48 protein-coding genes (1 of these 48 only partly in view) are annotated in these 48858 nt (G+C 63.8%); 19 read left to right on the top strand and 29 right to left on the bottom strand.

Annotated elements, in window-relative coordinates; all coding sequences use genetic code 11:
• Positions 1-120 precede the first annotated feature (120 nt).
• Positions 121-1797, bottom strand: a complete 1677-nt coding sequence (locus tag FNJ84_RS18590; RefSeq protein ID WP_143794767.1) for a formate--tetrahydrofolate ligase — start codon at positions 1795-1797, stop codon at positions 121-123.
• Between the two features lie 236 nt (positions 1798-2033).
• Here FNJ84_RS18590 and FNJ84_RS18585 point away from each other — a divergent pair, with 236 nt between their 5' ends.
• Positions 2034-2936 carry a DUF726 domain-containing protein gene (locus tag FNJ84_RS18585; protein ID WP_143794766.1) on the top strand — a complete coding sequence of 301 codons (903 nt, stop codon included), beginning with the start codon at positions 2034-2036 and terminating at the stop codon, positions 2934-2936.
• 6 nt (positions 2937-2942) lie between these two features.
• Here FNJ84_RS18585 and FNJ84_RS18580 read toward each other — a convergent pair whose 3' ends face one another.
• From FNJ84_RS18580 to FNJ84_RS18565, 4 genes are all read right to left on the bottom strand, one after another.
• Positions 2943-3794, bottom strand: a complete 852-nt coding sequence (locus FNJ84_RS18580) for a glycosyltransferase family 25 protein (protein ID WP_221932009.1) — start codon at positions 3792-3794, stop codon at positions 2943-2945.
• Complete coding sequence (locus FNJ84_RS18575) at positions 3778-4374, bottom strand: inner membrane-spanning protein YciB (protein ID WP_143794765.1); 597 nt, start codon at positions 4372-4374, stop codon at positions 3778-3780. Before FNJ84_RS18575 ends, FNJ84_RS18580 begins: the two co-directional genes overlap by 17 nt.
• 14 nt (positions 4375-4388) lie before the next feature.
• Complete coding sequence (locus FNJ84_RS18570) at positions 4389-5288, bottom strand: DMT family transporter (RefSeq protein ID WP_143794764.1); 900 nt, start codon at positions 5286-5288, stop codon at positions 4389-4391.
• A gap of 83 nt (positions 5289-5371) precedes the next feature.
• On the bottom strand, positions 5372-6310 hold the full coding sequence (locus FNJ84_RS18565; protein WP_255471295.1) for a thioredoxin family protein: 939 nt from the start codon (positions 6308-6310) through the stop codon (positions 5372-5374).
• Between the two features lie 295 nt (positions 6311-6605).
• Between FNJ84_RS18565 and acnA the strand changes: the two genes are divergently transcribed.
• On the top strand, positions 6606-9377 hold the full coding sequence (gene acnA, locus FNJ84_RS18560) for an aconitate hydratase AcnA (RefSeq protein ID WP_143794763.1): 2772 nt from the start codon (positions 6606-6608) through the stop codon (positions 9375-9377).
• Between the two features lie 307 nt (positions 9378-9684).
• On the opposite strand, the gene FNJ84_RS22240 is transcribed toward acnA, so the two are convergent.
• Positions 9685-9966, bottom strand: coding sequence for a hypothetical protein (locus FNJ84_RS22240; RefSeq protein WP_221932010.1), 282 nt, complete (start codon positions 9964-9966; stop codon positions 9685-9687).
• A gap of 279 nt (positions 9967-10245) precedes the next feature.
• On the opposite strand from FNJ84_RS22240, the gene FNJ84_RS18555 reads away from it, so the two are divergent.
• Positions 10246-12312, top strand: coding sequence for a hypothetical protein (locus FNJ84_RS18555; protein ID WP_255471294.1), 2067 nt, complete (start codon positions 10246-10248; stop codon positions 12310-12312).
• 147 nt (positions 12313-12459) lie between these two features.
• On the opposite strand, the gene FNJ84_RS18550 is transcribed toward FNJ84_RS18555, so the two are convergent.
• Entirely contained in the window at positions 12460-13098 is a 639-nt protein-coding gene (locus tag FNJ84_RS18550; RefSeq protein WP_143794762.1) for a TetR/AcrR family transcriptional regulator, read from the bottom strand.
• Positions 13099-13202: 104 nt separating this feature from the next.
• Between FNJ84_RS18550 and FNJ84_RS18545 the strand changes: the two genes are divergently transcribed.
• The gene (locus tag FNJ84_RS18545; RefSeq protein ID WP_143794761.1) at positions 13203-14900 is read left to right on the top strand and encodes an acyl-CoA dehydrogenase family protein; all 1698 of its coding nucleotides are present in this window, start codon (positions 13203-13205) and stop codon (positions 14898-14900) included.
• Positions 14901-14944: 44 nt separating this feature from the next.
• Positions 14945-15436 carry a GNAT family N-acetyltransferase gene (locus FNJ84_RS18540; RefSeq protein ID WP_255471293.1) on the top strand — a complete coding sequence of 164 codons (492 nt, stop codon included), beginning with the start codon at positions 14945-14947 and terminating at the stop codon, positions 15434-15436.
• Positions 15437-15532: 96 nt separating this feature from the next.
• Here the strand turns inward: FNJ84_RS18540 and FNJ84_RS18535 are convergent, their stop codons facing one another.
• Positions 15533-17086 carry a 4-hydroxyphenylacetate 3-hydroxylase family protein gene (locus FNJ84_RS18535; RefSeq protein ID WP_143794759.1) on the bottom strand — a complete coding sequence of 518 codons (1554 nt, stop codon included), beginning with the start codon at positions 17084-17086 and terminating at the stop codon, positions 15533-15535.
• An 86-nt stretch (positions 17087-17172) separates the two neighbouring features.
• Here FNJ84_RS18535 and FNJ84_RS18530 point away from each other — a divergent pair, with 86 nt between their 5' ends.
• Both FNJ84_RS18530 and FNJ84_RS18525 read left to right on the top strand, forming a co-directional pair.
• Complete coding sequence (locus FNJ84_RS18530; protein ID WP_143794758.1) at positions 17173-17814, top strand: TetR/AcrR family transcriptional regulator; 642 nt, start codon at positions 17173-17175, stop codon at positions 17812-17814.
• Positions 17801-18334 (top strand): isochorismatase family protein, encoded by a 534-nt coding sequence (locus FNJ84_RS18525; protein ID WP_143794757.1) that lies wholly within the window; start codon positions 17801-17803, stop codon positions 18332-18334. Before FNJ84_RS18530 ends, FNJ84_RS18525 begins: the two co-directional genes overlap by 14 nt.
• Positions 18335-18437: 103 nt before the next feature.
• Here FNJ84_RS18525 and FNJ84_RS18520 read toward each other — a convergent pair whose 3' ends face one another.
• The gene (locus FNJ84_RS18520) at positions 18438-18803 is read right to left on the bottom strand and encodes an aminotransferase class I/II-fold pyridoxal phosphate-dependent enzyme (protein ID WP_221932008.1); all 366 of its coding nucleotides are present in this window, start codon (positions 18801-18803) and stop codon (positions 18438-18440) included.
• Between the two features lie 592 nt (positions 18804-19395).
• Here FNJ84_RS18520 and FNJ84_RS18515 point away from each other — a divergent pair.
• From FNJ84_RS18515 to FNJ84_RS18490, 6 genes are all read left to right on the top strand, one after another.
• Positions 19396-20595, top strand: a complete 1200-nt coding sequence (locus FNJ84_RS18515; RefSeq protein ID WP_143794755.1) for an MFS transporter — start codon at positions 19396-19398, stop codon at positions 20593-20595.
• A 108-nt stretch (positions 20596-20703) separates the two neighbouring features.
• Complete coding sequence (locus tag FNJ84_RS18510) at positions 20704-22179, top strand: PLP-dependent aminotransferase family protein (RefSeq protein ID WP_143794754.1); 1476 nt, start codon at positions 20704-20706, stop codon at positions 22177-22179.
• Positions 22180-22284: 105 nt separating this feature from the next.
• Positions 22285-22488: a hypothetical protein gene (locus FNJ84_RS18505; protein WP_143794753.1), complete on the top strand. Its 204-nt coding sequence runs from the start codon at positions 22285-22287 to the stop codon at positions 22486-22488.
• Positions 22489-22548: 60 nt separating this feature from the next.
• Complete coding sequence (locus tag FNJ84_RS18500) at positions 22549-24039, top strand: hypothetical protein (protein WP_143794752.1); 1491 nt, start codon at positions 22549-22551, stop codon at positions 24037-24039.
• Between the two features lie 50 nt (positions 24040-24089).
• Complete coding sequence (locus FNJ84_RS18495) at positions 24090-24374, top strand: DUF4242 domain-containing protein (protein WP_143794751.1); 285 nt, start codon at positions 24090-24092, stop codon at positions 24372-24374.
• A 27-nt stretch (positions 24375-24401) separates the two neighbouring features.
• A complete protein-coding gene (locus FNJ84_RS18490) occupies positions 24402-25043 on the top strand; it encodes a glutathione S-transferase family protein (protein WP_185968598.1) in 642 nt (213 codons plus the stop codon).
• Positions 25044-25112: 69 nt separating this feature from the next.
• On the opposite strand, the gene FNJ84_RS18485 is transcribed toward FNJ84_RS18490, so the two are convergent.
• The 19 genes from FNJ84_RS18485 to FNJ84_RS18395 all read right to left on the bottom strand — a co-directional run bounded on the left by FNJ84_RS18485 (position 25113) and on the right by FNJ84_RS18395 (position 41360).
• The gene (locus FNJ84_RS18485; protein WP_143794749.1) at positions 25113-26207 is read right to left on the bottom strand and encodes a TRAP transporter substrate-binding protein; all 1095 of its coding nucleotides are present in this window, start codon (positions 26205-26207) and stop codon (positions 25113-25115) included.
• Between the two features lie 180 nt (positions 26208-26387).
• On the bottom strand, positions 26388-28190 hold the full coding sequence (gene ggt, locus FNJ84_RS18480; RefSeq protein WP_143794748.1) for a gamma-glutamyltransferase: 1803 nt from the start codon (positions 28188-28190) through the stop codon (positions 26388-26390).
• 128 nt (positions 28191-28318) lie between these two features.
• Positions 28319-28858, bottom strand: a complete 540-nt coding sequence (locus tag FNJ84_RS18475; protein ID WP_255471292.1) for a DsbE family thiol:disulfide interchange protein — start codon at positions 28856-28858, stop codon at positions 28319-28321.
• Entirely contained in the window at positions 28851-28994 is a 144-nt protein-coding gene (gene ccmD / locus FNJ84_RS18470; RefSeq protein WP_143794747.1) for a heme exporter protein CcmD, read from the bottom strand. Before ccmD ends, FNJ84_RS18475 begins: the two co-directional genes overlap by 8 nt.
• Positions 28994-29719, bottom strand: coding sequence for a heme ABC transporter permease CcmC (gene ccmC / locus FNJ84_RS18465; RefSeq protein ID WP_143794746.1), 726 nt, complete (start codon positions 29717-29719; stop codon positions 28994-28996). Before ccmC ends, ccmD begins: the two co-directional genes overlap by 1 nt.
• A 41-nt stretch (positions 29720-29760) precedes the next feature.
• Complete coding sequence (gene ccmB, locus FNJ84_RS18460; protein ID WP_143794745.1) at positions 29761-30417, bottom strand: heme exporter protein CcmB; 657 nt, start codon at positions 30415-30417, stop codon at positions 29761-29763.
• Between the two features lie 124 nt (positions 30418-30541).
• A complete protein-coding gene (gene ccmA, locus FNJ84_RS18455; protein ID WP_143794744.1) occupies positions 30542-31168 on the bottom strand; it encodes a heme ABC exporter ATP-binding protein CcmA in 627 nt (208 codons plus the stop codon).
• The gene (locus FNJ84_RS18450) at positions 31165-31518 is read right to left on the bottom strand and encodes an Mth938-like domain-containing protein (protein WP_143794743.1); all 354 of its coding nucleotides are present in this window, start codon (positions 31516-31518) and stop codon (positions 31165-31167) included. The genes ccmA and FNJ84_RS18450 overlap by 4 nt, the downstream gene beginning before the upstream one ends.
• Complete coding sequence (gene secF / locus FNJ84_RS18445; protein ID WP_143794742.1) at positions 31518-32498, bottom strand: protein translocase subunit SecF; 981 nt, start codon at positions 32496-32498, stop codon at positions 31518-31520. The genes FNJ84_RS18450 and secF overlap by 1 nt, the downstream gene beginning before the upstream one ends.
• Position 32499: 1 nt before the next feature.
• Positions 32500-34167 carry a protein translocase subunit SecD gene (gene secD, locus FNJ84_RS18440; RefSeq protein ID WP_143794741.1) on the bottom strand — a complete coding sequence of 556 codons (1668 nt, stop codon included), beginning with the start codon at positions 34165-34167 and terminating at the stop codon, positions 32500-32502.
• A gap of 30 nt (positions 34168-34197) precedes the next feature.
• Positions 34198-34527, bottom strand: coding sequence for a preprotein translocase subunit YajC (gene yajC, locus FNJ84_RS18435; protein WP_143794740.1), 330 nt, complete (start codon positions 34525-34527; stop codon positions 34198-34200).
• A 129-nt stretch (positions 34528-34656) separates the two neighbouring features.
• Entirely contained in the window at positions 34657-35727 is a 1071-nt protein-coding gene (locus tag FNJ84_RS18430; RefSeq protein ID WP_143794739.1) for a DUF475 domain-containing protein, read from the bottom strand.
• Positions 35728-35998: 271 nt separating this feature from the next.
• Positions 35999-36958: a magnesium transporter CorA family protein gene (locus tag FNJ84_RS18425; RefSeq protein WP_143794738.1), complete on the bottom strand. Its 960-nt coding sequence runs from the start codon at positions 36956-36958 to the stop codon at positions 35999-36001.
• Positions 36955-38199, bottom strand: coding sequence for a glycerate kinase (locus FNJ84_RS18420; protein WP_143794737.1), 1245 nt, complete (start codon positions 38197-38199; stop codon positions 36955-36957). The genes FNJ84_RS18425 and FNJ84_RS18420 overlap by 4 nt, the downstream gene beginning before the upstream one ends.
• Positions 38200-38430: 231 nt before the next feature.
• Positions 38431-38637, bottom strand: coding sequence for a CsbD family protein (locus tag FNJ84_RS18415; protein ID WP_143794736.1), 207 nt, complete (start codon positions 38635-38637; stop codon positions 38431-38433).
• An 82-nt stretch (positions 38638-38719) separates the two neighbouring features.
• Positions 38720-39679 carry a D-glycerate dehydrogenase gene (locus tag FNJ84_RS18410; protein ID WP_143794735.1) on the bottom strand — a complete coding sequence of 320 codons (960 nt, stop codon included), beginning with the start codon at positions 39677-39679 and terminating at the stop codon, positions 38720-38722.
• Positions 39679-40011 (bottom strand): tRNA-binding protein, encoded by a 333-nt coding sequence (locus FNJ84_RS18405; protein ID WP_143794734.1) that lies wholly within the window; start codon positions 40009-40011, stop codon positions 39679-39681. The genes FNJ84_RS18410 and FNJ84_RS18405 overlap by 1 nt, the downstream gene beginning before the upstream one ends.
• A complete protein-coding gene (proC, locus tag FNJ84_RS18400; RefSeq protein WP_143794733.1) occupies positions 40008-40820 on the bottom strand; it encodes a pyrroline-5-carboxylate reductase in 813 nt (270 codons plus the stop codon). Before proC ends, FNJ84_RS18405 begins: the two co-directional genes overlap by 4 nt.
• Before the next feature lie 36 nt (positions 40821-40856).
• Positions 40857-41360 (bottom strand): YbjN domain-containing protein, encoded by a 504-nt coding sequence (locus tag FNJ84_RS18395; protein ID WP_143794732.1) that lies wholly within the window; start codon positions 41358-41360, stop codon positions 40857-40859.
• A 213-nt stretch (positions 41361-41573) separates the two neighbouring features.
• Here FNJ84_RS18395 and cobD point away from each other — a divergent pair, with 213 nt between their 5' ends.
• Positions 41574-42536: a threonine-phosphate decarboxylase CobD gene (cobD, locus tag FNJ84_RS18390; RefSeq protein ID WP_143794731.1), complete on the top strand. Its 963-nt coding sequence runs from the start codon at positions 41574-41576 to the stop codon at positions 42534-42536.
• Between the two features lie 9 nt (positions 42537-42545).
• On the opposite strand, the gene FNJ84_RS18385 is transcribed toward cobD, so the two are convergent.
• Complete coding sequence (locus FNJ84_RS18385) at positions 42546-43973, bottom strand: cobyric acid synthase (protein WP_143794730.1); 1428 nt, start codon at positions 43971-43973, stop codon at positions 42546-42548.
• Between the two features lie 70 nt (positions 43974-44043).
• Between FNJ84_RS18385 and secG the strand changes: the two genes are divergently transcribed.
• From secG to FNJ84_RS18360, 5 genes are all read left to right on the top strand, one after another.
• Positions 44044-44562, top strand: coding sequence for a preprotein translocase subunit SecG (secG, locus tag FNJ84_RS18380; RefSeq protein WP_143794729.1), 519 nt, complete (start codon positions 44044-44046; stop codon positions 44560-44562).
• Positions 44563-44712: 150 nt separating this feature from the next.
• Positions 44713-46356, top strand: coding sequence for a CTP synthase (locus FNJ84_RS18375; RefSeq protein ID WP_143794728.1), 1644 nt, complete (start codon positions 44713-44715; stop codon positions 46354-46356).
• Between the two features lie 430 nt (positions 46357-46786).
• Positions 46787-47248, top strand: a complete 462-nt coding sequence (locus FNJ84_RS18370; RefSeq protein WP_143794727.1) for a hypothetical protein — start codon at positions 46787-46789, stop codon at positions 47246-47248.
• A 125-nt stretch (positions 47249-47373) separates the two neighbouring features.
• Complete coding sequence (ppk2, locus tag FNJ84_RS18365) at positions 47374-48279, top strand: polyphosphate kinase 2 (protein ID WP_143794726.1); 906 nt, start codon at positions 47374-47376, stop codon at positions 48277-48279.
• Between the two features lie 31 nt (positions 48280-48310).
• A protein-coding gene (locus FNJ84_RS18360) for a PhzF family phenazine biosynthesis protein (RefSeq protein ID WP_143794725.1) crosses the window boundary here: on the top strand, positions 48311-48858 show its 5' portion. Its footprint extends 325 nt past the window's final position; only the first 548 of its 873 coding nucleotides appear in the window; its start codon is at positions 48311-48313; its stop codon lies beyond the right edge, outside the window.

Genomic DNA, 48858 nt, shown 5'->3' with positions numbered 1-48858 from the left:
GGATATGCGCCTTGACCGTCTGATAAAAAATAGCTGATTACGCACAGCTTCTGTGCGCAGGCGGCCTGTCACGATCCGGGGATGTCGCCTTGAAATTCGGGCCTTGCCTCGGCGGGCGGGTCAGAACAGACCCTCGATCTGGCCGGCCTTGTTCAGCCGGATCGTCTCGGCCGCGGGGCGGCGTGGCAGGCCCGGCATGGTCATGATCTCGCCGCAGATGACCACGACGAAACCGGCCCCCGCCGACAGCCGCACCTCGCGCACCGGCACCGAATGGCCGGTGGGCGCGCCGCGCAGGTTCGGGTCGGTGGAAAAGCTGTATTGGGTCTTGGCCATGCAGACCGGAAGATGGCCATAGCCCTGATCTTCCCAGGCATGCAGCTGGTCGCGAATGCGTTTGTCCGCCAGAACTTCATCGGCGCGATAGATCCGGGTTGCGATGGTGCGGATCTTGTCAAACAGCCCCATCTCGTCCTCGTAGAGCGGCGCGAATTGCGACTGGCCACTATCGGCGATCTGGGCCACGCGGCGGGCCAGATCCAGTGCGCCCTTGCTGCCCTCGGCCCAGTGACGGCTGATGATCGCCTCGGATCCGTGCCGGGCGACATAGTCCTGCACCACGGAGATCTCGGCGGCGGTATCGCCGCTGAAGTGGTTGATCGCGACCACCACCGGCACGCCAAAGCTGTGCAGGTTCTCGATATGGCGGCCCAGATTGGCGCAACCCTTTCGCACCGCATCGGCATTCTCGGCACCCAGATCGGCCTTTGCCACGCCGCCATTCATCTTCATCGCCCGAACCGTGGCGACCAGCACCACACAATCGGGCTTCAACCCGGCCTTGCGGCATTTGATGTTCATGAACTTCTCGGCGCCCAGATCGGCGCCAAAGCCGGCCTCGGTCACGACATAATCGGCGGTTTTCAGCGCCGTCGTCGTCGCGATCACGCTGTTGCAGCCATGGGCGATATTGGCGAAGGGCCCGCCATGGACAAAGGCGGGGTTGTTTTCCAGCGTCTGCACCAGATTGGGTTGCATCGCATCCTTCAGCAGCACGGTCATCGCGCCCGCAGCCTTCAGGTCGCGGCAAAAGACAGGGCTGTGATCGCGCCGATAGGCCACGATCATGTCGCCCAGGCGGCGTTCCAGATCGGCAAGGTCGGTCGACAGGCACAGGATCGCCATCACCTCGGACGCGACGGTAATATCAAAGCCGGTCTCGCGCGGGAAACCATTGGAAACCCCGCCAAGCGAGGCTGTCACCTGACGCAGCGCCCGGTCGTTCATGTCGACCACGCGCCGCCAGACCACGCGGCGGGTGTCGATTTCCAGCTCGTTTCCCCAATAGATGTGGTTGTCGACCATCGCGGCCAGCAGCGAATGGGCGCTGGTGATGGCGTGGAAATCGCCGGTGAAATGCAGGTTCATGTCCTCCATCGGCACGATCTGGGCATAGCCGCCGCCGGCCGCGCCCCCCTTCATGCCGAAATTCGGACCCAGAGATGCCTCGCGGATGCAGATTGCCGCACGCTTGCCGATGGCATTCAGCCCGTCGCCAAGGCCCACTGTGGTGGTGGTCTTGCCCTCGCCCGCCGGGGTCGGGTTGACCGCCGTGACCAGAATCAGTCTGCCATCGGGACGGCCGCGCAAACTGTCGATGAAGCGCTGGCTGACCTTGGCCTTGTCATGGCCATAAGGCAGCAGGTCGTCGGGCCCGATGCCCAGCTTGGCACCGATCCGGGTGATGGGCAGCTTTGCCGCCTCGCGCGCGATCTCGATATCCGGTTTGAACGCCATCGCCATCCCCCTTCAGCGGCCTGATTGCCGCCAGATTAGGCCGGAGCGCCCGCCAGCGGCAAGGATTGGCCGCGCCCGACCGGTCACAAGTCAAAACAGAATCTGCAAGAAATTCGGGAATGCGGACGCGCCTGGCCCGTTGACGCAACAGATTTCACGCTGACTTAACGTCTCGTTCACGTGGCTGTTGCATGATCGAGGCATAGACGCATCAAACGGGAAAACGGGTGGCGGCCATGGCTGTGCTGCATCACAATTCGGATCTGCCGGTCCCCCCCGGCGCGCTGCAACAGGCGGCGGCACTGGCCAGCGATGCCCCGATCATCGTCATGGTGCATGGCTATCGCTTTTCGCCCCATCATCCGCGTCATGACCCGCATCGCCATATCCTGTCACTGGACCCCGCCTTTCCGGCCACGCAGGCCCTGTCCTGGCCGCGCGCCCTGGGCTTTCGTGGTGCCGATGAAACCGGACCCGAGGGGTTGGCAATCGGCTTTGGCTGGGAAGCGCGGGGCAGCCTGCGGGCGGCCTATCGCCGCGCCGGGCAGACGGGGGATGCGCTGGCCCGGATGGTCGACGCGTTGTCGCAGGCGGGCGGGCGGCCGGTCGCGTTGATCGGGCATTCGCTTGGCGCGCGGGTGATGCTGTCGGCGCTGCGCCATTCAACCGCCGGGGCGATCGGGCGCATGGTGCTGATGGCCGGGGCCGAGTTCCGCTGTGCTGCCGCCGCCGCGCTGGACAGTCCGGCAGGCGAGGCGGCCGAGGTTCTGAACATCACCTCGCGCGAGAATGACCTGTTCGATTTCGGGCTGGAGCTGCTGGTGTCAGCTGCGCGTCGGCAGGCGCTTGGCTTTGGGCTGGAAAACCCGCGTCCCAACTGGATCGACATCCAGATCGACGATGCAGATACGCTGGCCATGCTGGCCGGTCTTGGGTTTCCGATGGATCGCCGCGCACGCCGCCTGTCACATTGGACGCCCTATCTGCGGGGCGGGGTCTTCGATTTCTATCGCACCGCGCTGCGCCAGCCCTGGGCCTTGCCGCTGAACCTGTTGCGCCGGCAATTGCCCGCGCAGGTCGAACCGCGCTGGTCGCGCCTGCTGGCCCCGCCGGAACGGTTCGGCGGCAGAACCGCCTGAAGCTGTTCAACTGCCCGACGCGGGATCGTCCTGCTGCCCGGTTCTGCCCGCGCCCGACAATCGTGCCGCGATCAGCCGCCCGCCCCGCCAGATCAGCCGGTTCACCTCTAGCCAGGCGCGATAGGGCAGCACCGTCAGATAGCGCCAGCGCGGCAACTTGTAGATCGACAGACCGGCCTGAATCTGGGTCTCGTGTTCGGATCGCTGGCTGGCCACCAGGGGCGCCACGAAGGCCGCGCGCAGACCGGCCATGTATTCCAGATCAAAGGCGATGTCCCAGGCCAGACGCATCGGCAGCAGCTTGGTGGTGAACCACCCCGCCGCGCGCCGGTCGATGACATAGGCCCCTGCCCCCTTTTCGCGTGTCAGGGCAATGGCAAGGCTGCGCCCGTTGCCCAGGTCGCAGACCGGGTATTTCGCCCCGTTGTTGACGGTGCTCAGCCGCAGGATATTCCAGAACCCCCGCTGCATCGCCGCACGATCCAGCGTGTCCAGCAGATCGGCATCGAACGAGGCGTCATCTTCCAGGATCAGCGCCAGATCGGCCTGGCTGTCCAGAAAGGCCCGCGCCGCATTCACATGGCTAAGGTAACAGCCGATTTCGGGCGGGGTGCGACGGCGGCCATGCAACAGGCGATAGGACCATTCGCTGAATTCGGGGATAGGGAATTGCAGGGCCCGCCCATTCACCCCCGGCAACCGCTGAAAGGGCAGGCCCAAGGCATCCAGACGGGCCTGCATCTCGGCCAGCCGGTCGGTGGCCCCGTCCATGTTGATCAGATAGACCGCCAGCCGCGCGCCGCTGCGCGGCAGCACGGTCAGCGCCACGGGAACGGCAGTCTCAGTCGCGTTTTTCAATGCCGTATTCCTTGAACAACCCGGCATTGCCCAGCAGGAACACGAACAGCAGCAGCGGCAGGCCGAAGGTCTTGAAATAGACCCAGTTGGTTTCCGACATCAGCCGCCAGACAGCCTCGTTCGCGATGGCCAGGGCCAGAAACATCAGCGCCATCCGCAGGGTCAGCTTGCGCCAGCCCTCGGGCCGCATGGGCAGGGCCTCGGACAGCACGGCCTCCAGCCAGTTCTTGCCGGCCAGCCAGGCATAGCCCAGCACTGCGGCAAACAGCAGGTAGATGATCGTCGGTTTCATCTTGAAAAAGCGCGGATCGTTCAGCCAGACCGACAGCCCGCCAAAGACGACGACCAGAACCAGCGTCGCGACCTGCATGGGCGACAGCTTGCCCGTCAACCGCCACAGCCCCAGCGTTGACAGGGCCAGCACAGGAACAAAGATCAGCGTCGCAACGATAAAGCCGGAATATTCCTGCCCCAGCAGCGTGACAGTGCGGTCACGCAACAGCATGAAGCTGACGAAGAAGATCAGCAGCGGCCCGTATTCCAGCACGGCCTTCATCTTGCCCGTTCGGTTCTCGCTCATCCTGATCCTGCCCCTTATCCGGCATATTCCACAATCACCGCCCCGGCCGCGATCATCGCCATCAGCGCGACCCGACGAGGCCCCACCTTTTCGCCCAGGATGACCCAGCCGACAAGGGCCGCGAAAACTGTCGAGGTTTCACGCAGCACCGCCGCGCGCCCGACCTCGTCGATGCGTGTGGCCAGCATGATCGCCCCGAAACTTGCAAAAGCGACAATGGCACCGATCACCCCGCGCAGCGCCAGGCCGGGCAGCTCGGAATTGGGTAAGCTGGCGATGCGGCGCCAGGTAATCAAGGGGATGAACAGCGAATCCAGCAGGAAGAACCAGAACAGAAAGGTGAACGGATCGGCCGCAAGACGGATGCCCCAGGCATCATAGGTGGTATAGGCGGCGACCATGATTCCGGTAAAAACCGCCCAACCCAGCGCCGGCAGCAGCGTCTCGCGCCCTTCGGTCAGCTTGCGCCAGTTATAGATTGCCAGGCCCAGGATGCCGGCGACCAGCAGCAGGACACCCGACCATTGCACGCCGTTATAGCGTTCGTGGAAAATCACGCTGGCGGCGATGATGGTGATCAGCGGCGCGGTGCCGCGCACCACCGGATAGACGACGGTATAGGCCCCGCGCTGATAGGTAGATGCCTGCGCCAGCTTATAGATGACGTGGATCGCCCATGAACCGGCCAGCACCGGCCACAGGCCCGGCTCGGGAAAGGGCACGACGAACAGCACCACCGGCAGCGCGATCAGGCCATAGCTGGCGTCGATCGCCGCGCGGCTGACCCAGGGATCGTGGCGGCCCTTTTGCAGGGCGCCAAACACCGCATGCAGAAACGCGGCCCCGATCGCCAGAATCGAGGCGACACGCGCACCCTCGGGCGTGCCGGCGATGGCAAGAATCCAGTCGGTCATGCGCGACAGATCGCAATCTTTTGCAGAATCTGCAAGCAGCGTCCGGCGGGGCAATCCGCATCAATGACAGGGCCGCAGGGGCGCTAGTCCAGTTGCAGGGCGGTCAGGATCGGGCCGGGCATCTGCGCCTTGGCGCCGGACATGCGCTGGATCAGGATCGCATGGCGGGTGTCAGCCGGGAAATCCTGTCCGCTTGCGACATCCGCGCCGATGGTCAGCCGCAGCGGCGCGCGCCCGTCCCATTCGGCCAGCCTGGCAATATCCAGCACCACGTTGCGATAGGTCATCACGCGACCGCTGTTCTCGCCGGCTGTCACCTCGACCCGCCGGGAAGGGGCAAAGCGGACCAGCAACACCGCAATCACGCCGCCCAGATCGGATAGCGGCGTCAGCTCGATCACCTTGCGGTCGCCCTCGTCCCTTTCGGTCATGTTGACCATGGCAGGCGATGCGCGATGCGCGTCGATCATCCCCATCAGATCGGCCGGACGCATCGACGGCGCGGTATCCTGCCCGCCCACGATCATCTGCGGCGTATAGACCGCCCTTTCACCGACGCTGCGGGCATAGTCCTTCTGGCGGCGGGTAAATTCCGGGCGGGCGAAATTATCCTTCCACCCCAGATAGTCCCAGTAATCCACATGAAAGGACAGCGGCAGCACATCCGGGTCATCTGCCAGTTCGGCCAGCATCGCATCGGCCGGCGGGCAGGAATTGCACCCCTGCGAGGTGAACAGCTCGACCACCACGGGGGCGCCGGGCAGATCCGCCAGACCCAGCAGGGGCGCGGCGTTTTCACTGTCGGCGAAGCTGTTGAAGCCGCTGGCCTCGGGCGCCTCGATGACCGGCGCATCGGCATAGGGGTCCGTCAGGGGGCCGCGACTGTCGGCCGCAGCCGAGCCGCCGAACCCGCCGAACCCGCCGCCTTCCGGGCTTTCGGCGGGGCCGGACTGTTGCGCCACGGCGGAACCGGCTGGCAAGGCAAGGCTCAGCATGGTGGCGGCAACGAAGCCAACCGTCACCTGGCGCAGGCGGCAGGGCGATATTCGCATAAGCAGGATCAAGGTGCGGTCTGACCGAATGGGGAATCTGGCATGTCTGATGCCTACCTGCATAGGCCCGCCGCAGGCAAAAGGCCAAATCACCCCTGTGTTAACTGATCGCGAGACAATGCATAGTGCCTCTTGCGCAACAATCCTGACGTCAGTATACCGTCGCATACCAACGACGGTCATGGCCTTGCGCCTCGCCTTCGCTTGAGGCACAGCTAGACCAATCCACCGCCGTACCCATCCATTCGCAGACAGGGAGGCCCCGATGCCCATCCTCACCGGAACCGATACCGCCAAGACCCGCCGCACGCTGAAATCCGGCACGCAAGAGGTTGCCTATTACTCGATCCCTGCCGCCACCGAGGCCGGTCTGGGCGATTTCTCGAAACTGCCCGCCGCGCTGAAGGTGGTGCTGGAAAACATGCTGCGTTTCGAGGATGGCGGCCGCACGGTCAGCACCGACGACATCAAGGCATTCGCCGAATGGGCCGAGAAGAACGGCCAGAACCCGCGCGAGATCGCCTATCGCCCGGCCCGCGTGCTGATGCAGGACTTCACCGGCGTGCCCGCCGTGGTCGATCTGGCGGCGATGCGCGACGGCATCAAGGCGCTTGGCGGCGATGCGCAGAAGATCAACCCGCTGAACCCGGTCGATCTGGTCATTGACCACTCGGTCATGGTCGATGAATTCGGCACCCCGCGCGCCTTCCAGTTCAACGTGGAACGCGAATACGAACGCAATATCGAACGCTATACCTTCCTGAAATGGGGTCAGTCGGCGTTCAACAACTTCCGCGTGGTGCCGCCCGGCACCGGCATCTGCCACCAGGTGAATCTGGAATATCTGTCGCAGACCGTCTGGACCGATACCGACCAGAACGGCGCGACCGTCGCCTATCCCGACACGCTGGTCGGCACCGACAGCCACACCACCATGGTCAACGGCCTTGCCGTTTTGGGCTGGGGCGTTGGCGGGATCGAGGCCGAGGCCGCGATGCTGGGCCAGCCGATTTCCATGCTGATCCCGGAAGTCGTGGGCTTCAAGATCACCGGCGCGCTGCGCGAAGGCGTGACCGCCACCGATCTGGTGCTGAAGGTCGTGCAGATGCTGCGCAAGCATGGCGTGGTGAACAAGTTCGTCGAATTCTATGGCGACGGGCTGGATCACATGCCGCTGGCAGACCGCGCGACCATCGCCAACATGGCCCCCGAATACGGTGCCACCTGCGGCTTCTTCCCGGTCGATGACGAAACCCTGCGCTATCTGCGCCAGACCGGCCGCGACGAGGATCGCATTGCGCTGGTCGAAGCCTATGCCAAGGCCAACGGTTTCTGGCGCGGCAAGGATTACGCGCCGATCTATACCTCGACGCTGGAACTGGACCAGGGCGATGTTGTCCCGGCGATTTCCGGCCCCTCGCGTCCGCAGGACCACGTTGCCCTGTCCGACGCGGCATTCGAGTTCAACAAATATATCTGCGGCACGCGCAAGCTGGCCGAACCGACCCGCGAAGAGGCCCGCACCTGGGGCGCCGAGGGCGGCGCACCCGCGCCCGACCATCTGCCGGGTCATCAGGATGGCTTCCACGAAGCCGCGGTCGAAGGGCAGGAATACAAGCTGCATGACGGCTCGGTCGTGATTGCGGCGATCACATCCTGCACCAACACCTCGAACCCCTATGTGCTGATGGCTGCCGGTCTGGTGGCACGCAAGGCGCGTGCGCTTGGCCTGAACCGCAAGCCCTGGGTCAAGACCTCGCTGGCGCCCGGTTCGCAGGTGGTCGAGGCCTATCTGAAAGCCGCCGGTCTGCAAGAGGATCTGGATGCGCTTGGCTTCGATCTGGTCGGCTTTGGCTGCACCACCTGCATCGGCAACTCGGGTCCGCTGGACCCCGAGATTTCGAAAGCGGTCAATGACAACGACCTGATCGCCACGGCGGTCCTGTCGGGCAACCGCAACTTTGAAGGCCGCATTTCGCCTGACGTGCGCGCGAACTATCTGGCCTCGCCCCCGCTGGTCGTGGCCTATGCGATTGCCGGCGACATGAATATCGACCTGACGACCGAGCCGCTTGGCTGGTCCAAGGATGGCAAGCCGGTTTTCCTGAAAGACATCTGGCCGACCTCGAAAGAGGTTGCGGACATGGTCGAAAGCGTCGTGACCCGCGAGATGTTCCAGGAAAAATACGCCGACGTGTTCAAGGGCGACAAGCGCTGGCAAGAAGTCGAGACCACCGATTCCGAGGTCTATGACTGGCCCTCGACCTCGACCTATATCCAGAACCCGCCCTATTTCCGCGGCATGTCGAAAGAACCCGGCACCATCAGCAATATCTCGGGCGCGCGCGTCCTTGCGCTGCTGGGCGACATGATCACCACCGACCACATCAGCCCCGCCGGTTCCTTCAAGGAAGGCACCCCGGCCGGGAAATACCTGACCGAACGTCAGGTTCCCCCGCGTGAGTTCAACAGCTATGGCAGCCGTCGCGGCAATCACGAGGTGATGATGCGCGGCACCTTCGCCAATATCCGCATCAAGAACGAGATGCTGGATGGCGTCGAGGGCGGCTATACCAAAGGCCCCGATGGCCAGCAGACCGCGATCTATGATGCGGCCATGGCCTATGAAAATCAGGGCACGCCGCTGGTTATCGTGGGCGGCAAGGAATATGGCGCCGGTTCGTCGCGTGACTGGGCGGCCAAGGGCACCAATCTTCTGGGCGTCAAGGGCGTGATCGCTGAATCCTTCGAACGTATCCACCGCTCGAACCTGGTCGGCATGGGCGTCGTGCCCTTCGAGTTCACCGAAGGTCAAAGCCGGAAAAGCCTGAACCTGAAGGGTGACGAGGTCATCTCGATCAGCGGGCTGGAAGGTGACTTCAAGCCGCTGTCGCTGGTGCCCGCGACCATCACCTATGCCGATGGCACGGTGAAGGAAATCACGCTGAAGGCCCGCGTCGATACGGAAGTCGAGATCGACTATCTGAAGAACGGCGGCGTGCTGCAATATGTGCTGCGGAATCTGGCTGCCGCATAAGGCTGCGGTCAGCGCGAAAGAACAGCCCCCGGTTCGGGCTGACGCATTCCGAATTTTGGGACATGACCTTCGCGCCTGCCGAGATTTTTCTCGGCAGGCGTTTGTTTTTTATTAATATTTTTTGGCGAGCTGTCAGAGGGCGCGCGGGAGAATTGTCCCGCCGCAACACATTGTAGAAAAATCGTTTCGGGATTTCGTTTTCGCCAGAAATGGCCAAGCTCCCGATCTGCTCGGGGGCGCTCTTGACACGACGAAAGATCGGAGATCGNTATGTGCTGCGGAATCTGGCTGCCGCATAAGGCTGCGGTCAGCGCGAAAGAACAGCCCCCGGTTCGGGCTGACGCATTCCGAATTTTGGGACATGACCTTCGCGCCTGCCGAGATTTTTCTCGGCAGGCGTTTGTTTTTTATTAATATTTTTTGGCGAGCTTTCAGAGGGCGCGCGGGAGAATTGTCCCGCCGCAACACATTGTAGAAAAATCGTTTCGGGATTTCGTTTTCGCCAGAAATGGCCAAGCTCCCGATCTGCTCGGGGGCGCTCTTGACACGACGAAAGATCGGAGATCGCGTGGTCAAGTGCATTCAGCAACTGTCATTGCAGGCAATCTATCCTGCGGTTCCGTCAAAGATCAACCTCAACACCTGCGGCGATCCTGATTGCGGCAACTATGGGCTGGCACCCGACTTCTCGCTACCGGCATTCAGGGGACTCGGCGCAGGTGCCCGAAAGCAACTCGCGGCGACTGACCGGCCAGGGCTCGCGAGGGGCCGAGGCAGCTACAGGCTCAACGGCAGCGCCAAGAACAGCCGCTTCTCCGACGCATTCGAATATGCCGAAGAACCGGTCAGGTGGTAAGATGGCCGCTCCATGGTCTGTGAGCACCAGCATGGGAACGGACAGTGCGGCGTCTCCTTCAATGTGCTCTCAAATCAGCATCTTCTGGACGAGGAAGATCGGCTGCAAACGGTTAACGGCCTCTTATCGGGTCCAGCTTGCGGCGCCTGTGGCGTGCGATACCGCGAGCACCCGGATGAGTTCGCCTTCAACGGCACCCATGGGACCCTCAAGGCCGGCGGCAATCGGCGCAAAGCCAAGCCTTCGGCATTCCGGATCATCCATCGCCCCTGCAAGGGCAAGCCTGTGGCTCGGATATCCATGTCGCCGGATCATCAGGCACAGCAGGTCCAGCGCGACAATGTCAGGATCCGGCGGGCCCTGGTCAACGGGGCCAGCATCAACGATCTGCGCCGCCTGCTGGCGGATCCCGACACCGGAAAGCAGATCGGCGTCAGCCGGGTCTATAGCCGCATCTTCTGGCTCGAAAAGACCCTGCTGGCCTTTGAGCGCGCCAAGCTGCGCGAATGGAAGGACGGCGTCGAGGCCTCGGGACGCTTTAGTCACATGCGGATCGCCCATGATGATGTCACGATCTCGGTCAACTGGGAGAGCAGGACAGATAGGCGGCTGACGCCATTGCTGTTCTCGGTTTCGGCCGACATTCGCAGTGGCTATGTCTTCCGGATCGACGCGAATTTCGATCCGCGCATCGACGCGGTCGATCTGGTCGAGCGCAGCTATCTGGATGAGGCTGGCCAGCCGATCAATATCCGGAACACCTATATTCAGGCATCCGGCAAGACCTTCAAGGCGCCGTTGCTCGGCTTTCAACGCCCGAAGGGGCGCTTCGATGAAGCCATACTGTTCGCGAGCGCCGAGGGGAGCTGGCGGGTCTTCACCGATCGGCTCGAACGGGCATGCGATGATCAGACTTCACTGGGTCTGGTGCGCCCGCCGGAGGTTCAGAAACGCCTCGACCATGCCACGGCCCGACGGGCGATTCTCGACGACCTCCGCCATCGCTATTTCGGCTTCCAGGAAACCAACCGCGACTATCGCAGCAGCTTCAAGGGCGGTGTGATCAAGCCGACCTATACGAAAGCAGCCCATCTCGCCTGCCTGCGCGACATGCTGCCCGCCGGAAAGATCACACTGGTCGGTGAGCAGGAAGCGGCCATGGTGCGCGTGGTTCCCCATGTCTTTCGTGACATGATCGCGGAGGACCGCTTCGAGTGGTTCGTGATTTCCTTCGACAAGGAGGCTTCGGTTCCGAAGAGCGCGGCGCGGATCGCCGACTTCAAGTCGGGTCTCCATCGGTTCAAGGCCAGCGCGGCACTTCCGCAAGGCGCATCTGCGACAGACTACGATTTGCTCGAGCAGTTCTGCGCCCAAGGCCTCTCGACGGCCGTTCACACCGATCGTCAGGGCAACGTGTCGCCTTTCTGCATCGCAAACTTCCAGTCCAGTCAGTTCCCTCAGATCTGGGTGCGGTCATCGGTGCAGCACTTCGGCGAGACCGACAAGGTCATTGGCCTCCCTGTGCTTCGCAGCCAATACCGCAGCCGTATGAAGGGCATGGCCTTCGACCAGGACATCATGGACCCGGACCTGCGCGCGGCCTTGTCCCGGCGCGTGCTGCGGTCAACGCTGCAACCGGTTTCCGCCTTCATGAACTCACTACGCATGCGAACCAGTCCAACCGAGCGCGCGGGCGGCAAGGGGGCCAGGAACGGTCCCGCGTATATCAACGGCGCGGTCTTCAAGCCGGTGGTCCTGATCGCGCTGCTGAATATCTATCGGCTCTATTACAACTGGTTCGAGGCCCGGCAATATGTCGGCCCCGGCACGAAGGGCGGCAGCAGCATGAAGGTCGACCGGGGTGCCTCATCGATCCGGGTTCCAGGGTCCACTGAGGCCATTCCTTTTCCGAAGCGGCGGACCAAGCCACCGATTCTACGTACACCCGCGATGCGGCTTGGGGCTGATGCGCCGAAACCTGGATCGAAATCACCGCAGGCACCGGATCCGCGCCGCGTGCTCTATCGTCCATGGCTCTTTCATGGCACCCCACTCTGGCGGAAATTCGAGATGAGGTAGCGCGCTAAGCTGGCCGAGGTGAGCGATAACATCGGCGTCGGATCTGGCCCCAAGTTTAACTGGCCAAGTCAGTGATGCTGACTGGGTGGCAAAGGGGCCATAGGATCCGTCGCGGCCATGCCGTTACCCATTGACGGTCCTGCAAGGTCAGGCGCTGACGCCTGCAAGACAGTATTCCGCGATCTCGGCAGAGCGCGCGTGCTCGCACCCTGGCGCGCCTTCAGCATCTGGTGCCAGCGTGCCAATCAGGCCTTCCATGAAGGCACCGACGGTGCAAGTGGCTGCTACTGCGGGATCAAGGGATCGGAACTCACCGACCGCAATACCCTTGCGGATAATCTGCTCGAACACATCTGCGATGGCGCGGCGATAGTACAAGCGCGTTGTCTCGACGGTCGGATCGATGGGCTCGAAGATCAGGCCATAGGCCAGCCGTCGTCCCTGCATGGCGCGGGCGACAAAGGTGCGCACCCCGTCACGGAGCTTGTCTGATGGCGAAGCGTCTGAAGCTTCTATCGCGCAGATGACATCCAGTTCGCGCTGCGAGGTGGAGCTGACAATGGCGGCGCAGAGATCGGCGCGTGACGGGTAATAGCGGTAGATCGTGCCAACTGCGATGCCGGCCGCTGCGGCGACCGCAGTCATCTGCAAGGAGGCAAAACCGCCCTCCATTACCACCGACTGCGCGGCGGCGAGAATCTGGCCCGGCTTGTCGGCCTGCCGTGGCTGGCGCGAAGGTCCGGGCACTTCGGTGCCGCTGTTTGACGAGACGATCGGTTCGGGCATGGAAGCTCGCTGAGTGAATCAGGATTCATTTTATCTTGACGCGAATCGACAGTCACGTCAAATCTTGCCAAAATGAATATGAATTCACATTCACGGAGAGTCCAGTGACCGATACCGCCGAAATCCTGCGCAATCGTTATGCCACGCATGAAGTCCGCAATCAGGCGCGCCCCGCCAGTGACTTCAATGCCTTCACCGGCGATGCGGTCCTGCGTGCGGCCGTCGCGCGCGAGGCTCCTTGGGCGGCCGATCGCTGCGCGGCCCTGGGGGCGGTTGCAGGGAACGAAGAGGTGCAGGAGCTTGCCCGCCTCGCAAATCGTCATCTGCCGGAACTGAAAACCCATGACCGTTTCGGCAATCGCATCGACTGGGTCGATTTTCATCCAAGCTGGCATCAGCTCATGTCGCTGGCATGGCAGCACGAGGTGCCCAACCTCGCCTGGCGCACGAACCAGAAGAACGGCCATTTCGCCCGTGCGGTCCTGTCCTATGTCTGGAACCAGGTCGAACAGGGCACTGGCTGTCCGACCGGCATGGCCTATGCCGCGTATGCCGGGTTCGAGAGCGAGCCAGCACTCGCGATCTGGGCTGAAAAGGCCAAGGGCACCGAATATGAATTCAACCGGCGCGAAGTGGGCGACAAGCCATCGGTCGTGATCGGCTATGCGATGACCGAGAAACAGGGCGGCTCCGACCTGCGCGAGACGCAGACGACCGCGCGCTTTTCGCACTCCGACGACTACCACGGCAAGACCGCGCATTGGTATGAACTGACCGGACATAAGTGGTTCTGTTCGGTACCGCAATCGGACGGGTTCTTCACCCTCGCCAAGGTCGATGGCGGCGTCACCTGCTTTTTCGTGCCGCGCACCCTGCCCGATGGCAGCTTCAACCGGTTCCTGATCCAGCGGTTGAAGGACAAGGCCGGCAACAAGTCGAATGCCTCCAGCGAGATCGAATATGCCGGCACGATGGCGATCCGCGTGGGCGAGGAGGGTCGGGGGTTGCGGGAAATCCTGTCCCATTCGCACCTGACCCGGCTTGACTTCGCCATCGGATCGGCCGGGTTGATGCGGCAATGCTTGACGCTCGCGCTGAACCACACGCGGACGCGCAACGCTTTTGGAACTTCAATTGCGGACCGTCCGATGATGACGAATGTGCTGGCGGATATGGCAGTCGAGGTTGAGGCCGCAACGCTGATGGCGCTTCGCGTGGCACGGGCTACCGACGATCTGGACAGCGATGAACACCAACGCCTGCTGGCCCGCGTTGCCACTCCGGCGGCCAAGTTCTTCAACTGCTCGCGTGCGCCCGCAATCGCCAATGAGGCGCTGCAATGCCATGGCGGCAACGGCTTCATCGAGGAAAACCCAATGGCGCGGCTCTATCGTGAGGCGCCGCTGAACAGCATCTGGGAAGGCACCGCCAACATGATGTGCATGGATGTCCGTCGCGCCATGCAGAAAGATCCGCGCACCATCGAGGCGTTGCTGGACGAGGTGCGCCCCCTGCGCGGTCAGGATGCGCGTTTCGACGCCATGAAGGGTCTGACCGAGCGATTGATCCACGAGGCGCTGGATGACGAGTTTCTGGCACGACCCATGACCGAAGCCATTGCCCGGCTGCTTCAGGCGGCGGAACTGCTGCGCTATAGCCCGAACCAGATCGCAGACGCCTTTCTGGCGACGCGCAGCGCCGGGATATCCGGCGCCTGGGGATCGCATTTCGGCACGATGGCGCTGGCGATCGATCAGAACACGGCGAAGCGGATCATGGATCGTGCGACCGTCGCGGGGTGAAGCGTGACGGCCGGATTGAAGGCAGCAGAATGAAAGGACAAGACATGCTGTCCGAGACTCGAGTCGTCGCCGGCTACCAGACCGGCCAAATTGCGCGGATCACGCAGCTTCACGCGCATTTTTATGCCCGCAACTCTGGATTCGGGCAGCCCTTCGAATCCGTGGTCGCGCGCGGGCTTGCCGAATTCTACGACCGCCTTGGCCATCCCAAGAACCAGATCTGGGTCGCGATGCAGGGCAACCAGATCGTCGGCTCGGTCGCAATCGACGGTGAGGATCTGGGTGAGGGCATCGCGCATCTGCGCTGGTTCATCGTCGACGACCGCATCAGGGGTCGCGGCATCGGTCGCAAGCTGTTGACCTCCGCCCTGGAGTTTGTCGACGCTCAGGGCTTCACCGAGTCCCATCTCTGGACCTTCAGCGGCCTCAATGCCGCACGACACCTCTATGAGAGCTGTGGCTTCGACCTGGCCGAAGAACGCCCAGGGGCACAATGGGGCAAGGAGGTTCAGGAGCAGAGGTTCGTCAGGCGGTAAGTCGAGAGCCGGTGCACCCCATCTCGCGCTCCCATCCTTCATGAACGCCACCCCGGACGAAGGCGTCCGGGGTGGCAAAGCGACCGATGGCAAAAGCTATTCGCCGGCGGTGGTCTCAATCGCACTCGCCGCGGAGGCTTTGGGCGCCTCCGGCACCTCGCAGCCTGTCGCGCAACACCGGCCAGGCTGTTTGGAGGCGCGCTGACCTTCGTTCAGGATGCCGCGCTCGAGAAGGCTTGACACCAGTTCCGCCTTTTCCATGACGGGATAGTTGCGCCAGATCTCGCGCTTCATCGCTTCGGGCGAGCCACCGCCATGCAGCGAGATGACCGAGTACCAGCCAGCCTCGTGCGAGACCGTCAGATCCTCGATGAAGCGCGCCACTTCGGCACGCTGCTCCGTGGGGATATCGGCCCGGCCGCCCATCACGGCTGCGATCGAGGCCTTGGTCTCGGGGTTATGGTCTTCATCAGGGCCGGGCAGCGAGACGATCAGGCCGCCGGAAACATAGTGGGCCACACGGTGCATGTCGTAGATCTTGGTGGCCAGCAGCAGTTTTCCGATATTCGAGAAGACGGCATCGGGCATCACCGATCCAGCCGGGTCCTTGGTGCAATAGACCGATGAGGCGACACCGCAGGCGTAGAAGCTTTCGGTGATGGTAATGAGTTCGACCATCGCCTCGCGGATATGCGAGTGCCTGTCGGCATCAAGACCATTCGCCTCGATCATCAGCGCGCCGGCGCCGATCAGCAGATCGCCAAAGCCGGCGCGGGCGCCGATGCAGGAATGGCGATGATGGGTGGCATAGGATGTTGTCAGATAGCCGCCTTCCTCAGTCTCGCCCGCCAGGAACACCCGGTCATGGGGCACAAACACATCATCGAACACCACCATGGCCACCGCCTGACCATATTTGCCCGAAAACTTTGCCGATGCCTGTCCGGGTTGGCCAGCTGGCCGCGAGATAATGGTCACGCCGGGGGCGTCGCAAGGAACAGCGCAGCAGACTGCAAAGGCGCTGTCTTCCGGGGCATGGGTGCGGCAGGGCATGACCAGAAACTCGTGCATATAGGGTGCGCCGGTGACGATCGCCTTGGTGCCACGGATGACGATGCCGTCCTTCCGCCGTTCCTTGATGTGCACATAAACATCGGGGTTCACTTGCTGACCCGGGCGCTTGGACCGATCACCCTTGGCATCCGTCATCGCGACGCCAAGCGTCAGATCGCGGTCCTGAATATCGTGAAGATAGTTCAGGAAGCGCTGACCGTAATCCGTGCCATGACGGTCGTCGGTCAGCTTCGTCGCCTGGTAGATGCCGTTCAGCGCATCATGGGTCAGGTAGCGCTGTGCGCAGCCGGATGCCCGGCACACCAGTCGTACCGCCTCGAGCTTGTAGAGAAGATCCTGAGATGTCTCGTTGATATGCAGCATCCGGTTGACGACTTTCCCGGACGTTCCTTGCCGCGCTGTCATGATCGGCAGATGCCTTTCCTGCCGCGCGAAATCATAGGTGACACCGACGGCAGCAATGCCCGGTGCCAGCAGGGGGTGGTCAGCGACACTCTCAACAGCATTTCCATTCACGAAGACGCGCGGTTTGTAGACTCGCAACGACTCCCGGTATTCCTCGGCCGACATCAACATGATGATTCTCCATTGCGTTCAAAAATTTTAACAACGTTAAATTACTAAACAGTGTTAGATTCGGTCAAGAAAGATTCGGAGGCACGATGACTGAAAACCGGCAAAGCCGACGAGAGGCCGTAAGCGAGCGCAAGCGCGAGTTGATCCTTGATGCGGCGCGGCAGGTCTTTGCTGAAGAAGGATTGGACGGGGCAAGTCTCCGGGCCATCGCCGTGCGCGCGGGCTATACGCCAGCAGCGCTCTATTTTCACTTCGACTCCAAGGAGGCGATGTATGCCGAAGTGCTGCAGACCTCGCTGGAATCGCTTGGTGCCGAGGTCGGCTCTGCGGTCTCACACGCGAGTTCGCCCCATCAAAAGCTGAAAGCCGCTGCGATGTCCTTCTTCCAGTTCTATGCCGCGAACCCTCGTGATCTGGACCTTGGTTTCTACCTGTTTCGTGGCGGCATGAAGCCGGCCGGACTGGGGCAAGACCGGGATTTGCGTCTGAACGCCGCACTGGAGGCCGCCTTGCATCCCATCGCTGAGGCCGCAGTTGAACTGGGTGCGTCGCGGCAGCAGGGCAATCTGCTGATGGTCGACTGCTTCGCCCATGCTGCCGGGCTTCTGCTGCTGCTACATACCGGCCGCATTCGAATGTTCGGTGCTTCGGCTCCCGAGCTGATGGAGACCTATGTCGACAGCAGGGTTGAACAGCTTGGGCAAGGCCTGCGCCATGCGGACAATTGATCCGGCTCGATCACTGCTGCTCACGATCGACTTTCAGGCGCGACTCATGCCGGCGATCCATGAGGGCGAGATCACTGTCAGGAACGCCAGCCGACTGATCCAGATCGCAAGACTGCTGGACGTTCCGCGCCTGTTCACAGAACAGAACGCCAAGGGCCTTGGTGTCACGGTGAGCGAGATCCCGGTGGAACAGTACCCGCTGGTGCACAAGCAATCCTTCAACGCCTGCCGGGAGGATGGTTTTCTGGATCTGGTGCCTTCCGATGCCGAGGTGATCGTCCTCGGATGCGAGGCGCATGTCTGCGTCCAGCAGACCGTTCTCGGCCTGCTCGCCGCCTCTCGCAGAACCTTCGTCGCGCGCGATGCGATTGGTTCTCGCACACCAGAAAACAAGGAAGCCGCCTTGCGTCGGATGGCGCGGCATGGGGCCGAGATCGTCACCACCGAAATGGTCGCGTTCGAGTGGCTTCAGACCGCTGAGCATCCGATGTTCCGCCAGGTGGTCGCCTTGATAAAGTGAGGCTCGTGGGGTCGGTTTGGCGGGTCGCCGGCAACCACCACGGATGCCAACGACCGCCGGTGCGCCGTATCGCCATCGCCTCACCCGCCCGCCGAACATCGGCCTATGCGCTGGCTGCGCGCAACGCTTTGGTGCTTTCGGCCAAGCGATCCATGAACCGGCCGAGCCGCCGCATGGCCTCCTCCAGGTTCTCGCTGGAGGCCGCATAGGACAGCCGCACATATCTGTCTGCACCGCACGCGCCGAAATCCTTCCCCGGTGTCAGCGCGACATGGACCTCTTCCAGCACCCGCTCGCAGACCTCCCAAGCGGTCAGACGGGTACTGCTGACATCGAAATAGACGTAAAAGGCACCGTCGGGCGGGACTGGAACCGACAGCCCGATGCGGGCCAGCCCGTCCAGCACAAGCATGCGCCGTCTGACGAACTCGGCCCGGCCCTGCTCCGAGCGCCCCTTCCCGCTCAGCATGACCGATATCACCATGGCGGCCCATTGCTACGACATAGGCATATCCATCGTGTCGGTTCAGGGCCACTGCGAGGATGTGCGCCGACAGGAGACCGACGAGTCTGCAAAGGCCGACCGGTGCCAAAGAACCTGTGTCACCGGTCGAAAGGCAGGCATTTGGACCCTCGTCCCTGTCAATGTGTCATTGGTGCTGAGCGTCACCGAGATCCCTGGCATGGGCCTGACTGATCACAGTGTCATCTCTGGGATGCGGTCCCCACTCATACAATCCCTTCAGAGATCATGAGAAATGAGCCCCTCTCCGAGGTCATTCGGTATCGCTGTAGAAGCAAACCCCCGAAAAAAATCATCGGGGGTTTGCCGTGCCCCAAAACCCGGAATGCGTCAGGTTCGCGCCGGGGGCTTTTCAACATAGGAAGGCGCCCTTTGCACCTGCCAGGATTCCTCTGGTCAGGCATTTGTTTTTCGTTGTTTTTTGAAAGATGACCTGGCGGCCGCGCCGGGGATTTGTCCCTGTGCGACAGGTCGCGGAAAGATCATTCCGTGATCCCGCCATCGCCCCGAAAACTTCAGCGCCGGCTTCCAATCCCGCTTGCAATGGTGGATTTCTTCAGGAAACGGTTGGTTCGGGGGATGGCAGAACATGGTGTTCTACGCGTTCTATATTGCGCTCTATGCGCAGATAGCCATCGGAATCACGTTCATGCCGCTTTGGCTGAAGGCCCAAGGGCTTGGCGAGGCGACCATCGGGACATGCATGGCGGCAGCGGCAATCATCGCCGTTGTCATCAACCCCTTGGTCGGCACGCTGGCCGACCGTACCCGGCGAAACAAGACGATCCTGATCGGGCTGATCGTCGGTGCGATCTGTGCGACATTCGCCATGACGACAATCACCGGCGCGGTTCTGGTGGTTGCGGTCTTTCTTATTTACCGGTCGCTCGTCTCGCCGCTTGTGCCACTGGCCGAATCCATCCTGATCGCAAATCTGACGGTTTTCCGGCTGGATTTCGGACAGGTTCGTGCCTGGGGGTCGGCATCTGTTGTGGCGACGACCCTGCTTTGTGGATTTCTTGTCGACTGGTTCGATGCAAGGGCGATCATATGGCTGCTGCTGGCGGCCCTGATGGCGCAGCTTGTTACATCCCGCGGGCTTCCATCCCGTGCGCGGGATGCCCAAGCTGCGATTACATTCGCGGCAATATCGCGCGCTTTACGCAGCCGCGGCTTTCTTGTCCTGCTTGGCAGTGCGGCAATTTCCCAGGCATGCCATGGCGTCTTTTACGCCTACAGCACATTTCGCTGGATGGAGGCCGGGCACTCGACCTCGGCCATTGGCATTTTCTGGAGCATAGGCGTTGGTGTGGAAATTGTTGCCTTCGTGCTTGGCAAACGCATTACCGCCCGACTGTCGGCCGGAAAGATCATCCGTATCGCCTGCATCGCGGGTATCCTGCGATGGGGAATTTTCGGGCTTTCGGCTGAACTTGCGCCGACCCTTGTTGTTCAACTTCTGCAAGGGGCGACACTTGGTTTTACCCAGATCGGCGTTGCTTTCTATATGCGGCAAAGCATTGCGCCTGAATTTCTTTCAAGCGCCTCGGGCATATATTCGGCCGCGGTGGGCCTGATCACCGCGCTGGCAATTCTGGCCAGCGCGCATCTTTATCCGATCAGCAGCAGCTATGTCTTTCTTTTCGCGGCTTTGCTTTGCTTTTTGGGAACTGTGGTTGCCACTCTGATGCCGGACCGAAACGATCGTGGCGACGATGGCGGACCTTTCGCGTCATAGCCATCGCCGCAAGCAGCATGGGCCAGTGAAAGGCAGCAGGGCAACGGACCAGCGTGAATCTGTGCTATCCTGACAGTCCAGGTCTACTGAGCGAATGGATCAACGCTGATGAAAAGGCGCTCATCCCGACAAAAGGCCCTGCTGAACTGGATCGTTCTTGATCGTGAAAGTCCGGCCCCGCTGTACAAACAGATCACCGAGCAGCTTCGTCTGGCGATGGTCGAAAGGAATTTGCGCCAGGGCAGCTTTCTGCCGGCTTCGCGGGCGATGGCGCGTGATCTGGGCGTCTCGCGCAATACTTGTGCAAGGGCCTATGACCAACTGATTGCCGAGGGCTTTTTGGAAACGATCCGGGGTTCTGGCACGCGCGTGGCGCTGGCGCCGGGCGCACCGGGACCTGATGGTGCCCAGGAAACCAGAACGCTGTTTCGAACCCTGCGTGCGCACGACCAGTTTCGCCCGCAGGATCTGGACGAATTTATCGGCGAGCCGGCGGCGCTGGCCTTTCAGCCGGGCGTCCCCGCCCTGGACGCATTCCCGCGTCTGCGCTGGTCCCGGCTGCTGCGCCGGCATGCCCTGCGCAGCGACCAGTCCATTCTCGATTACGCGCATCCCGGCGGTTATGGTCCCCTGCGGCAGGAACTGGCCAAATATCTGAACATGTCGCGCGGCGTAGTCTGTCGTGCCGAACAGGTCATCGTCGTGACATCAACCCGCGCCGCGATCCGTGCGATCGCCAGCGTCATGTGGCGGCCCGGATCGCGGATCATGGTCGAGGATCCCGGCTATGTCGTCGCCAAGCGCGTTCTGGCCAGCATCGGCCATGATCTGCTGCTGGTGCCGGTCGATGACAAGGGCGCCTGCATTGATGACCTGGTCCGGCGCAGGATCGAATGCGCCGGCGCCTATCTGACCCCGGCCCATCAATGGCCGACGGGCACATCCTTGTCGGACGCGCGGCGGACCATGCTGCTGGACTGGGCCGCGCAAATCAAAGCCTGGATCATCGAGGATGACTATGACAGCGAGTTCCGTCTTGATGGCGCGCCGCTTCCAACCCTGCACTCGCGCGGATCGGGTCGGGTGCTTTATGTCGGGACGTTCTCGAAGGTTCTGGTTCCGGCGATCCGAACCGCCTATTTTGTCGTTCCGGTCGATCTGGTCGAGCGTTTCGAGACCGAAGTTTTTCGTCAGGGCGTCGAGCCGGCCCTGCATATCCAGGCTGCTTTGGCGGACCTGATCCGCGATGGCGATTTCGCCCGCCACATCACCCGGATGCGCAAGCGCTATCGCTCGCGGCGCGCCCGCCTGATCGAGATGTTGCAGCGCCATTTTGGTGATCTGCTGCGGATCGAATGCCCGGCCGGCGGGTTGCAGATCATCGCGCATCTTCCCGATGGCGTGTCGGGTATCAAGGTGGCGCGCCACGCCGCGGCGGCTGGCCTGGTCGCGCGCCCGATGGGGGTCTATTGCTATGGCGGCGGCGCGCCCGAGGCCCTGCATCTCGGCTTCGCCGCCGTCCCCGTCACAGAGATCGAGCGGAATGTCGTGCTGCTGCGCGAGGCCGTGCGACCCTGCCTGTAATTGGCCCCCACAAACAGACGTAAAGTGGACCTCTGCGGGAATCGGGAAATTTCCTACAGTCAAATCTTACCCATAGCGAGCTCGCCCCCATTCCATGAGGGCACCATGATTGAATTCATCCTCGTCGCCTGCCTGACAGGCGCGCCCGATAGCTGCCGGACCGAAACCCGCCTGCTGACCGACATGACATTGATCCAATGCATGACCAGCGCACAGTTTCTGGCGGCAGACTGGGCCAAGGACCATCCGGGCTGGCAGGTTCAGCGGCATTCCTGCGGGGTCTTTGATCCCGCCTCGGCACAGATCTGACAGATGTTGCCGGTGGACGCCGCTTGATGCGGGGCTCGAACATGAACAGGGAACACCATGATGCGCAGACCGCCATTCTTTCTTCTCGTGCTATGCGGCGTGGCCTTCGCGGCCACCGCCAGCGCCGATGATGACATGGCCGGGTTGGGCAAGGTCGGCTTTCCGATCACCTGCACCGGCGCCGCACAGGATCGCTTCACCCAAGGCCTCGTGCTGCTGCATCATATGGCCTACGATCAGGCCGAGGATCGGTTCCGCGCCTCGGCCGCAGCCGATCCCACCTGCGCGATGGCCATATGGGGCGTGGCGATGACCCAGTTCCAACCGACATGGCACGGCGGGCAGTCGGATGCGGCGCTGGCCATCGGTCTTGAAGCGGTGGAACGGCTAAGCCGGATCGCCGCACCTACCCCGCGTGAAGCCGCCTATATCACTGCTGTGACCGCCTTTTATGCCAAGGCTGCCGAACCTTACCCGGAACGGCTGAGGGCCTGGGCGGCGGATCAGCAGACACTGGCCCTGGACTATCCCGAGGACGTGGACGCCGGCGCATTCGCTGCCCTTGCGATGCTGGCCACCGCCGCGCCCGGAGACCCCGGTTTTCCGACCCGGACCAAGGCCGGCGCCATGCTGGAGGCTCTGCACCGGAAGGCACCGGACCATCCGGCGCCCTTCCACTATGCCATCCATGCCTATGACCATCCGGCGCTGGCCGACAGGGCCGCTGAATTTGCCGAGGGCTATGACAAGATGGCCCCCGATGTGCCGCATGCGCTGCACATGCCGTCGCATATCTTCGTCCGGCTTGGAAAATGGGCCGAGGTCGAGGCCCGGAACCGGCGCTCGGCCGCAGCGGCGCTGGATCAGCCCATGGCGGGCGCTCTGGTCTCGTGGCATTACGCCCATGCGCAAGATTACCTTGTCTATGCGCTGCTACAGCAGGGGCGGACCGAAGCCGCCGCCGCCGAGGTTGCCGCCCTGCTGGGGCAGGCAAGGATCGAGGACGATTTCGGCTCGGCCTATGCGCTTGCCGCCGCGCCGGCACGGGTCGCCCTGGAAAGCGGCGATTGGGCCGCCACTGCCGCGCTGGTGCCGGCTGCCCATGCGGCGATCAGCTGGGACCGTTTCCCGCAGGCCGTGGCGATCACCTGGTATGCAAAGGGTCTGGGGGCCGTGATGTCGAACGATCCGGCGGCGGCGCAGGTGGCGCAGACCCGGCTTGCCGCGCTGCGCAAGGTGATGGCCGACCGTGGCCTTGACGATTGGGCAAGGCTGACCGACGCTCAGTTGGGCGCGATCAAGGCCTGGGCGACCTTCAACGAGGTCGACCGCGATGCGGGACTGTCGCTGATGCAAGCCGCTGCCGAGACCGAGGATGCCGTTGGCAAAGCCCCGGTCACCCCCGGCCATGTCCTGCCCGCGCGCGAGTTACTGGGCGATATGCTGGCCGCAATGCAGCGGGCCGAGGAAGCAACAGACACCTACAAGGCCGCGCTGGCCGTCTCGCCCAACCGGGCGCGAAGTCTGGCGGGGCTGGGTCGATTTGACTGACACTGCGCCCGGCGCGCTGCCAGAAACCGTGAACAAGAAAGGAACGTACGATGACACAGTTGAAACGCTTCATGATCGAGCGTGACATTCCCGCGATCGGCCAAATGTCGGTTGCCGAGCTTTGCGGTGCCGCCCGCGCGTCAAATCAGGCGCTGGACCGGATCGGCACGGGAATCCAATGGGTCCAGACCTATGTGGCAAGTGACAAGACCTTCTGCATTTACCTGGCAGACAGCGAGGCGGCGATCCTACGGCATTCCGAGCTGTCGGGCATCCCCGTCGCCACGATCACGGAAATCCCGCAGGTGATAGATCCGTTGACGGCCAACAGCTGACTGGCGCCTGGCTGAATGAGGTGCGCAATGGCGAAAGTCGAAACAGGTCATTACCGGCTTTTCTGGGAAAAGATGTCCGGGGCGATGGTCGTCGAACTTTTGCTCGACGAGATGCAGGTCCCCTATCAGCGGGTCGCCGTGGACATGGCGGCCGGCGCGCACAGGTCGCCGGACTATCTGGCCCTGAACCCGACCGGGCAGGTTCCCGCCCTCGCATTCCCGTCAGGCGAGATCATCGGCGAGACCGCCGCCATCATCATCGCCTTGGGCGAGCACCACCCCCAGCCATCGCTTGTTCCCGCCCCTGACCATCCCGACAGGGCGCGGTTTCTGCGCTGGCTGATCTATATGGCCGCAAGCCCCTACATGACCTTCATCCAGTTCAACCACCCCGAGCGATTTCTTGACGATCCGCGAAGCCATCCGGCGCTGGTCGACAATGCGCGCCGGCGGTTGCTCGACCAGTTCACGCTGATGGATCAGGCCATCATGGGCGCGCCGTTCCTGCTGGCCAGCGGGGTCAGCGCGCTGGATCTCTATGCCTATATGCTGATCGAGTTCTTTGGCGACGATCCCGTTTCATTGGCCGTCAGGCCGCGCCTGGCTGGCCTTTATGCATCAGTGGCGAAGCGGGCCAGCGTGGCGCGGGTGCGGCCGCGTCACGGTTGATGATCCGCCAGCCCGTGCACAAAGGCCGTCAGGGGCAATGACATGGGATGGCGCTGCATGGGGCAGCGCCTAGTTCACCCCCTGCTGCGCCGCCTGCAACAACAATGTGTCATAGGCATATTCCGAGATCTGCAACCACGGCAGCGACGCATCCCTGAAGGCCATCTGGTGATCATACAGCGTCTTGAAAGCCGGGCTTTTCGCCGCCGTTTCGGCATAGAACTCCTTCGCGGCGTTATAGCTTGCCTCCAGCACGTCGCCGGGAAAGACCCGCAACTGTGCCCCGGCCGCAACCAGCCGCCGCAGTGCCTCGGCGTTCTGGGCGTCGTATTTCGCCAGTTGCAGCGCACCCGCATAGCCGGCCGCCGTGGTCAGGATGCTGCGATAGCGGTCGGGCAGTTCGTTCCACTTGTCCAGCCCGATGAACAGGCTCAGCGTGGCCGCGCCTTCCCAGAAGCCGGGATAGTAATAATAGGGCGCAACCTTGGACAGGCCCAGCTTCTCGTCGTCATAGGGACCGACGAACTCTGCCGCGTCGATGGTGCCACGTTCCAGCGAGGGATAGACATCGCCCGCCGCGATCTGGCTGGGCACCAGTCCCAGCTTTTGCAGGATCATGCCCGAAAGCCCGCCGATCCGCATCTTCAACCCCTTCAGATCGGCGATCGAGTTGATTTCCTTGCGGAACCAGCCCCCCATCTGCGCGCCGGTTCCACCAAGCGGCAGGTGGTGGATATTGTAGCCACCCAGAAATTCGTTGAACAAATCATTGCCGCCCATTTCGGTGAACCAGGCCTGCTGGAACCGGGTGTTCGGCCCAAATGGCAGGCTGGTTCCGAATGCGAAAGCCGGATCCAGACCGATATAGAAATAGGACCCGGTCTGCCCCATCTCGACCGTGCCGCTTTGCACACCCTCGACGATGGCCAGGGGCGGCACGATCTCGCCCGCCGCGAAAACCTGGATCTGGAAATTCCCGTCCGAGGCCTCATGCACCGCCTTGGCAAAGGTTTCGGACGCGCCATAGATCGTGTCCAGCGATTTGGGATAGCTGGATTGCAGCCGCCATTGCAGCACCGGCGCGCTTTGCGCAATGGCCGGGCTGGCAAGGCCCATACCTGCGGCACCCACGGCCCCGCTGGCCAGAAAATCACGGCGTTTCATGATCTGATCCCTCCAAGAAATATCGCGACTGGCCTCAACCGCCCCGCGATTCCAGCGCTACTGTCCCAACCGCTTCAGTATCTGGTCCACCAGCGCCACATTGCCCCTTTGCAGCCGAGCGACCTGCCAGTTCAACCTGAACCAACCGCCACCCAGGCCAATCCTGCAGCCATTCGCCGATCAGCCGCCAAGCGCAATCCCTTCGCGCCGGGGATCGGCCCCGCCTTCCAGCCCCTCGGGCGTGATGGCGATGCCTTGCAGCCCGCTGTTCAGCTCGGTCTCGTTCACCTCGAAACCCAGATCCATCAGCGCCTGCACCATCTGGGTGGCACCGGTGCCCGCCTCGACATCCAACGGGCCGAATCGGCTGAGGACATTCGGCAGGTCGATGGCCTGCTGCACATCCAGCCCCCAATCCAGATTCCCGATTATGGCCTTGGCGACATAGCCGATGATGCGGCTGCCACCGGGCGAGCCGATGACCAGTACGGGCTTGCCATCCTTCATGACCATGCTCGGCGCCATCGAGGACCGCGGCCGCTTGCCCGGCTCGACCACATTGGCGATGGGATAGCCGGCCTCGTCATGGGTCTCGAAACTGAAATCGGTCAACTCGTTGTTCAGCAGAAAACCAGCCGCCATGACCCGCGATCCAAAGCCGTTCTCGATGGTCGAGGTCATGGACAGCGCATTCCCGTCGGCATCGACAATGGCGATATGCGTGGTCGAGGGCAGCTCAAGCGCCGAATCCTGCCCCCACAGCATCGCATGGGACCAGCCCGGCGAACCGGCGCTGACCTCGGGCAGGGCATCATCGCCCGCCAGCAGCGCCCCACGCTCGGCCAGGTATTCAGGCGCGATCAGCCCCTCGGTCGGCATCGGCACGAAATCAGCGTCGGCCATATAGCGCCCCCGATCAGCAAAGGCCAAACGCGAGGCATCCGCGATCAGCCGCCAGCTTGCCGCATTGTCATGCCCCAAAGCGGCCAGATCATAACCGCCCAGCATTCCCAATATCTGCCCCACCGTCAGCCCACCTGATGACGGAGGCCCCATGCCACAGACATCATGCGCCCGGTATTCCACGCAGACCGGCGCCCGCTCGACCACGCGATAACGGCCCATGTCATCGGCCGTCATCACGCCGGGATTGCTGGCATGGCCACGCACGGCGGCCACGATATCGGCACCGATCACCCCGCCGTAAAACCCATCGACCCCGTCACGCGCCAGCACCCGCAGGGTTTCGGCATAATCGGGGTTCTTCAGCACATCACCCGCCGCAACCGCAGCGCCGCCGGGAAAGAAATAGGCGGTCGTCGCCGGGTCAGATTGCAGCGCCTCGCCCTCGCCCGCGACCAGTTCGGCCAGACGCGGACTGACAGAAAAACCCTCATCCGCCAGCCGGATACCATCGGCGAACAACGTGGCCCAGTTCGACTTGCCCCATCGCCGATGCGCCTCTTCCAGTAACGCGGGCGTGCCGGGCACGCCGACCGACCGACCACCGACAACAGCCTCCATGAACTCCAGCGGCTCGCCTGCCTCGTCCTGGAACAGCGTGGGCGTCGCGGCGGCCGGTGCCATCTCACGCGCATCCAATGTCGTCATCTGACCCGATGCCGCGTCATACCAGACCAGAAAGGCACCACCGCCCAGACCGCTGCTTTGCGGCTCGACCAGCCCCAGCACCACCTGAACGGCGACCATCGCATCGGCGGCACTTCCGCCTGCCGCCAGCACCTTTGCCCCGGCCTCGACCGCCAGCGGATGCGCCGCCGTCACCATCCAGTCCTTGCCTGCCACCGGTTGCCCGGCCAGCTTTGCAGCCATCGCATCCTTTGCAGCCTGCCCCAACCCGGCAAAGGCATCTACCGTTGCAGCCTCGGTCGCAGCCTCGGGCGCCACGGCGTCGGCCGCCTCTTGCCCATAAGCCGCCCCCGCCAGAAGCAGCGCCGTCACCAGTGAAAATCCGGTTTTCATCTCATCCCCTCCGCAATCCCAACAGGGGCAGTCTGGCCCGCACAACCGCCAGTGGCAAGCCGGGCTTCTTCTTCATGAAAATATCCGCAGGGGTGAGGCCGCCTGGCGGCCGAGGGGGCGGCAGCCCCCTATTCGGCAGCCAGTGCCTTTTCAAGCTCTGGCAGGAAGCGGTTGGTGTAATCCTCGCGCACCAAGGGCCCGGCAAAACGGAACAGCACCTTGCCCTCGCCATCGACGATGAAGGTCTCGGGCGGGGCGGTCACGCCCCAGTCAATCGCCCCGCGCCCGTTCGGATCGGTGGCGATGGCGTGGAACGGGTCGCCATACTCGTCCAGAAAGCGCACGGCCTGCGGTTCGGGGTCCTTCAGATCGACGCCATAAACCGGCATGGTCTTGGACAGCTCGGTCAGCGTCGGATGCTCGGCCCGGCAGGGCGGGCACCAGCTGGCCCAGAAATTCACCAGCTTCACGCCTGGCTGGCGCAGCATCTCGTCGGTCAGCTGCACCTTGCCCGGCAAGGTCGTGACCGGCAGCGCCGGCGCATCGCGCCCGACAAAGGTGGATGGCAGTTGCTCGGGATTGTCCCGGTCCATGCCCCACAACAAGATCCCGGCCAGCGCCGCAAAGATCAGCGGCGGCGCGATCATCAGGGGTGAAATCCTAGCCATTCCCGTTCTCAGCCTCCAAGGCGCGGCGGGCGCGGGCATTGGCCGCAACCGTCTGCAAGATCAGCCCGGCAAGCAACAGCAGCGACACGCCATAGGCCGCCAGCACCGTGCCCGCATATTTCCCCAACTCGATCATCACGCCCGCGCCTCCCGCGCCTGCAAGGCCGCCAGTCGGCGGCGGCGAATTTCCGTGCGCGTGCGGATCAGCAGCAGCGCCACGAATAACAGAAAGAATCCCAGCATCGTCAGATACAGCGGATAGCGATAGACCGCGCTCATTCGCTCGCCCGGCGCGACCGAAAGGCTGGCACCCTGATGCAGCCCCTGATTCCAGAACAGCACGGCATAGCGCGAAAGCAGCGCAAAGACCGAGCCAACCAGGCACAGCCAGCCGGTCAGATCGGCGGCGCTGTCGGGATCCTCGATCGCCGACCACAGGGCGATATAGCCGATATAGAACAGAAACAGGATCAGGAAACTGGTCAGGCGCGGGTCCCATTCCCACCAGCTGCCCCACATCGGCTGACCCCAGATCGCCCCGGTTGCCAGCGCGATCAGCGTCATGACGGCGCCAATGGGGGCCGCGGCCTTGGCGGCCAGCGCGGAAACATGGTGGCGGCGGATCAGCCAGATCAGCGACGCGACCAGCATCATCACCCAGATATTGATCGCCATCATCGCAGCGGGCACATGCAGGAAGACGATCTTGACGGTCGAGCCCTGCTTGTAATCCTCGGGCGTCAGAAAGCCCCAGATCAGCCCGCCCACCATGCAGATCACCGCCCCCGCCACAGCAAAGGGCAGGATAGCACCCGACAGGCGCATGAACTTGACAGGATTTGCATATTCCCAGATCGACATGATCTTTCCCTAGCGACGGCTTGGGCGGGCCTCAAGCCCGATCACCGCAGATTGACCCGCAGCGCGGCGGCTGCGGCGAATGGTATCAGGGCCAAGGTGGCCGCCGTGATTCCGGCCAGAAAGGCCAGCGGGGTGGCCAAGCTGCCGCCCTCGGTGCCGCGCCGGATGACCTCGGCCCCGAAGATCAGCGTGGGGATATAAAGCGGCAGAACCAAGAGCGACATAAGTAGCCCGCCGCGCCGCAGCCCCACCGTCAGCGCCGCACCAAATGCCCCCAGCATCGACAGCGCCGGTGTGCCGATCAGCATCGAGACCATCAACCAGGGCACAGCCCCGGAAGGCAGTTGCAGCAGCAACCCGAACATCGGCGCGGCCACGACCAGCGGCAGGCCGGTGGTGATCCAATGCGCAAGGGCTTTGGTGGCGACGACGCCCTCCAGCGGGATCGGCGCGGTGGCCAAAAGGTCCAGACTGCCATCCTCGAAATCCAGCGCGAAGATGCGGTCCAGCGACAGCAGGCAGGCCAGAAGCGCGCCGACCCATAGGATACCCGGCGCGATCAGCGCCAGCGTGGCGCCCTGCGGGCCGACGCCAAAGGGGACCAGCGTGCAGAGGATCAGGAAGAAGGCAAGGCCAAGACCAAAGCCGCCGCCCGCACGGGTGGCAAGGGTCAGATCGCGGAGAAGAAGGGCGATCATAAGCCGCCCCGCATGGGTGCAGAGAGCAGCGCCTGTCTGGGCGGGCGCGAAAGCGTCTGCCGGGGGGCAGGCAGGCGCTGCCCGGTGGTGCCCACCGGGAGGGACGGCTGAACCGAAGCACCCCTCATGCAAAGGCCTCATTGAACCCGGCGGGCCGATCAACCTTGCCCGGCCTCGCGCGATAGGCGCTGAGGTCCAGCGCCCCGGCCTCGTCCAGCGCCAGATCAATATGCGTGGCCATCAGCGCCGCACCGCCGCCGGCCAGATGCGCCCGGATGGCCGCCGCGAACAACGCCACCGAATCCGCATCAAGCGACACGGTCGGTTCGTCCAGCACCCAGATGGGCCGCCCCGTGACCATCAGCCGCGCCAGCCCCAATCGCCGTTTTTGCCCTGCCGAAAGACTGGCGGCAGGCCGGTCCGCCAGCCCGCCAAGGTTCATCGCCTGAACCGCCGCACCAACCTGACCGCCGAACACCCGCGCCCAGAACCGCAGGTTTTCGGCCACGGTCAACGCCCCCTTCAACCCGTCTGCATGAGCCGCATAGGCGACGCTATCATCGGCCATCTCGATCCGGCCCGCCACGGGTGGCTGCAACCCCGCAACCGTGCGCAACAGCGTGGTCTTGCCCACGCCATTCGGCCCGCGCAGGATCAGCGCCTGACCGGCATCCAATGTGAAGGAAACGCCTTCGACCGCCCGCATCCCGCCGCGTGCCACGGCAAGATCGTGGACGCCCAGCAGGCTCATACCGGGATCAGCGCACAGGCGACCCGGCGGCCCTCGGACAGGGTGACATTATAGGTCCGCGCGGCCGTGGGCGAGGCCATGGCCTCGACCGCGATCCCGGCGGCTTCCAGTGCTGCGACCAGATCGGCGGGCGGGCGGGCGATGTCCGCGCCCATGCCAAGAAACAGCACATCCACCCGTCCGGCCAGCGCCAGCAGGGGCGCGCGGTCATCAAGCCCGGCCCAGCCCTGCGCCCCGCCCTGCAAGACCAGCACCGGGCCGTGATGCACCTTTTCGCCCACGCGGAAAAAACCTGGCCCATAGCCATCCACCGGCACCGCCCCCGCGAAATCCGTGGGCTCGATCGCCATCACTGGGCCTCGGGATCGGTGAACTGGGTGCCGGCGGCCTTGGGATCGGGCTTGGACCAGTCACGTTTCACGCCCAGCCACAGAACCACGTTCTTGGCCACATAGACCGACGAATAGGTGCCGATGACGATGCCGAAGGTGATCGCAAAGACAAAGCCACGGATCACGTCGCCGCCCAGCACCAGCAGCGCGATCAGCGCCACCAGCGTGGTGCCCGATGTCATGACCGTCCGCGACAGCGTCTCGTTCACCGACAGATTCATCAGGTCGCGCAGCGGGGTTTTCTTGTACTTCATCAGGTTTTCGCGAAGCCGGTCAAACACCACCACGGTATCGTTGATCGAATAGCCCAGGATGGTCAGCAGCGCCGCGATGGTGGTCAGGTCGAACTTGATCTGGAACAGGCTGAACACGCCCATGGTGATCAGGACGTCATGGACCAGCGAGACCAGCGCCCCCACCGCGAACTGCCATTCGAACCGCAGCCAGATATAGATCGAGATCGCCGCAAGCGAGGCGATGACGGCATAAACCGCCGTCTGGATCAGCTCGCCCGAGACCTTGGGACCGACCGATTCGACAGACGGAAAGGTGATCGAGGGGTCAACCTCTTGCAGCGCGGCCTCGACGGCCGCGACGGTTTCGGGGGTGACGGCCTCGGCGCCGTCCTGGGCGCTGATGCGGACCTGCGCCACGTTCTGTTCGGGGCCAAAGGTCGGGTCGAACACCTCGGTGATGGCGACATCACCCAGGTTCAGCGGCTGAAGCGCCTGGCGATAGGCGCCGACATCGACGGGCTGCACCGATTCGGTGCGGATCGTGGTGCCGCCGCGGAAGTCGATGCCGAAGTTCAGCCCCATCACCAACAGGCAGACGACCGAGGCGACCGCCAGCAAGGTCGACAACCCGAAGGTCAGGAACTGCCAGCGGAAAAAGTCGATCTTGGTATCGGCGGGGACAAGTTTCAGACGGAAAGCCATATCATACCTCGATCGTACGGGGGCGGCGACGCTCGAACCAGGTCACGGTCATCAGGCGCGTCACCCAAAGCGCAGTAAAGACCGACGTGACGATGCCGATGGACAGCGTGACGGCGAAACCCTTGACCGGGCCGGAACCCAGCACGAACAGGATCGCCGCGATGATCAGCGTGGTGATGTTGGCATCGACAATGGCCGACATGGCGTTCTGATAGCCCTTGTCGATGGCCCGCGCCGGCCCCTTGGCCGTTCGCAATTCCTCGCGGATGCGTTCGAATACCAGCACGTTCGCATCCACCGCCATACCGATGGTCAGAACGATGCCGGCAATGCCCGGCAGGGTCAGCGTGGCCCCGATGGCAGACAGAATGCCGAAGATCAGCCCCATGTTCACCGCCAGCGCGATCGAGGCGAAAACCCCGAACAGCCCATAGGACGCGACCATCAGAAAGATCACCGCGACAAAGCCCACGGCGGCGGCGATACGACCTGCATCAATACTGTCCTGGCCCAGTTCGGGACCGATGGTCCGTTCTTCCAGAAAGGTCAGTTCGGCCGGCAGGGCGCCGGCGCGCAGCAGCACGGCCAGCTGGTTTGCCGATTCGTAATCCATCGAGCCGGAAATCTGACCCGAGCCTGTGGTAATCGCCTGCCGGATGACCGGGGCCGAAATCACCTCGTTATCCAGCACGATGGCGAAGGGCTGGCCGACATTGGCGCTGGTATATTCACCGAATTTCCGTGCGCCCGTGGGGTTGAAGCGGAAATCAACCGAGGGCGCGCCGTTCTGGTCGGTCGAGGGCACGGCGTTGGTCAGTTCCTCGCCGGTGACGACGGGGGTTGCTTCCAGCGTGTAATACAGGCCCGGCTGTTCCTGCGATGGCAGGATGATCTCGCCGATGCCGGGGGTGGCGTCGGCAGAACTGCCGGTGCTGATGACAGGGTTGAAGGTCAACTGTGCGGTGGTGCCGATCAGGGCCTTCAGCTCGGCGGCCGAGCCGATGCCCGGCACCTGGATCAGGATGCGATCCGCACCCTGACGCATGATGGTGGGTTCACGGGTGCCAACCTCGTCAACCCGGCGGCGCACGATTTCAAGGCTTTGCAGGATGGTGCGGTCATCGGTCAGGGCCTTTTCGGCCTCGGACAGCTGCACGGTCAGCGTATTGCCCTGGGCCGAGACGTCCAGATCGTCCTGCCCCGCCCCGGTCAGCGTGGCGACCGGCACCGCCAGCCCCCGCGCGGCCTGAACCGCGACCGACATCTGGTCGGCATTCTCGATCTCGATCCGCAACTGCCCATCGGGGGCGTCGACGCGACGGATCGCGCCGATGGTGCTGCGCTGATCGGCCAGGACGCGGCGCAGTTCGGGCCACAGCGCATCCATGCGCGCCTTATAGACCTGTTCGACCTGCACCTCGGCCAGCAGATGTGCGCCGCCCCGCAGGTCCAGCCCCAGATTGACCAGTGACGAAGGCAGCCAGTTCGGCCACAGCGCGATGGCAGCCTCTTGTTCCGGCGTGGCGGCGCCACCGGCCTTTTCGACCGCCGCGACGGCGTCGTTATGGGCCTCGACCCGTTTATAGAACAGGTTGGGCATGGCATAGGCCAAGCCGATCACGCAAAGCCCGATGATCAGGATGCGTTTCCAGCGGTCGATCTGAAGCATGTGGGGGTGGCCCCTTGGTGGTTATGCGGCTTAGTTATTCGCGGCGACGGGCGCCGTCTGCGTCAGCACCTGGCTGATCGTGGCACGAACGACGCGGACCTTGACGCCCGATGCGATTTCGACCTCGACCTCGTCGTCACGGACGCTGGTGACTTTACCGATCAGCCCGCCCTGGGTGATGACCTGATCGCCCTTTTTCAGCGCCGAGACCATCTCGCGGTGCTGTTTGACGCGCTTCTGCTGCGGGCGGATCATCAGGAAATACATGATCGCAAAGATCAGGATCAGCGGGATGAACTGCGCGAATGCGGCACCGCCACCGGCACCGGCGGCCTGGGCGTAGGCAGGAGTAGCGAACATCGGTTATCCTTCATGTCTGCGGGGCCGCCAAAACGGCAGCCGGGCGGGAATTGGCGCGCACCCTATCCTTGGCGTCGCGGCTTGGCAAGAAAGGCCAGCCCCCGACCGGACACCTTTACGTTGGCAGCGCTAGCCCTGCCCCTCGGCATCGCCATAGCCGCCCGATCCGTGCCGGCGGTTCCACAGCAGCGAGCTGACAAAGGCCGTGGCAATGAAACCTGCGCCCAGAAGGCCGGTCACCGCCTCGGGGATGCGCCACATGGTCTGGCCGAACATGATGGTGCTGAGGATCAGGATCGACCAGAAGGCCCCATGTTCCAGATAGCGGAACTGAGCCAGCGCGCCGCGTTCGACCAGCATCACCGTCATGGCGCGCACATACATCGCCCCGATCCCCAGCCCGATCGCGATCAGGAACAGGTTCTGGGTCAGCGCGAAAGCCCCGATGACACCATCGAAACTGAACGAGGCATCCAGCACCTCAAGATACAGAAACGCCCCCAAGCCGCCCTGCGCCACCGCACCCGTCGCATTGCCGCCCCACCGGTCCAGCACATGCCCCAGGGCATCGACGGCCAGAAAGGTGACGACGCCCCACATGGCCGCGAACATGAACAGCTTTTCATCCCGCACCGGCAGCAGGCCGACGAACAGCAGGATGATGACCAGAACAAAGCCGATCTCCATCCCGCGGACCGAGCCGAGGGCGCGCAGCGCGCGTTCCAGCCGGCCGATCCAGTGCACCTCTTTGGATTGGTCAAAGAAAAAGCTGAGAGCGACCAGCATCAGAAAGGCCCCGCCAAAGGCCGCGATGGGCAGATGCGCCTGCCCCATGATCCGGGCGTATTCCTCGGGGCTGGTCGCGGCCAGCCGCACGGCGGCCCAAGGGCCGATCTTTGCCGCGATGACCACGATGATCAGCGGAAACAGCAACCGCATGCCGAACACCGCGATCAGGATGCCCCAGGTCAGAAAACGGCGCTGCCAGGCCGGGGTCATGTCCTTCAGCTTGTTGGCGTTGACGATGGCATTGTCGAAGGACAACGAGATTTCCAGAACCGCCAGAATGCCCGCGATCAGCAGAAAGGATACCGCCCCCGCAGTGGTGCCGCTGTATTCCCAACCGATAAAGCCGGCCAGCACGACGCCCAGAACCGTCACCATTACGGGCCAAAACAGATAGGAAGCCGTCGAACGCATCAGAACACTCCTGCCGACGGGTCTGGCATAGGCCCCGGCGCGCGCCCGTGCAAGCCCGGCACAGATCTGCCTGGCTGGATGAAGCGATAGCTATCTTCACCTGCGCCGGCCATCCTGTGTCCAGGGCGCTGCCGCCGGCAGCCCGCCCCGAGAAGATCAGGCGACTTTACGCGGAAGATCGGCCGGCGCCTGCCTTGGGCATTGACGGCCGTCTTGCTGGGCAAGTGGGCGGGGAGTGCGACACATCAGAAATGATCCTGAAATCAGGCGATTAAAGCCACTTCTTCCAGCGCAGTATCAGATAGGTTCCAACCGCTGATGCCGCCATCATCACCAGCGCCATGCCATAGCCCCAGGACTTTGCCAGTTCCGGCATGACCTGAAAATTCATGCCATAGACGCTGGCAATCAACGTCGGCGGCAGGAACAGGGCCGAGATGACCGACAGCACGCGCACGGTCTTGTTCTGTTGCAGGTTGATCATGCCCAGCGTCGTATCGACCGACAGGCTGACCCGCGAGGACAGGAAATCGGCGTGAACCTCCAGCGCCTGAACATCACGGATCTGGCCCCGCAGCACCGGGCGCAGCTTGTTGCGGTCGGGGCGATCGTCGATGGCAGCGGTATAGAAGGCCAGGATACGCTCGATCGTCAGCAGGCCCAGACGAACCCGCGCCATCAGCTCGGCCTCGCGTCCGACCTTGGACAGCGACAGTTGCAGATCCGACGCCGCGCTATCGGCACCGCTGTCAAAGACCCGCAAGACCGTATCATCCAGCACCCTGCCCGAGCCTTCGAGAATATCGGCCATGCGGGCGATGATTTCCTCGATCAGGCCAAGAAACACGCGCTCGGCGGTGCGGCATCCCGTGGTCGAGCGATCGGCCCGTTCGGGAAAGGTGACAAAGGGACGCGGGGTATGATGTCGCACCGTGATCAGCCGGCCCGGCGACATCAGAAAGGTGACCGGCATGGCGACGCGGGTGCCATCGGGCATCTCGCCCGGCAGAACGGCGGTCATGTAGGCGGTGTCGCCCTCGCGATACAGGCGGTTCGAGATCTCGATCTCTTCCATATCGGCCAGTGTCGGCACATCGACCCCCAGCCCGTTGACGGCCGCGATCTGCGCTGCCGTGGGCGACCAGAGGTCGATCCAGACGGCATCGGCCAGCGGATCGGCCTCTGGCAAAAGTGCCAGCTTGTCGCCCTTGGCCACGAAAGCCCGCATCATGGCTGCGACGCCCGCAGAAAGACCGCAAGATCGGCCACATTCGTGCCGGTCGGTCCGGTGGTCACCAATGCGCGCCCCGCACGCAGAGCGCGGGTGGAATCATTGCGCGACAGGGCGTCGTCGGGGTCGATCCCGGCCTTGCGCATCAGGGCCAGCGTGCCGGGGCCGACCAGCCCGCCGGCCGCCTGCCCCGGACCATCGCGCCCATCGCTGCCGACGCTGGCAAAGACCCAGTCATCGCCCAGGTCGCCCAACCCCTCGGCCAGGCGCGCAAAGCGCAGCGCCAGTTCCTGATTGCGCCCGCCCAGCCCCTTGCCGGTCAAAGTGACGGTGGTTTCGCCGCCGAAAACCATCGCCCCACCCTGCGGCAGGTCGCGCACGGTGGCCAGCAGGGCCGCCGCGCAATCGCCGACATCGCCAGACAGCCCGATCGGCCCGGCCACCGCGCCAGCCGCAGCCATGGCAGCGACGCTGTGCCCGTTCGAGCCGATCAGCAGATTCTGCGCCTTTGGCACAGGTGGGCGGTCATCGGGGCGGATCAGCGCCTCTTGCACGGCCTCGGGCAGGTCGTCCCAGATACCCAGGTCGCGGGCCTTGGCCTCGGCATCGGCCACGCTGCCGATGGGCGCAACGGTCGGCCCCGAGGCGATCACCCGCAGATCATCACCCGGCACGTCGGACAAAATCAGCGCCGTGACCGGGGCGCGGCTGGCGCGCAGCCAGCCCCCGCCCTTCAGCCGCGACAGGGCCTGACGGATCAGGTTCGTCGCGGTGATGTCGGCGCCCGAGGCCAGCAGCAGCTTGTTCACCGCCTGCTTGTCCTTCAGCGTCAACCCGGTGATCGGCGCCGGCAGCATGGCCGAGCCGCCCCCCGAGATCAGCGCCAGAATCCGATCCTCGGGCGCGGCTGCGGCCAGAATCGCCTCGACCTCGCGCGCGGCTTCTTCGCCGGCGGCATCGGGAACGGGGTGTCCGGCGGTCAGGATCCGCGCGCCCGCAAGCGGCGCGTCATTGCCGGCATTGGTCACGATCAGCGCCGAGGTGCCACCCGGCAGCCCGGCCAGCGCCGCAACTGTCATCGCACGCGCGGCCTTGCCAAGGGCGACGACATGCCACCGCCCGCCCGGCGCAGGTGCATCGGCCAAGGCCCGATCCAGCGCGCGGGCGACGCAATCCGCCGGGTCGGCGGCCTGAATGCCTGCGCGGATCAGGGTCATCGCGCGTTCGCCAAGTTCTGTCATGGCCACACATGACCCTGATTTCGCGCAAAAGAAAAGACGCTGTTGCAGCTTTCAGGCCCAAGACAGGCAGCCCCGTTCCTCAGCCGTGCCGCACAGGACACGGCAAACCCCGATCAGGCAACCCGCTGCCCATTGCCCTGCCCTGGACAGCCACGGCGCCATAGCATCATCGCAACAAAAAAGGGGCCGCGTGGCCCCTTTTCACGATCATCGCCTTAATCAGGCACGCGGTCACAGCTTGTCGGCGTCGCGCGCGAACTCGTTGATCTTCTCGTCGGCCTCTTCCTTGGTCCAGCCGTATTTTTCCTGCAACTTGCCCGCCAGCTGATCCTTGTTGCCGGCGATCTGATCATATTCGTCATCGGTCAGCTCGCCCCATTTTTCGCGGGCGGCACCCTTCATCTGCTTCCACTTGCCCTGAATGATATCCCAGTTCATCGCTTGCTCCTTTCAGGTCGCGCGTCGGTTACGGATGCCCAACGCGCGGCCAAGGGGTCTGCGTTCCCCCGGTAAGCTTTTATCAATTCAACAGGTCACGCGGCGCACGCCCCTCGGCAAGGTCGATCAGATTGTCCAGCGCGCGCAGGCCCATCGCTGTGCGGACCTCTTCCGCGGCGGTGCCCAGATGCGGCAGCAGGGTCACGTTCCACAGCGCACGCAATGCCTGCGGCACATGCGGTTCCTGTTCATAGACATCCAGCCCGGCCCCGGCGATGGCGCCCGTTTCAAGCGCCGTGATCAATGCGGCCTCGTCGATGACATCCCCGCGCGAAATGTTGATCAGATGCCCCTTGGGTCCAAGCGCGGCCAGTTCCGCCCCACCGATCAGATGCCGCGTGCCGGCACCGCCCGGCACCGCCACAACCGCGAAATCGGCGGCGGACAGCGTCGTATGCAGGTCGGGCATCTGCTGGGCCGGAATGTCCAGCGCGGACACCTCGGACCGGTTGTGAAACACCACGCGCATCCCGAAACCCAGGTTACAGCGCGCGGCAATGGCCTTGCCGATGCGCCCCATGCCGATGATGCCCACCGTCTTGCCACTGACATGGCTGCCCAGAAGCTGCGTCGGATACCAGCCGTCCCATTGTCCACTGCGGACCAGATGTTCGCCCTCACTCGCGCGACGCGCGCTCATCAGCAGCAGGGTCATGGCCAGATCGGCGGTGGCATCGGTCACCGCGCCCGGTGTGTTGCTGACCGCGACCCCGGCCGCGCGGGCGGCCTGAATGTCGATATGGTTGAAGCCAACGCCGAAATTCGCCAGCAGCTTGCAGCGCAGATCACCGGGCACCGCGCCGGCGAAGGCCTCGGTCGTGAAACTGTCGCGCAGCGTGGGCAGGATCAGGTCAAAATCCAGCATCGCCTGCCGCGCCTCGGTCGGGGTCAGCGGCTGGTCGGGCAGATAGGTCGCGTCGAACCGGGCCGAGATCGCCTCGGTCGCCGCGGCGGTCATCGGGCGTGTCACCAGCAGTTTCATCAGAACATCCTTCCGGCATTGGGCACCGGATGGTCAGGGCCGATCAGCACCACCTCGCCATCGCGGTCGGGCAGGCCCAGCACCAGCACCTCGGACATGAAGGGACCGATCTGGCGAGGCGCGAAGTTGATCACGCAAAGCACCTGCTTGCCGACCAGTTCCGCCGGGTCGTAATGCCGGGTGATCTGGGCCGAGGACTTGCGTTCGCCCAATTCGCCCAGATCAAGCCACAGCTTGATGGCGGGCTTGCGCGCCTCGGGGAAGGGTTCGGCCCGGATGACCGTGCCGACGCGAATGTCGACCTTCTGGAAATCGTCATAGGATATGGTCATTTCTGCGCCCCCAATTCGCGCCCGCGTTCGGTTGCCGCCCGCACCGTCCGCGCCATCAACGGGCGCAGGCCGGTGGCGGCGTCCATCAGCACCCGCAGCCCCGCAGCCGTGGTGCCACCGGGCGAGGTCACATTCTCGCGCAGGATGGCGGGATCCTCGTCCGCATCGACGGCCAGCAAGCCGGCGCCGGCGACGGTCACCCGCGCCAGTTCCAGCGACAGATCGGCGGGCAGACCCACTTCCTGTCCGGCCAGGGCCATCGCCTCGATCATGTGGAACACATAGGCCGGGCCGCTGCCCGACAGGCCGGTGACGGCATCCATCTGATCCTCGTTCTGCAAGCGAACGACGCGACCCACGGCGCGCATCAGCGTCTCGGCCAGGTCCAGATGGGCCGCGGTCGCCGCGGCATTGCCGATCATCGCGGAAATCCCCTGCCCGATCGCCGCCGGCGTGTTCGGCATGACACGCACGATCGGACTGCCGGGAAAAGCGGCCTGATAGGTGGCAATCGTCGTGCCCGCCGCGACGGAAACCACCAGCGTATCGGTCAGCCGGGGCACTTCGCCCAGGGCGTCGGCCATCATCTGCGGCTTGACTGCCAGCACCAGAACGGCCGGGTTTTCCGGCAGCGGCGCATTCACCCGCAGCCCCTTGTCCTGCCAGTCAGGCGAAAGTTTCGGGTCGATCACCGTGACGGCGCCGGGTTCCAGCCCACGCGCCAGCCAGCCCTTCAGCATCGCGCCGCCCATCCGGCCACAGCCGACAAGCACCAGCCCGCGCTGGTTCAACTGGTTGAAATCGGTCATGCGGCCCCCTTGTCGTTCCGGTGGGGCCAAGCCCCGTCAGGCCCGTCCGTAGGCCTCGGCCATGGCGATGTCCAGCGCCTCGGCCGGGGAACTGTTGCCCCAGGCGGCCAACTGGAACGAGGGATAGAAGCGTTCGCAGCCCATCAGGGCATTGCCGATCATCTGGTCGATCTGTTCGGGCGCCGCTATCGTATCGCCGGCCAGCACCAGACCATAGCGCCAGACCATCAGCTTCTGTTCGTTCCAGAAGGTGAAGCCGCCATCCCAGACCTGATCATTGGCCAGGTTCAGCGTCTCGTACAGTTCGGGCAGCCGTTCGGCGGGCGGGTCCATGTCGAAGGTGCAGATCAGCCGCAGCACTTCCTCGCGCGCAGACCATGCCAGCGTGATCGAGTAGCTGCGCCACTGGCCTTCGACCACCATCGCGATCTGGTCGTCGGCAAGCCGGTCGAAATCCCAGTCGTGATGCGTCGCGACCGATTCGACGATGTCGATCGGGTGAATCTCGTCACTGTGGATATAAAGGTCGGTCTGCGCCATGTCTGTCTCCTGCCCGGTTTCGCCCATCTGTGGAAGCGATTCTCTTGCCGCTATCCGTGGTGGCAGTCACAACACCCGGCGGAAATGCCCGATGCCTATACAATATCCTGTGGCGGAAACGCTCGGCTGTAAAGTAAAAATTCCTTAACCGCTTGCCTCTGACCGGGCGGCTGCCTAGCAGGTGGTCAGGCTGCGGCAAGGGGAAAATCCCGCATGAAACGTGACCATGGCGGCGACATAGACCGGGCGCGGGCGCGCTTTGGCGGCGATGACTGGATCGACCTGTCGACCGGGATCAACCGTCGCCCTTGGCCGGTTTCGGCGCTGCCGGACGAGGTTTGGCGCGCCTTGCCGACCGAATCGGCCCGCGCGCGGCTGATCGGCGTCGCAGCCCGCCTCTTTGGCTGCACCGCCGCGCAGGTTCTGCCTGTGGCCGGCGCATCCGCCGCGATCCAGCTGTTGCCACGGGTGCTGCCGCGCGGCCGGGCGGCGGTAATCGCGCCAAGCTATAACGAACATGCGGCCAGCCTGCGCGAGGCGGGCTGGCAGGTGACCGAGGCGCCGGGGATCGAGGCGATGGACGGCGCCGATCTGGCGGTCGTGGTGAACCCCAACAACCCCGATGGCCGCGAATGGGCGCCCGAGGTTCTGGCGGCGCTGGCCGGGCGCGTGGGCCACCTGATCATCGACGAAAGCTTTGCCGATCCGCGCCCCGACCTGTCACTGGCCGGTGCGATGCCGGAAAATGTGACGATCCAGCGCAGTTTCGGCAAATTCTGGGGGCTGGCGGGGCTGCGGCTTGGCTTTGCGCTTGGCCAGCCGGCGCTGCTGGCGGCCTTGGCGCGCGAGGCAGGGCCTTGGGCGGTCAATGGCCCGGCGCTGGCCATCGGCGCGCAGGCCATGGCGGATGAGGCATGGGCCGATGACGCGATCGTGTATCACAGCGAGGCCACGCTGCGGCTGGACCGGCTGGCGATACAGCGCGGCTGGCAGGTGGCGGGCGGGACGCATCTGTTCCGGCTGTATCAGACAGGCGATGCCGAGGCGGCACAGAACGCGCTGGCCCGCACGCATATCTGGACCCGGCGTTTCCCCTATTCGACCGGCTGGCTGCGGATGGGGATACCGGGCAACCAGGCGGAATGGGACCGGGTGGCGGCCGCGATGCGGGCCTGACGGCGCAGTTCAGCGCAAATCGAGGATCGCGCCCAGATCCAGATGCCGTTCCATATGATCGGCCAATGCGTCCAGCGTGTCATCAACACCGGCCTCGTATCCCGGCTGCGATGCGGTGCCCAAGCGCGCCAGAAAACCCGCACGAAACCGATCATCGGCAAAAAGACCGTGCAGATAGGTGCCCATCACCTGCCCGTCGCGGCTGATCGCGCCATCCGGGCCGGGGATCAGGGCAAAGGGTCGGGCGCAATCGGGGCCTTGGGTGCGGCCCATGTGGATCTCATATCCGGTCAGCGGCTGGCCAAGCGCGGTGCCGCTGACCCGTTCCAGCCGCTTGTCGCCCGCCATCACCGTGGTCACATCCAGCAGGCCCAGCCCCTCGCTGTCGCCGGGCGTGCCGTCAGTGCCAGTCGGATCGGCGATTCGCCGGCCCAGCATCTGATAGCCGCCGCACAGGCCCAGCACATGCCCGCCGCGCCGCAAATGGGCAGCAATATCCACATCCCAGCCCTGCGCGCGCAGAAAATCCAGATCGCCGCGCGTCGATTTGGTGCCGGGAATCACCACCAGATCGGCATCGCCCGGCAGCACCTGCCCCGGCCCCAGCATGCTCAGCCTCACGCCCGGCTCCGCCGCCAGCGGATCAAGATCGTCGAAATTCGCGATCCGCGACAGGGTCAGGCAGACGACATGCAGCCCTTGCCCCTGCGAGGCCCGCAGATCCACCGCGTCCTCGGCCGGCAGGCGCATGGCATCGCGGAACCACGGCAACACGCCGAAACCCGGCCAGCCCGTCCGGTCCTGAATGAAGCGGTAGCCGTCATCGAACAGGCGCGGGTCGCCCCGGAATTTATTGACCAGAAATCCCCGGATCATCGCCGCATCGCCTGCGTCGATCACCGCCTGAGTGCCGACGATCTGTGCGATCACGCCGCCCCGGTCGATATCGCCGGCCAGCACCACCGGCACGCCCGCCGCCCTTGCAAACCCCATATTGGCAATGTCGCGCGGGCGCAGATTGACCTCGGCCGGGCTGCCTGCGCCCTCGACGATCACCAGATCATGCCCCGCGCGCAGCCTGTCGAAGCTGTCCATCACCGCCGACATCAGCCGGGGCTTCAATCCGGCATAATCGCGCGCCTCGGCCCGTGCGATGGCGCGGCCCTGAACCACCACCTGCGCGCCGGTATCGGTTTCGGGCTTCAGCAGAACAGGGTTCATGTCGGTCACCGGCTCCAGCCCGCAGGCGCGCGCCTGCAAGGCCTGCGCGCGGCCGATTTCACCGCCATCCGCCGTGACGGCAGCGTTGTTCGACATGTTCTGCGGCTTGAAGGGTGCCACCCGCAATCCGCGCAGCCGCGCGGCCCGGCACAGCCCCGCCACCAGCAGCGACTTGCCAACATTGGACCCGGTGCCCTGAATCATCACTGCCCGCATGGGATACCCTGCTTGCCATCACCTGCACGGATGACTAGATAGGCGCGTCCGCAAAGGAAAGGCCCGCCCTGTGCAAAACGTCGTGCTGACGATCCATCTGATTCTGGCCCTGTTTCTGACAGGTGCAGTCCTGCTGCAACGTTCCGAAGGCGGTGGCCTTGGCATGGGCGGTGGTGGTGGCGGCGGCGGTGTGATGACCGGGCGCCAGGCTGCCAATATCTTTACCCGCCTGACCTGGATCTTCGGTATCGGGCTGTTCATCACCTCGATCTCGTTGACGGTGATTGCAGCGCGGGAATCCTCGACCGGCTCGATCATCGACCAGCTGGGTGGTTCGTCGCAGACCCAACAGGCCCCGACGACGAACCTTCCGGGCCTGGGCACCTATGCGCCGCCGCCGACGACCAGCGGCCAGCCGGTAACCCCGCCCGCACCCGAGGCGCCCGCATCCGAGGCCCCCACCCAGCAGGCGCCCGCAACACCCGAGGACGCCGCAGCACCCGTGACGCCCCCCGCGGCCGAAACGCCCGCGCCCGCGGCACCTGCCGCCGAAACCCCGGCCGAGCCGGCGCAGCCTGCGACCAACTGAACACACAATATTGGGGGCGATGAAAAATCGCCCCACATCCACTTGCGGTCCGTTGCGGCCACGGGACGAATAGCTTATATCTTGAATCCCGTGATGCTGGTCGCTGGACGGCCCGCTTTTGATTTGAATTGACGACATCACGGGGGCCACATGGCGCGTTACATCTTCATCACCGGCGGCGTGGTTTCATCCCTTGGCAAAGGGCTTGCCTCGGCCGCGCTTGGCGCCCTGTTGCAGGCGCGCGGCTTTACGGTGCGGCTGCGCAAGCTGGACCCCTATCTGAACGTCGATCCGGGCACCATGTCGCCCTTTGAACATGGCGAGGTCTTTGTCACCGATGACGGGGCCGAGACCGATCTGGACCTTGGCCATTACGAACGCTTTACCGGGGTTGCCGCGCGGCGCACCGACAGCGTCAGCAGCGGCCGCATCTATTCCAACGTGCTGGAGAAGGAACGGCGCGGCGAATATCTGGGCAAGACGATTCAGGTCATTCCCCACGTCACCAATGAAATCAAGGACTTCCTGTCCATCGGCGATGACGAGGTTGATTTCATGCTGTGCGAGATCGGCGGCACGGTCGGCGATATCGAGGGCCTGCCCTTCTTTGAGGCCATCCGCCAGTTCATCCACGAACGCCCGCGTGGGCAATGCATCCTGATGCACCTGACCCTGCTGCCCTATCTGAAGGCCTCGGGCGAGCTGAAGACCAAGCCCACACAGCACAGCGTCAAGGAATTGCAATCCATCGGCCTGGCGCCGGATGTGCTGGTCTGCCGGTCCGAACAGCCGATCCCGGAAAAGGAACGCGCCAAGATCGCGCTGTTCTGTAACGTCCGCCCGGATGCGGTGATCCCCGCCTATGACCTGAAGTCGATCTATGAGGCGCCCTTGGCCTATCACAGCGCGGGTCTTGATCAGGCGGTGCTGGACGCATTCGGCATCAGCCCCGCCCCGCGCCCCGACCTGTCGCGTTGGGATGATGTCATGGACCGGCTGCACCATGCCGAGGGCGAGGTCAGGATTGCCGTGGTCGGCAAATACACCCAGCTTGAGGACGCCTATAAATCCATCGCCGAGGCGCTGACCCATGGCGGCATGGCCAACCGCGTCCGCGTCAAGGCCGATTGGGTCGACAGCGAAAAGCTGGAAGGCCACGGCGCGCATCTGCTGGACGGCTATCACGGCATCATCGTCCCCGGCGGCTTTGGCGAGCGCGGCACCGAAGGCATGATCGAGGCCGCCAGATACGCGCGCGAGAAGAAGGTGCCTTATCTGGGTATCTGCCTTGGCATGCAGATGGCGGTGATCGAGGCCGCGCGCAACCTGGCCGACATGCCCGATGCGGGGTCGGAGGAATTCGACCACGAGGCAGGGAAGTCGCGGTTCACTCCGGTCGTCTATCACTTGAAGGAATGGGTGCAGGGCAATTACACCGTGCAGCGCAAGGTCGGCGACGACAAGGGCGGCACGATGCGACTTGGCGCCTATACGGCGGTGCTGGAGCCGGGATCAAAGATTTCCGAGATCTATGGCGGCGCGCTGGAAATGGAAGACCGCCACCGCCACCGTTACGAGGTCGACGCGAAATACCGCGACCAGCTAGAGGCCGCCGGGATGAAATTCTCGGGCATGTCGCCGGACGGCAAGCTGCCCGAGGTGGTGGAATATCCGGGCCACCCGTGGTTCATCGGCGTGCAGTCGCATCCCGAGTTGAAGTCGAAACCGTTCTTGCCGGCGCCGCTGTTTGCGGGGTTTGTGGAGGCGGCGAAGGAAGGGGCAAGGTTGGTGTGATTGCCTTCGGCTAAAGATTGAAGATTAGACTTTCGATCAATTCTGAGCGCGCGCCTGTAGAAAAATACTCGTCAAAGTCTCGGGTGACACCAGCTGCGTCAATGTAGAAAAGCCTCTCAATGCAACCCTTGGCTAAGATCGCGTTGATTGCCTCTACCTGGCGTTGTTGCAGAAGTCGGCGCCAGCGATAGGTACCATAAACACCGCTTCAAAGCACCTCGCTTCGCCCGGTGGGCACCACCGGGCAGCCCCCCGCCCGCCCCAACGGCGGGGGCTTTGCCCCCACATCGGTCGGGGGCCGCTCTCTGCTCTGCTGACCGACCGTGCGGTGAATATCCCAATCACCTTTCCGCCGATCCCCAGCCCTCCCCCTACCCAAACCGCCCTGAACCCGTCACACTCCGCCCATAACCACAAGCGGACCCGACACATGCGCCTTGCCCTCGCCGCCCTCGCCCTGCTGGCGACCCCTGCCCTCGCCGATGCGCCGCTGATCGTCATCCAGCAGTCGCAGATCCCCTTTGACCTTGGGCCGGGTCATCCGGCGAACAAAACCTCGCGCATGTCGAACTCGCCCAATGCCGCCTGGAACAGCGGGGCCAACAGCGCCAATTCAAGCTCGGCCTTTGAAAACCGCCCCTCGAACCCGGCCAATTCGGAACGGCTGATCATCACCGGCGATGGCAGTGTGCTGGGCTATTACGCGACGAATGCGGGGGGTGTGCTGAACCTGTTCGACGTGAACGGCCGGCGCATCGCCTATCGTCCGGCGCGCGGCACCAAAAGCCTGTTCAGCACGAACGGCGAATGGTGCGGCACGGTCGATCCGGTGCGCGGCGGCGGATTTGTCCTGGGGGTTACGCGGTCTTGCGCAGCGCGCTTCAACCGCTGACAGCGCAAATGCCGCCGCGCACAACCCATATGTGCAAATGACATGACCCATGGAAGCCGTTGACGCTGTAAAACTGTCACGAACTGCGGTTACATCGCGTCACATCACGAAGAAGGACAGGCGCGATGAAGGACGAACCGAAAGACTGGCTGGAAGCCGAGTTGCAGGACACGCTGGACGAGGATTACGAGATCGAGCTGGAAGACGCGATCCTGTCGACCGAGATCAAGCGGATCTATCGCGAGAACCATCCAGAACAGATGGATCGCAAGCTGTATTTCCAGGAATTGCTGCGCCTGCAATCCGAACTGATCAAGTTGCAGGACTGGTGCAGCTATTACGGCGAAAAGATCGTGGTGCTGTTCGAGGGCCGCGATTCCGCCGGCAAGGGCGGTGCGATCAAGCGGATCACACAGCGGCTGAACCCTCGGGTTGCGCGGGTGGTGGCGCTTCCGGCGCCCTCGGACCGGGAAAAGACGCAATGGTATTTCCAGCGCTATGTGCCGCATCTGCCGGCGGGGGGCGAAATCGTGCTGTTCGACCGCAGCTGGTACAACCGCGCGGGCGTCGAGCGGGTGATGGGCTTCGCCAACGAGGATCAGGTGGAACAGTTCTTCCAGGATGTTCCCGAATTTGAACGTATGCTGGTACGGTCTGGGATCAGGCTTGTGAAATACTGGTTCTCGGTCACCGATGAGGAACAGCAGATGCGATTCCTCATCCGCGTCCACGACCCGCTGAAACAGTGGAAGCTGTCGCCGATGGACCTGCAATCCCGCGTCCGGTGGGAAAGCTATACCAAGGCCAAGGAAGATATGTTCGAACGCACCAACATCCCCGAGGCGCCCTGGTATATCGTGCCCGGCAATGACAAGAAACGCGCCCGCCTGAACTGCATGAGCCACCTTCTGGGCCTGATGCCCTATACCGACGTGCCTCACGAAAACATCGAGCTGCCGAATCGGGTTTTCAATCCCGACTACGAACGCGATGTCTTGCCGCGCGAGCTGTATGTTCCGCAGCGCTATTGATGGTGCCGAGGCGGGGGAATAGGCTGACCAGATGCTTGATTTTCATATCTATGACGTCTTTACCGACCGGCCGTTTACCGGAAACCCGCTGGCCATCGTGACCGGGGCCGACGGGCTGAGCACCGCGCAGATGCAGACCATCGCGCGGCAGTTCAACCTGTCCGAGACGATCTTTGTCATGGCCCCGCGCGACCCGGCCCACACCGCGCAGGTGCGGATCTTCTTTCCAACGGCCGAGATCCCCTTTGCCGGGCATCCGACCATCGGCTGCGCGCTGCACCTGGCCGCCACCCACGGCAACCGCATCACGCTGGAGGAACAGGCCGGTCTGGTCCCGGTCGAGATCACGGATGGGCTGGCCGAGTTCACGGCCCCGAAGCTGCCGGTGCCGCATGCCGGTCAGGCAGACCCGGTGCTGATCGCCTCGGCGCTGGACCTGCCCGCCGACGCCATCGGCTTTGGCGCCCATCGGCCCGGCATCTGGCAGGGTGGCCCGGCCTTTCTTTATGTGCCGGTGCCCCGGCTGGCCGATCTGGCCCGCGCCCGCCCGATCGAACCCCACTGGTCGCGGCTCATGGC

The organism is Paracoccus sp. M683 (assembly GCF_007096355.1).
GTDB lineage: Bacteria > Pseudomonadota > Alphaproteobacteria > Rhodobacterales > Rhodobacteraceae > Paracoccus.
The sequence above is the reverse complement of the archived record's forward strand: the minus strand, read 5'-3'. Positions and strand labels throughout refer to the sequence as shown.

Bases quoted from the DNA above. Each gene is read 5' to 3' on its own strand.
- FNJ84_RS18550 (WP_143794762.1), bottom strand. From the start codon at position 13,098: ATGCCCGAACCGATCGTCTCGTCAAACAGCGGCACCGAAGTGCCCGGA.
- FNJ84_RS18535 (WP_143794759.1), bottom strand. From the start codon at position 17,086: ATGTTGATGTCGGCCGAGGAATACCGGGAGTCGTTGCGAGTCTACAAA.
- proC (WP_143794733.1), bottom strand. From the start codon at position 40,820: ATGACCGATTTCAACCAGTTGAACCAGCGCGGGCTGGTGCTTGTCGGC.
- ccmB (WP_143794745.1), bottom strand. From the start codon at position 30,417: ATGATCGCCCTTCTTCTCCGCGATCTGACCCTTGCCACCCGTGCGGGC.
- FNJ84_RS18540 (WP_255471293.1), top strand. From the start codon at position 14,945: ATGCTGTCCGAGACTCGAGTCGTCGCCGGCTACCAGACCGGCCAAATT.
- FNJ84_RS18485 (WP_143794749.1), bottom strand. From the start codon at position 26,207: ATGAAACGCCGTGATTTTCTGGCCAGCGGGGCCGTGGGTGCCGCAGGT.
- FNJ84_RS18590 (WP_143794767.1), bottom strand. From the start codon at position 1,797: ATGGCGTTCAAACCGGATATCGAGATCGCGCGCGAGGCGGCAAAGCTG.
- FNJ84_RS18375 (WP_143794728.1), top strand. From the start codon at position 44,713: ATGGCGCGTTACATCTTCATCACCGGCGGCGTGGTTTCATCCCTTGGC.
- FNJ84_RS18420 (WP_143794737.1), bottom strand. From the start codon at position 38,199: ATGACAGAACTTGGCGAACGCGCGATGACCCTGATCCGCGCAGGCATT.
- secD (WP_143794741.1), bottom strand. From the start codon at position 34,167: ATGCTTCAGATCGACCGCTGGAAACGCATCCTGATCATCGGGCTTTGC.
- FNJ84_RS18555 (WP_255471294.1), top strand. From the start codon at position 10,246: ATGGTCTGTGAGCACCAGCATGGGAACGGACAGTGCGGCGTCTCCTTC.
- FNJ84_RS18575 (WP_143794765.1), bottom strand. From the start codon at position 4,374: ATGAGCGAGAACCGAACGGGCAAGATGAAGGCCGTGCTGGAATACGGG.
- FNJ84_RS18585 (WP_143794766.1), top strand. From the start codon at position 2,034: ATGGCTGTGCTGCATCACAATTCGGATCTGCCGGTCCCCCCCGGCGCG.
- FNJ84_RS18405 (WP_143794734.1), bottom strand. From the start codon at position 40,011: ATGACCATATCCTATGACGATTTCCAGAAGGTCGACATTCGCGTCGGC.
- ggt (WP_143794748.1), bottom strand. From the start codon at position 28,190: ATGAAAACCGGATTTTCACTGGTGACGGCGCTGCTTCTGGCGGGGGCG.
- FNJ84_RS18450 (WP_143794743.1), bottom strand. From the start codon at position 31,518: ATGGCGATCGAGCCCACGGATTTCGCGGGGGCGGTGCCGGTGGATGGC.
- FNJ84_RS18410 (WP_143794735.1), bottom strand. From the start codon at position 39,679: ATGAAACTGCTGGTGACACGCCCGATGACCGCCGCGGCGACCGAGGCG.
- FNJ84_RS18520 (WP_221932008.1), bottom strand. From the start codon at position 18,803: ATGCTGAGCGGGAAGGGGCGCTCGGAGCAGGGCCGGGCCGAGTTCGTC.
- secF (WP_143794742.1), bottom strand. From the start codon at position 32,498: ATGGCTTTCCGTCTGAAACTTGTCCCCGCCGATACCAAGATCGACTTT.
- FNJ84_RS18415 (WP_143794736.1), bottom strand. From the start codon at position 38,637: ATGAACTGGGATATCATTCAGGGCAAGTGGAAGCAGATGAAGGGTGCC.
- FNJ84_RS18500 (WP_143794752.1), top strand. From the start codon at position 22,549: ATGCGCAGACCGCCATTCTTTCTTCTCGTGCTATGCGGCGTGGCCTTC.
- FNJ84_RS18395 (WP_143794732.1), bottom strand. From the start codon at position 41,360: ATGGCGCAGACCGACCTTTATATCCACAGTGACGAGATTCACCCGATC.
- FNJ84_RS18530 (WP_143794758.1), top strand. From the start codon at position 17,173: ATGACTGAAAACCGGCAAAGCCGACGAGAGGCCGTAAGCGAGCGCAAG.
- ccmA (WP_143794744.1), bottom strand. From the start codon at position 31,168: ATGAGCCTGCTGGGCGTCCACGATCTTGCCGTGGCACGCGGCGGGATG.
- FNJ84_RS18370 (WP_143794727.1), top strand. From the start codon at position 46,787: ATGCGCCTTGCCCTCGCCGCCCTCGCCCTGCTGGCGACCCCTGCCCTC.
- FNJ84_RS18570 (WP_143794764.1), bottom strand. From the start codon at position 5,288: ATGACCGACTGGATTCTTGCCATCGCCGGCACGCCCGAGGGTGCGCGT.
- FNJ84_RS18525 (WP_143794757.1), top strand. From the start codon at position 17,801: ATGCGGACAATTGATCCGGCTCGATCACTGCTGCTCACGATCGACTTT.
- FNJ84_RS18385 (WP_143794730.1), bottom strand. From the start codon at position 43,973: ATGCGGGCAGTGATGATTCAGGGCACCGGGTCCAATGTTGGCAAGTCG.
- acnA (WP_143794763.1), top strand. From the start codon at position 6,606: ATGCCCATCCTCACCGGAACCGATACCGCCAAGACCCGCCGCACGCTG.
- FNJ84_RS18475 (WP_255471292.1), bottom strand. From the start codon at position 28,858: ATGGCTAGGATTTCACCCCTGATGATCGCGCCGCCGCTGATCTTTGCG.
- yajC (WP_143794740.1), bottom strand. From the start codon at position 34,527: ATGTTCGCTACTCCTGCCTACGCCCAGGCCGCCGGTGCCGGTGGCGGT.
- FNJ84_RS18505 (WP_143794753.1), top strand. From the start codon at position 22,285: ATGATTGAATTCATCCTCGTCGCCTGCCTGACAGGCGCGCCCGATAGC.
- FNJ84_RS18490 (WP_185968598.1), top strand. From the start codon at position 24,402: ATGGCGAAAGTCGAAACAGGTCATTACCGGCTTTTCTGGGAAAAGATG.
- FNJ84_RS18495 (WP_143794751.1), top strand. From the start codon at position 24,090: ATGACACAGTTGAAACGCTTCATGATCGAGCGTGACATTCCCGCGATC.
- ccmD (WP_143794747.1), bottom strand. From the start codon at position 28,994: ATGATCGAGTTGGGGAAATATGCGGGCACGGTGCTGGCGGCCTATGGC.
- ccmC (WP_143794746.1), bottom strand. From the start codon at position 29,719: ATGTCGATCTGGGAATATGCAAATCCTGTCAAGTTCATGCGCCTGTCG.
- FNJ84_RS18430 (WP_143794739.1), bottom strand. From the start codon at position 35,727: ATGCGTTCGACGGCTTCCTATCTGTTTTGGCCCGTAATGGTGACGGTT.
- ppk2 (WP_143794726.1), top strand. From the start codon at position 47,374: ATGAAGGACGAACCGAAAGACTGGCTGGAAGCCGAGTTGCAGGACACG.
- FNJ84_RS18510 (WP_143794754.1), top strand. From the start codon at position 20,704: ATGAAAAGGCGCTCATCCCGACAAAAGGCCCTGCTGAACTGGATCGTT.
- FNJ84_RS18425 (WP_143794738.1), bottom strand. From the start codon at position 36,958: ATGATGCGGGCTTTCGTGGCCAAGGGCGACAAGCTGGCACTTTTGCCA.
- cobD (WP_143794731.1), top strand. From the start codon at position 41,574: ATGAAACGTGACCATGGCGGCGACATAGACCGGGCGCGGGCGCGCTTT.